Origin of the sequence: Enterococcus italicus (assembly GCF_023743875.1) — a bacterium.
Lineage (GTDB): Bacteria > Bacillota > Bacilli > Lactobacillales > Enterococcaceae > Enterococcus_G > Enterococcus_G italicus.
Genome location: NZ_JAMRVB010000001.1, coordinates 1,381,373 through 1,439,043, shown reverse-complemented (window position 1 = coordinate 1,439,043; position 57,671 = coordinate 1,381,373). Strand labels below are relative to the sequence as shown.

60 protein-coding genes and 2 other annotated features (2 of these 62 running past the window's edge) are annotated in these 57,671 nt (G+C 42.1%); of the genes, 8 read left to right on the top strand and 52 right to left on the bottom strand.

The window, feature by feature from the left end; genetic code table 11:
* The 14 genes from NE257_RS07020 to NE257_RS06955 all read right to left on the bottom strand — a co-directional run.
* Positions 1–528 carry the 5' portion of a peptidase U32 family protein gene (locus tag NE257_RS07020; RefSeq protein ID WP_251886088.1) on the bottom strand. 393 nt of this gene lie to the left of the window's left edge, so 528 of the gene's 921 nt are visible here — the first part of the coding sequence; the start codon lies at positions 526–528; the stop codon falls past the left edge of the window.
* A 129-nt stretch (positions 529–657) separates the two neighbouring features.
* On the bottom strand, positions 658–3,138 hold the full coding sequence (locus tag NE257_RS07015) for an ATP-dependent Clp protease ATP-binding subunit (RefSeq protein WP_251886087.1): 2,481 nt from the start codon (positions 3,136–3,138) through the stop codon (positions 658–660).
* 5 nt (positions 3,139–3,143) lie between these two features.
* Positions 3,144–3,608, bottom strand: a complete 465-nt coding sequence (locus NE257_RS07010) for a CtsR family transcriptional regulator (RefSeq protein ID WP_040366332.1) — start codon at positions 3,606–3,608, stop codon at positions 3,144–3,146.
* A gap of 243 nt (positions 3,609–3,851) precedes the next feature.
* The gene (gene pknB / locus NE257_RS07005) at positions 3,852–5,993 is read right to left on the bottom strand and encodes a Stk1 family PASTA domain-containing Ser/Thr kinase (RefSeq protein WP_251886086.1); all 2,142 of its coding nucleotides are present in this window, start codon (positions 5,991–5,993) and stop codon (positions 3,852–3,854) included.
* On the bottom strand, positions 5,986–6,729 hold the full coding sequence (locus tag NE257_RS07000; protein WP_040366336.1) for a Stp1/IreP family PP2C-type Ser/Thr phosphatase: 744 nt from the start codon (positions 6,727–6,729) through the stop codon (positions 5,986–5,988). Before NE257_RS07000 ends, pknB begins: the two co-directional genes overlap by 8 nt.
* A gap of 13 nt (positions 6,730–6,742) precedes the next feature.
* The gene (gene rsmB / locus NE257_RS06995) at positions 6,743–8,092 is read right to left on the bottom strand and encodes a 16S rRNA (cytosine(967)-C(5))-methyltransferase RsmB (RefSeq protein ID WP_007207748.1); all 1,350 of its coding nucleotides are present in this window, start codon (positions 8,090–8,092) and stop codon (positions 6,743–6,745) included.
* Positions 8,085–9,029 carry a methionyl-tRNA formyltransferase gene (fmt, locus tag NE257_RS06990; protein ID WP_251851926.1) on the bottom strand — a complete coding sequence of 315 codons (945 nt, stop codon included), beginning with the start codon at positions 9,027–9,029 and terminating at the stop codon, positions 8,085–8,087. The genes rsmB and fmt overlap by 8 nt, the downstream gene beginning before the upstream one ends.
* Positions 9,022–9,513, bottom strand: coding sequence for a peptide deformylase (def, locus tag NE257_RS06985; RefSeq protein ID WP_251851925.1), 492 nt, complete (start codon positions 9,511–9,513; stop codon positions 9,022–9,024). The genes fmt and def overlap by 8 nt, the downstream gene beginning before the upstream one ends.
* A gap of 14 nt (positions 9,514–9,527) precedes the next feature.
* Positions 9,528–11,927 carry a primosomal protein N' gene (gene priA / locus NE257_RS06980; protein ID WP_007207751.1) on the bottom strand — a complete coding sequence of 800 codons (2,400 nt, stop codon included), beginning with the start codon at positions 11,925–11,927 and terminating at the stop codon, positions 9,528–9,530.
* Between the two features lie 134 nt (positions 11,928–12,061).
* On the bottom strand, positions 12,062–12,367 hold the full coding sequence (gene rpoZ, locus NE257_RS06975) for a DNA-directed RNA polymerase subunit omega (RefSeq protein WP_007207752.1): 306 nt from the start codon (positions 12,365–12,367) through the stop codon (positions 12,062–12,064).
* 4 nt (positions 12,368–12,371) lie between these two features.
* The gene (gmk, locus tag NE257_RS06970) at positions 12,372–12,986 is read right to left on the bottom strand and encodes a guanylate kinase (protein WP_251886085.1); all 615 of its coding nucleotides are present in this window, start codon (positions 12,984–12,986) and stop codon (positions 12,372–12,374) included.
* 134 nt (positions 12,987–13,120) lie between these two features.
* On the bottom strand, positions 13,121–13,993 hold the full coding sequence (locus NE257_RS06965) for a YicC/YloC family endoribonuclease (RefSeq protein WP_251854591.1): 873 nt from the start codon (positions 13,991–13,993) through the stop codon (positions 13,121–13,123).
* A 12-nt stretch (positions 13,994–14,005) separates the two neighbouring features.
* Complete coding sequence (locus tag NE257_RS06960) at positions 14,006–14,224, bottom strand: YdbC family protein (RefSeq protein ID WP_251886084.1); 219 nt, start codon at positions 14,222–14,224, stop codon at positions 14,006–14,008.
* 23 nt (positions 14,225–14,247) lie between these two features.
* Positions 14,248–14,958: a class A sortase gene (locus NE257_RS06955; RefSeq protein WP_251886083.1), complete on the bottom strand. Its 711-nt coding sequence runs from the start codon at positions 14,956–14,958 to the stop codon at positions 14,248–14,250.
* Positions 14,959–15,119: 161 nt separating this feature from the next.
* On the opposite strand from NE257_RS06955, the gene NE257_RS06950 reads away from it, so the two are divergent.
* Positions 15,120–15,881 (top strand): hypothetical protein, encoded by a 762-nt coding sequence (locus NE257_RS06950; RefSeq protein ID WP_007207758.1) that lies wholly within the window; start codon positions 15,120–15,122, stop codon positions 15,879–15,881.
* Positions 15,882–15,936: 55 nt separating this feature from the next.
* Here the strand turns inward: NE257_RS06950 and NE257_RS06945 are convergent, their stop codons facing one another.
* The 7 genes from NE257_RS06945 to NE257_RS06915 all read right to left on the bottom strand — a co-directional run bounded on the left by NE257_RS06945 (position 15,937) and on the right by NE257_RS06915 (position 21,583).
* Positions 15,937–16,617: a serine hydrolase gene (locus NE257_RS06945; protein ID WP_251886082.1), complete on the bottom strand. Its 681-nt coding sequence runs from the start codon at positions 16,615–16,617 to the stop codon at positions 15,937–15,939.
* 14 nt (positions 16,618–16,631) lie between these two features.
* On the bottom strand, positions 16,632–16,943 hold the full coding sequence (locus NE257_RS06940; RefSeq protein WP_251886081.1) for a hypothetical protein: 312 nt from the start codon (positions 16,941–16,943) through the stop codon (positions 16,632–16,634).
* A gap of 21 nt (positions 16,944–16,964) precedes the next feature.
* Positions 16,965–17,522 (bottom strand): DNA-3-methyladenine glycosylase I, encoded by a 558-nt coding sequence (locus NE257_RS06935; protein WP_251851919.1) that lies wholly within the window; start codon positions 17,520–17,522, stop codon positions 16,965–16,967.
* Positions 17,523–17,691: 169 nt separating this feature from the next.
* On the bottom strand, positions 17,692–19,029 hold the full coding sequence (locus tag NE257_RS06930) for an FAD-binding oxidoreductase (protein ID WP_007207762.1): 1,338 nt from the start codon (positions 19,027–19,029) through the stop codon (positions 17,692–17,694).
* Between the two features lie 15 nt (positions 19,030–19,044).
* Positions 19,045–19,704 (bottom strand): methionine ABC transporter permease, encoded by a 660-nt coding sequence (locus NE257_RS06925; protein WP_007207763.1) that lies wholly within the window; start codon positions 19,702–19,704, stop codon positions 19,045–19,047.
* Positions 19,705–19,706: 2 nt separating this feature from the next.
* Positions 19,707–20,735, bottom strand: coding sequence for a methionine ABC transporter ATP-binding protein (locus NE257_RS06920; RefSeq protein ID WP_007207764.1), 1,029 nt, complete (start codon positions 20,733–20,735; stop codon positions 19,707–19,709).
* A gap of 2 nt (positions 20,736–20,737) precedes the next feature.
* Positions 20,738–21,583 carry a MetQ/NlpA family ABC transporter substrate-binding protein gene (locus NE257_RS06915; protein ID WP_251886080.1) on the bottom strand — a complete coding sequence of 282 codons (846 nt, stop codon included), beginning with the start codon at positions 21,581–21,583 and terminating at the stop codon, positions 20,738–20,740.
* A 64-nt stretch (positions 21,584–21,647) separates the two neighbouring features.
* Positions 21,648–21,887: a binding site (T-box leader), on the bottom strand.
* Between the two features lie 184 nt (positions 21,888–22,071).
* On the opposite strand from NE257_RS06915, the gene NE257_RS06910 reads away from it, so the two are divergent.
* The gene (locus tag NE257_RS06910) at positions 22,072–22,485 is read left to right on the top strand and encodes a hypothetical protein (RefSeq protein ID WP_007207767.1); all 414 of its coding nucleotides are present in this window, start codon (positions 22,072–22,074) and stop codon (positions 22,483–22,485) included.
* 17 nt (positions 22,486–22,502) lie between these two features.
* On the opposite strand, the gene NE257_RS06905 is transcribed toward NE257_RS06910, so the two are convergent.
* From NE257_RS06905 to ispE, 9 genes are all read right to left on the bottom strand, one after another.
* Positions 22,503–24,197 (bottom strand): oleate hydratase, encoded by a 1,695-nt coding sequence (locus NE257_RS06905; RefSeq protein ID WP_007207768.1) that lies wholly within the window; start codon positions 24,195–24,197, stop codon positions 22,503–22,505.
* A gap of 24 nt (positions 24,198–24,221) precedes the next feature.
* Positions 24,222–24,356 (bottom strand): hypothetical protein, encoded by a 135-nt coding sequence (locus NE257_RS06900; protein ID WP_007207769.1) that lies wholly within the window; start codon positions 24,354–24,356, stop codon positions 24,222–24,224.
* Positions 24,357–24,525: 169 nt separating this feature from the next.
* Positions 24,526–25,506 carry a ribose-phosphate diphosphokinase gene (locus NE257_RS06895; protein ID WP_251886079.1) on the bottom strand — a complete coding sequence of 327 codons (981 nt, stop codon included), beginning with the start codon at positions 25,504–25,506 and terminating at the stop codon, positions 24,526–24,528.
* Positions 25,507–25,607: 101 nt separating this feature from the next.
* The gene (gene glmU, locus NE257_RS06890; protein ID WP_007207771.1) at positions 25,608–26,981 is read right to left on the bottom strand and encodes a bifunctional UDP-N-acetylglucosamine diphosphorylase/glucosamine-1-phosphate N-acetyltransferase GlmU; all 1,374 of its coding nucleotides are present in this window, start codon (positions 26,979–26,981) and stop codon (positions 25,608–25,610) included.
* Between the two features lie 33 nt (positions 26,982–27,014).
* Positions 27,015–27,833 carry a pur operon repressor gene (gene purR / locus NE257_RS06885; protein WP_007207772.1) on the bottom strand — a complete coding sequence of 273 codons (819 nt, stop codon included), beginning with the start codon at positions 27,831–27,833 and terminating at the stop codon, positions 27,015–27,017.
* Positions 27,834–27,990: 157 nt separating this feature from the next.
* Positions 27,991–28,830, bottom strand: coding sequence for a metal ABC transporter permease (locus NE257_RS06880; protein WP_007207773.1), 840 nt, complete (start codon positions 28,828–28,830; stop codon positions 27,991–27,993).
* The gene (locus NE257_RS06875) at positions 28,803–29,483 is read right to left on the bottom strand and encodes a metal ABC transporter ATP-binding protein (protein ID WP_040366345.1); all 681 of its coding nucleotides are present in this window, start codon (positions 29,481–29,483) and stop codon (positions 28,803–28,805) included. Before NE257_RS06875 ends, NE257_RS06880 begins: the two co-directional genes overlap by 28 nt.
* Positions 29,484–29,494: 11 nt before the next feature.
* Positions 29,495–30,415 (bottom strand): metal ABC transporter substrate-binding protein, encoded by a 921-nt coding sequence (locus tag NE257_RS06870; protein WP_251886078.1) that lies wholly within the window; start codon positions 30,413–30,415, stop codon positions 29,495–29,497.
* Between the two features lie 324 nt (positions 30,416–30,739).
* Positions 30,740–31,591, bottom strand: coding sequence for a 4-(cytidine 5'-diphospho)-2-C-methyl-D-erythritol kinase (gene ispE, locus NE257_RS06865; RefSeq protein WP_007207776.1), 852 nt, complete (start codon positions 31,589–31,591; stop codon positions 30,740–30,742).
* Between the two features lie 212 nt (positions 31,592–31,803).
* Here ispE and treR point away from each other — a divergent pair, with 212 nt between their 5' ends.
* Complete coding sequence (gene treR / locus NE257_RS06860) at positions 31,804–32,532, top strand: trehalose operon repressor (RefSeq protein WP_251854595.1); 729 nt, start codon at positions 31,804–31,806, stop codon at positions 32,530–32,532.
* 144 nt (positions 32,533–32,676) lie between these two features.
* Here the strand turns inward: treR and rny are convergent, their stop codons facing one another.
* From rny to yfmF, 7 genes are all read right to left on the bottom strand, one after another.
* Complete coding sequence (rny, locus tag NE257_RS06855) at positions 32,677–34,251, bottom strand: ribonuclease Y (RefSeq protein WP_251851914.1); 1,575 nt, start codon at positions 34,249–34,251, stop codon at positions 32,677–32,679.
* 218 nt (positions 34,252–34,469) lie between these two features.
* Positions 34,470–35,513 (bottom strand): recombinase RecA, encoded by a 1,044-nt coding sequence (recA, locus tag NE257_RS06850; protein WP_251886077.1) that lies wholly within the window; start codon positions 35,511–35,513, stop codon positions 34,470–34,472.
* Between the two features lie 91 nt (positions 35,514–35,604).
* Positions 35,605–36,855 (bottom strand): competence/damage-inducible protein A, encoded by a 1,251-nt coding sequence (locus tag NE257_RS06845; protein ID WP_251886076.1) that lies wholly within the window; start codon positions 36,853–36,855, stop codon positions 35,605–35,607.
* Positions 36,856–36,984: 129 nt separating this feature from the next.
* Complete coding sequence (pgsA, locus tag NE257_RS06840) at positions 36,985–37,563, bottom strand: CDP-diacylglycerol--glycerol-3-phosphate 3-phosphatidyltransferase (RefSeq protein ID WP_007207781.1); 579 nt, start codon at positions 37,561–37,563, stop codon at positions 36,985–36,987.
* A 20-nt stretch (positions 37,564–37,583) separates the two neighbouring features.
* Positions 37,584–38,465: a helix-turn-helix domain-containing protein gene (locus tag NE257_RS06835; protein WP_251854598.1), complete on the bottom strand. Its 882-nt coding sequence runs from the start codon at positions 38,463–38,465 to the stop codon at positions 37,584–37,586.
* A gap of 106 nt (positions 38,466–38,571) precedes the next feature.
* Complete coding sequence (yfmH, locus tag NE257_RS06830; protein WP_251886075.1) at positions 38,572–39,879, bottom strand: EF-P 5-aminopentanol modification-associated protein YfmH; 1,308 nt, start codon at positions 39,877–39,879, stop codon at positions 38,572–38,574.
* Positions 39,866–41,140 carry an EF-P 5-aminopentanol modification-associated protein YfmF gene (yfmF, locus tag NE257_RS06825; protein WP_251886074.1) on the bottom strand — a complete coding sequence of 425 codons (1,275 nt, stop codon included), beginning with the start codon at positions 41,138–41,140 and terminating at the stop codon, positions 39,866–39,868. The genes yfmH and yfmF overlap by 14 nt, the downstream gene beginning before the upstream one ends.
* A 156-nt stretch (positions 41,141–41,296) precedes the next feature.
* On the opposite strand from yfmF, the gene mscL reads away from it, so the two are divergent.
* Entirely contained in the window at positions 41,297–41,716 is a 420-nt protein-coding gene (gene mscL / locus NE257_RS06820) for a large conductance mechanosensitive channel protein MscL (protein ID WP_251886453.1), read from the top strand.
* Between the two features lie 149 nt (positions 41,717–41,865).
* Here mscL and NE257_RS06815 read toward each other — a convergent pair whose 3' ends face one another.
* From NE257_RS06815 to NE257_RS06760, 12 genes are all read right to left on the bottom strand, one after another.
* On the bottom strand, positions 41,866–42,447 hold the full coding sequence (locus NE257_RS06815) for an NADPH-dependent F420 reductase (protein ID WP_251886073.1): 582 nt from the start codon (positions 42,445–42,447) through the stop codon (positions 41,866–41,868).
* Positions 42,448–42,643: 196 nt separating this feature from the next.
* Positions 42,644–42,889 carry a Veg family protein gene (locus NE257_RS06810; RefSeq protein ID WP_040366349.1) on the bottom strand — a complete coding sequence of 82 codons (246 nt, stop codon included), beginning with the start codon at positions 42,887–42,889 and terminating at the stop codon, positions 42,644–42,646.
* A gap of 103 nt (positions 42,890–42,992) precedes the next feature.
* Positions 42,993–43,538 (bottom strand): sigma-70 family RNA polymerase sigma factor, encoded by a 546-nt coding sequence (locus NE257_RS06805; RefSeq protein WP_251886072.1) that lies wholly within the window; start codon positions 43,536–43,538, stop codon positions 42,993–42,995.
* Positions 43,539–43,582: 44 nt separating this feature from the next.
* Positions 43,583–44,143, bottom strand: coding sequence for an NYN domain-containing protein (locus tag NE257_RS06800; protein WP_007207790.1), 561 nt, complete (start codon positions 44,141–44,143; stop codon positions 43,583–43,585).
* Complete coding sequence (gene rlmB, locus NE257_RS06795) at positions 44,140–44,976, bottom strand: 23S rRNA (guanosine(2251)-2'-O)-methyltransferase RlmB (RefSeq protein WP_251886071.1); 837 nt, start codon at positions 44,974–44,976, stop codon at positions 44,140–44,142. The genes NE257_RS06800 and rlmB overlap by 4 nt, the downstream gene beginning before the upstream one ends.
* Positions 44,969–45,364, bottom strand: coding sequence for a Mini-ribonuclease 3 (locus tag NE257_RS06790; protein ID WP_251886070.1), 396 nt, complete (start codon positions 45,362–45,364; stop codon positions 44,969–44,971). The genes rlmB and NE257_RS06790 overlap by 8 nt, the downstream gene beginning before the upstream one ends.
* A complete protein-coding gene (cysS, locus tag NE257_RS06785) occupies positions 45,364–46,770 on the bottom strand; it encodes a cysteine--tRNA ligase (RefSeq protein ID WP_251886069.1) in 1,407 nt (468 codons plus the stop codon). Before cysS ends, NE257_RS06790 begins: the two co-directional genes overlap by 1 nt.
* Positions 46,754–47,296, bottom strand: coding sequence for a serine O-acetyltransferase EpsC (gene epsC, locus NE257_RS06780; protein ID WP_251886068.1), 543 nt, complete (start codon positions 47,294–47,296; stop codon positions 46,754–46,756). Before epsC ends, cysS begins: the two co-directional genes overlap by 17 nt.
* Positions 47,297–47,358: 62 nt before the next feature.
* Positions 47,359–47,556, bottom strand: a binding site (T-box leader).
* Positions 47,557–49,014 carry a glutamate--tRNA ligase gene (gene gltX, locus NE257_RS06775; protein ID WP_251886067.1) on the bottom strand — a complete coding sequence of 486 codons (1,458 nt, stop codon included), beginning with the start codon at positions 49,012–49,014 and terminating at the stop codon, positions 47,557–47,559.
* 140 nt (positions 49,015–49,154) lie between these two features.
* Complete coding sequence (locus tag NE257_RS06770; RefSeq protein WP_251886066.1) at positions 49,155–50,297, bottom strand: PIN/TRAM domain-containing protein; 1,143 nt, start codon at positions 50,295–50,297, stop codon at positions 49,155–49,157.
* 24 nt (positions 50,298–50,321) lie between these two features.
* Positions 50,322–51,692: a DNA repair protein RadA gene (radA, locus tag NE257_RS06765; protein WP_251886065.1), complete on the bottom strand. Its 1,371-nt coding sequence runs from the start codon at positions 51,690–51,692 to the stop codon at positions 50,322–50,324.
* A 10-nt stretch (positions 51,693–51,702) separates the two neighbouring features.
* On the bottom strand, positions 51,703–52,203 hold the full coding sequence (locus NE257_RS06760; protein ID WP_251854603.1) for a dCTP deaminase/dUTPase family protein: 501 nt from the start codon (positions 52,201–52,203) through the stop codon (positions 51,703–51,705).
* Positions 52,204–52,439: 236 nt separating this feature from the next.
* Between NE257_RS06760 and proB the strand changes: the two genes are divergently transcribed.
* From proB to NE257_RS06740, 4 genes are all read left to right on the top strand, one after another.
* Entirely contained in the window at positions 52,440–53,240 is an 801-nt protein-coding gene (gene proB, locus NE257_RS06755; protein WP_007207799.1) for a glutamate 5-kinase, read from the top strand.
* The gene (locus tag NE257_RS06750; protein ID WP_276532307.1) at positions 53,237–54,481 is read left to right on the top strand and encodes a glutamate-5-semialdehyde dehydrogenase; all 1,245 of its coding nucleotides are present in this window, start codon (positions 53,237–53,239) and stop codon (positions 54,479–54,481) included. Before proB ends, NE257_RS06750 begins: the two co-directional genes overlap by 4 nt.
* A gap of 145 nt (positions 54,482–54,626) precedes the next feature.
* Complete coding sequence (locus NE257_RS06745; protein ID WP_251886063.1) at positions 54,627–54,863, top strand: hypothetical protein; 237 nt, start codon at positions 54,627–54,629, stop codon at positions 54,861–54,863.
* 97 nt (positions 54,864–54,960) lie between these two features.
* Positions 54,961–56,583 (top strand): ABC-F family ATP-binding cassette domain-containing protein, encoded by a 1,623-nt coding sequence (locus NE257_RS06740; protein WP_251886062.1) that lies wholly within the window; start codon positions 54,961–54,963, stop codon positions 56,581–56,583.
* Between the two features lie 124 nt (positions 56,584–56,707).
* Here NE257_RS06740 and NE257_RS06735 read toward each other — a convergent pair whose 3' ends face one another.
* From NE257_RS06735 to NE257_RS11760, 3 genes are all read right to left on the bottom strand, one after another.
* Positions 56,708–56,950, bottom strand: coding sequence for a GlsB/YeaQ/YmgE family stress response membrane protein (locus NE257_RS06735; RefSeq protein ID WP_251851897.1), 243 nt, complete (start codon positions 56,948–56,950; stop codon positions 56,708–56,710).
* A gap of 269 nt (positions 56,951–57,219) precedes the next feature.
* Positions 57,220–57,552 carry a VOC family protein gene (locus NE257_RS06730; RefSeq protein ID WP_251886061.1) on the bottom strand — a complete coding sequence of 111 codons (333 nt, stop codon included), beginning with the start codon at positions 57,550–57,552 and terminating at the stop codon, positions 57,220–57,222.
* Positions 57,521–57,671 carry the 3' portion of a VOC family protein gene (locus NE257_RS11760; protein ID WP_350028887.1) on the bottom strand. It continues 29 nt past the right edge of the window, so only the last 151 of its 180 coding nucleotides appear in the window; its start codon lies beyond the right edge, outside the window; its stop codon occupies positions 57,521–57,523. Before NE257_RS11760 ends, NE257_RS06730 begins: the two co-directional genes overlap by 32 nt.

The window sequence follows — 57,671 nt, the reverse complement described above, 5'->3', positions numbered from 1 at the left end:
TTGTAACAATGGTCGCTTGGATTGATGAATACAGGTCGCTCCATAGACCAACACTTCAGTCGGAATTGTGACACTTTCCACAAGAGAGTGCATCTCTTCAAAGGGAACTTCACGTGCGAGTACGGCGCCGACTGCCCCTTTTTTCGCCCAAAAGTTGATCTGTCTGGCGCTCGTCACTAGCGTCTCACCATCATAAATAAAGGGAATCGCCAATTCCGGCTGATGCTTCATCACATAGATAATTCCTGGATCCCCAATCGCAATCTGATCTACTTTAATAGTCCGTAAAAAAGCTAAATACGCTGGAATTTCTGTCATTTTTTCTGGATGCATGATACCATTTACGGCAACGGTCACTTTTTTCCCTTTTTGATGTGCCAAAGCAACCAACTCGGCTTGCTGCTCTCTAGAAAACGAGTGCGGCAAGCGCAAACCAAATTGCTCTTCACCAAAATAGAGGGTATCCACGTACGAAAGCAAGGCCTCCGCTTGTGAAAGTGATTCAACTGTTGCAATCAATTCAATCATATTCTCTCCTCCTATCAACTTATTCATATTATCACAAACTATTTGTGAAATGAAGAACCTTTTCTTTTTTTCACGAAGAAAAAAGCTACCTAATCCGAGCACATATCGCTCATGATCAGATAGCTTTTATTAGACTTCTTGTAAGACTTTCTTTTCTTTTGGCTCACGCACAGATAGGGTGATGATTCCTTTCTTCGCGCCAATGGTTACTCGATCTCCTAGGTGCACTTGACCGGCAAGTAACGCTTCACTCAAGCGATCTTCCACTTCTTTTTGCAAGGCACGGCGGATTGGTCTCGCTCCGTATTCTGGATCAAAACCAACTTTGCCAATTACATCTAAAGCAGCTGGTGTGATTTTTAGTTGAATTTCTTGATCTTGCAAGCGTCGAACAATCGATTGACTCATGATTTTCACAATTTCATGAATTTCTTCTTGGTTTAACGCACGGAAGACGACTGTTTCATCAATCCGGTTTAAAAATTCAGGTCGGTACGCTTTTTTCAGCTCTTGCATAATCCTTTTTTGCATTGATTGGTAATCTTTGCTGACATCAACGACATTAAAGCCAACATTTTTTTCTTCCCGAATTTGGGTTGCACCGATATTTGACGTCATAATCAAAATCGTATTTTTGAAGTCAACGTTACGCCCTTTTGAATCGGTCAAGCGACCATCGTCTAATACTTGTAGCAAAATATTAAAGACATCTGGATGTGCTTTTTCGACTTCATCAAGCAAGATAACAGAATATGGTTTGGCGCGTACTTTTTCTGTTAATTGACCACCTTCATCATAGCCCACATAGCCTGGAGGAGACCCTATCAAGCGTGAGGTGCTATATTTTTCCATGTACTCAGACATATCGACACGAATCAAGGCATCTTCACTACCAAACATCGCTTCAGCTAATGCTTTTGCTAATTCCGTCTTGCCGACACCAGTTGGTCCTAAGAACATAAATGAGCCAATCGGACGATTCGGATCTTTTAAGCCACTACGCGCACGGCGAATGGCACGGGCCACTGCTTTGACTGCGTCATCTTGGCCGACTACGCGTTGATGTAAAATACTTTCTAGTTGCAACAAGCGTTCACTTTCTTTTTTCTCTAACTGATTCAAAGGAATGCCTGTCCATTGTGACACGACGCCTGCGACATCTTCTGCAGAGACTTCATCTTGATAATTAGCCACTTCATTTGCTTCTTTTAATGTCAACGCTGCTAATTCTTGGCTAACGACTTTTTCTTTTTGGCGAATCGCGGCTGCTTCATCAAATGCTTGGTCACGAATGGCCATTTCTTTTTGTTCCATCAAATGAACCAATTGATTTTGTAAAACGGTCGAGCGAGTCGCTTCATCCGCTTTATCCAACCGCACTTTCGCAGCACTTTCATCCATCAAGTCAATCGCTTTATCTGGCAATTGGCGTGAGTTAATGTAACGAATGGATAGTTGGACGGCCGCATGCAATGCATCGTCAGTAATTTCTACGCCATGGTGCTCTTCGTAGCGTGGACGGAGCCCTTTTAAGATTTCTTCTGCTTCTTCTGCTGTCGGTTCATCGACTTGCACACGCGCAAAACGTCGCTCTAAAGCAGAATCTTTTTCGATATATTTTTGGTATTCATCTAAAGTGGTCGCACCAATCGTCTGCAATTCCCCACGCGCTAAGGCTGGTTTCAGAATGTTCGAGGCATCGATTGCCCCTTCTGCTCCTCCTGCTCCAATTAAGGTATGCAATTCATCGATGAACAAAATGATTTGACCATCTTGGTAAATCTCATCAATAATTTTTTTCATGCGGTCTTCGAATTCCCCGCGGTATTTTGTCCCGGCTACTAAAGCACCCATATCTAGCATCATTAGGCGCTTTTGTTGCATATCGTCTGGGACTTCACCGTTGACGATTTTTTGGGCCAAGCCTTCTGCAATAGCTGTCTTACCGACACCTGGTTCGCCGACTAGGACCGGGTTATTTTTCGTACGACGACTTAAAATTTGAATCAAGCGCTTGACTTCTTTGGTCCGACCAACGACTGGATCCAAGCGGTTTTCGCGCGCCAATTTGGTTAAATCACGCGCCAAGGCATCCAATGTTGGGGTCCCGTCTGCTTGATTGTTCGAACGTGTTTGGCGCCGGCGATTACCAGCAGCTTTATTCTCAGAGACGCCCATTGTTTTTTTTAGTAATTGACGGACTTTGGATAGACTAAAGCCTAAGTTCAAGACGATGCGAGAGGCTAAAATCTCTTCATCACGCATCAATCCCAATAATAAATGCTCCGTGCCGATTTGTTGAGAGCCAAAGCGTTTGGCCTCATCACCAGCATAAGCAAAGATTTGTCTTGCTCGTGGTGAGTATGGTAAAAAACTACCTTCTGGATATACTTTTACCATGCCATAACCAGTCAAATGCTCAATTTCTTCGCGAACGTCATTTTCTTGGACATTCATTTCGCGTAAGACCTTACCTGCAATTCCTTCTTGTTCGATGATGAGTGCCAATAAGAGGTGCTCAGAACCGACCGATTGATGCTTGAAATATTTTGCTTCTTCTTGAGCAATTGCTAATACGGCTTTTGCTCTTGGTGTGAATAATTCATCCATACTAGTCACTTCCTATCTTCATAACTCAAACGTTCCAATATAGCACGCATTAGAGACGCACGAATTTGATCTTCTTCAGCAATAGTTAACACACTTTTGGCAATTGTCGTTAACAACAAATGCCCTTCTCGCTCTGTTATAATTTCTTCTTCATACAACTTTTGAATAATCGCAATGGCATCCTTTTCGGTCAACTCATCGCCAAACAATCGCTTGACATGCTCCAAAAACTGATGACAACTGCTCATGCGAACCTTCTCAATGCGAATGTAGCCACCGCCACCTCGCTTACTTTCGACACTATAGCCGCGGGTGATGGTAAAGCGAGTATTAATGACATAGTTAATTTGTGAGGGAACGCAATGAAACAAACTAGCCATCTCGGCCCGTCGGATTTCAATGATTTCACTCTCTTCTAAAATCTGCTTAATATAGGCTTCGATTAAATCAGAGGTATTTTGTTGCGCCATGAATTCGTTCCTCCCTTGACTAATACTGACCTTAATTATACCCAATTTTTTTCTCATTGGAAAGAAGAAGGCTTATCGCCTGTGAGAATTTGTTGTTTGTTCACTATACATCGATTTGTAAAAAGAAACAACTTTCTGCTTTGCCTCTTGTTGTAGAAAAAGACCAGAAGAGCCAAAAGTTTGAGAAACAACTTCTAGCTTTTCTGGTCTTATACTTGTAGCTGAACAAGTTATTTCAGCCTTTTATGGAATAGTAATTTGTTTTGCTTGATCGACTTGCTGGCTGACAACTTGCGTATTATTTCTCGTAATCGTGATTGTTGCTTTGTTATCACCACTAACGGTAATCGCAATCGCTTGAGTATAGTCATCAGAATCTTTGGTCAATGTCACTTCATTGACTTGACCAGTCGGATCGTCTGCCCCACTGATAGAGACTTTGATTACTTGCGTGTCCGCGCCATCTTTATCAAAAGCCGCAGTTAAATTAACAGTGAATGTCTTTTTCTCAGGCTCTTTGCCTTTAGATAAGACAACGGCGATTGCTGTTCCTTTTTTGGCTTCTTGATTCGTCTGATCATTACTTATGACAGATCCTTCTTTGACAGTATCGCTGTATTCTTCTGTCGTCGTCATGGTCAGGCCAAGATCACTTAAAGCTTTGGTTGCTTCGGCTTTCGTTTTACCAGTTAGGTCAGGAACTGTCACTTTTTCAATCCCACTACTAACAACAAGTGTCACAGTTGTTTCTCCTGGGATGGCTTGTTGTCCACTATTTGGACTTTGAGCAATGACATCCCCTTTATCTTGATCACTGTATTGGTAGGTGATATCTGGACTGGTAATGCCGATATCCGCTAGTGATTGAACGGCTAGACTACTCGTCATACCGACAAGGTTAGGAACCGTCACCGGCTCTTTTCCTTTACTTACGACAAAGGCGATCTTCGCTTCACTTGGTACGACTTTGTCATCTGTTGCAGGTGTTTGCGAGATGATTTTGCCACTGTCTACCTCATCGCTATATTCTTCCGTAGATGTAATATTCGCTTCGACAAACCCGAGGGCAATGAGTGCTTTTTTCGCATCTGCAACGGTCTGTTCCGTATAATCTTGCATGTCTACGGTATCTTTCCCAGTGGATATGTATAAGGTTACCCGGCTATTTTTTTTCACTTCTGTACCTATTTGCGGGTCAGTCCTTACAACGTTCCCTTTTTTTACTTCATCGCTAGAAACTTCTTTGGTTGTATTCCGAACATTTAAGCCTGCATTGGTCAGCTTTTCGACAGCAGCTGTTTGGCTAAGATTACTCACATCAGGTATGGTCACTTCTTGGCGCCCACTTGCATAGACCCAATACCCACCAGCTGTTAGCACAATCAATAAGACAATCAAAGGAAGAATCCACCAACGACGCTTGGGTTTCTTTTTGGTCGGCTGCTCCTTTACGACATCTTCAGGAACACCAGGTGCTTCGGGTACGACTTCTTCGACTGGTTCGATGGCGCGAGTTTCATCCAAAATCGGGACTGGTGACCATTTTGCTTCTTGGGCCCGATTGGCATCTAGTGACGTATACAAATCTGCTTGCATCTCTTCTGTCGTCTTGTAGCGATTGATTGGATCTTTCGCTGTCGCCTTTAACACAACATTCTCTAATGCTTGAGGGACTTGTTGGCTATAGATATGAATATCTGGCAATTCATCCTGGAAATGCTTCAGCGCAATCGTAACTGCTGATTCACCATCAAATGGTACCCGTCCGGTAATCATCTCATAAAGAATGATTCCCATCGCATAAATATCTGATTGATTGGTCGCCATGCTTCCACGTGCTTGTTCGGGTGAAAGATAATGCACAGAACCTAGCATCGAGTTCGTCTGGGTAATCGACGTCTCAGAGAGCGCAATGGCAATCCCAAAATCAGTGATTTTAACGACGCCTTCTTCGTTAATCAAAATATTTTGTGGCTTTAAATCACGATGGATAATGCGATGATGATGGGCTAAGGACATCGCTGATAAAATCTGATCCATAATATCGACGACTTTGTCATAGGCAATCGGATACTGTGTTTGGATATACCGTTTTAGATCCATTCCTTTGACGTATTCCATCACCAAATATTGTTGGCCGTCTTCTTCTCCAACATCATACACAGAGACGATATTCGGATGGACGAGCTCAGTAGCAGCCAGCGCTTCACGCTGAAAGCGGCGAATGGCTGCTTGATCATTTTGGAAGTCATAGCGTAAGACTTTGACCGCTACTTCGCGATCCAAAATCAAGTCGCGGGCTAAAAAGACATTTGCCATCCCACCACTACCGATATTGCCAATAATTAAGTAGCGGTCATTAATTTTTTTACCGATATCAAGCAATGACTTCACCTCCATAATGCAACAAGAGTGCCGTGATATTGTCTAGGCCACCGTATTCATTGGCACGGTCAATTAAGGCTTGCAACGCCGCGGGCATTGAGGGGCTTTCTTCAATAATCTGCGCCATTTCACCTTCTGTCACCATGTTTGTTAACCCATCTGAACACAACAATAAATAATCATCTTCTTGATAAAAATGGTTGGCCACATCAACCTCTAAGGTATTGGGCATGCCAATCGAGCGTGTCAGAACATTTTTACGTGGGTGGTTTACGGCCATCTCAGGTGAGATTTCTCCTGATTTGACTAGCTCATTCACTAGAGAGTGATCTTCTGTCAACTGAATCAATTGTCCTTCGCGCAACAAATAAATACGACTATCACCTACATAGGCAATAATAAATTGATCAGCTATACTTACGACAGCTACAATCGTTGTTCCCATGCCATTTAATTCGGCCCGTGACTCACCCAATTCTTTGATGACTTGATTCTCATCTTGGATGGTCTGAATTAACCATTTTGCAACTTCTTCACCGGTATCTACTTCTGCTTCTTGCCATTTTTTGCCAATGTCTTCGACTGTTTGCATACTTGCGACATCTCCGGCTTGGTGTCCACCCATCCCATCTGCCAATAATGCTAAAAGATAGCCTTGACGATTGTAATAGACTTGAGCGTAATCTTGGTTCGTATGCCGCTTTTGGCCAACATCACTTAAAAAACAGACTTCCATTCTTGTCACCTCGTTACTTCTTTTGTAAACAACTAATAAAGAATCCATCCGTATGGAATGCTTGCGGATAAATCGTTAACATATGATCTTTGATTGCTCCACGCACACTCTCTGATACGACGGGTTCGACCAATTCAAATTCTGGATGCTTCGCTAAGAAAGCAGCCACTACTTGCTCATTCTCTTCTTCCATGATTGTACACGTACTATAGACCATTCGTCCACCTGATTTCAAAGTGGGCGCAACACTTTCAAGGATACTTAATTGAATCTTAGGTAAATTGGTAAAATCTTGTGGTGTTTTCTGGTATTTGATATCTGGTTTGCGTCGAATTAAGCCAATACCCGAGCAAGGGGCATCGACTAAAATACGGTCGAATGTCTCCGGGGCAAATACTTCAGACACCTTGCGAGCATCTAATTGCTGCGCATGAACGACCGTTTCGACATGCAAGCGCATAGCATTTTCTTCAATCAAGGCTACTTTATGTGGATGAATATCTAAGGCACGTACTTCGCCACCCTTTTCAGCATCTAAGTAAGTCGCTATATGGGTCGTCTTGCCTCCCGGAGCAGCACAGGCATCTAAGACTTTATCTCCTGGTTCGATCGCTAGCATGGGAGCCACTAGCATAGAGCTTTCATCTTGGATTGTTAGCTGGCCGCGTGTAAATAATTCGCTACCGGCTAAAAAGCCTTTTTCTCCAACTAGACCAACTGGTGAAATCGCACTTGGCTGTGCCGTAATGCCTTCTGCAGCTAATGAGTCGAGCGCTTCTTGCATGGTGCAAACACGCGTATCGACACGCGCACTGACATGGCTTGGCTTCATCAAGGACGCGCCTAGCTCTGCTGTCGCTTCTAGGCCAATTTGTTTGACCAACGCTTGTACAAGCCACATCGGCAAACTATACGTGATGGATACACGTTCCATTGGCTCAGCAATTTGCTCCACATCTCGCACGCCGACTCGTTGCAATTGACGTAAGACACCATTTACAAATTGACCGACACCTACATTGCCGCGGTATTTGGCAATTTCTACTGCTTCATTAAAAATCGCATGACTAGGGACTTTATCCAGAAAATGCAGCTGATAGACCGACATACGCAATAAGACCTTGACCCATCTGTCGACTTTCTTCGCCTTTTTTAAAAACGGTGCTAAGTAATAATCCAAGCGCAACTGGTTACCGATTGTCCCATAGACGAGCTCTGTCAACAAGCGTGCGTCTTTTTCATTTAATTGTGTCGTGGCAATCGCCTCTTTAATGGCTAGATTGGAATACGCTCCACCTTTATCGACTCGTTCCAATAGGGTGAAAGCGATATAACGTACGGTCTTAGTGACTGTTTTACTCACCTAATCGTTCACCTACCTGTACACTTTGGCCACTGCCATTCAAGAAGCTAGCAATTGTTTGTTCGCCTTTACCTGCTGGTTTTAAGCGTAATAGATGAAGCACCGTGCCCTCGCCACAAGCAATCGCCAAAATGGTTTTGGTTTTTTCGATAATTGTTCCCGGCGTTGCCGTTGTTTTTTTCACTTGTGGTTGCACGTCTACAATTTTCCAGCGCGCTCCTTCGTACGTCGTAAAGGCGACTGGCCATGGACGCATGCCCCGCACTTGGCAGTCAATTTGATGGGCTGTTTTTTGCCAATCAATCGCCTCTTGTTCGCGAGTAATATTTGGTGAAAAAGTCACTTCTTCCTCATTTTGAGGGATTGGTTGCAATGCACCAGATAATAATGTTGGCAAGGTGCGTAACAACAACTCTTTGCCCAATAAACTTAATTTATCAAACATCGTGCCGACATCATCGGTTGAGGTAATTGGTAAGCTTTCTTGTGCGTAGATTCCACCAGCATCCATCTTTTTGATCATTTCCATGATGGTGACACCCGTTTCTTGTTCACCTTCAATAATGGCATAATGAACCGGTGCACCACCGCGATATTTGGGTAGCAATGACGCATGGACGTTGATGGCGCCGTGGGTAGGAGCTTGTAGCAAGCGCTCTGGTAAAAATTGCCCATAAGCGGCCGTCACCAACAAATCAGGCGCCAGCGCAATCAGCTGCTCGAGTTCTTGTGAGCCGGAGAGTTTTTCTGGTTGCAAGACCGGAATACCTAGCTTAAGTGCGGCTTCCTTGACTGGTGTCGGTTGCACGATTTTCTTGCGGCCAACTGGTCGGTCAGGTTGGGTCACTACTGCTACTATTTCGTAACCTTGTTCACTTAATCCTTCTAAAATAGGGACTGAAAACGCCGGTGTGCCCATAAAGATTAGTTTAGTCATGTTCATGCTCCTCATAATAGTTTTCAAGTTCTTCTTCTGGAATGGCTTCTAGTACTTTATCTGTAAACAATACCCCATTCAAATGATCAATCTCATGTTGGATGGCACGGGCTAAATACCCATAAGCCGTCACTTCCATCTCATCGCCTTCACGGTCATAATAACGCACCGTAATTTCTTCTGCTCGTTCTACTGTACCAAAGACGTGCGGAATACTTAAGCAGCCTTCTACAAAGACACTCTTGCCTTTGCGATCGATAATTTGAGGATTAATTAAGTCAAACCGATCATTTTCATCGACCTCAACCACCGCCATCTGCAAATTTTTGCCAATCTGCGGTGCTGCTATTCCCACACCATCATGGGCCAGCATCGTCTCATACATATCATCTAATAAGTCAACTAACTCATCGGTCAGCTCTTGAATTTCTTGGTTTGGCTTTCTCAGTTGTTCATCTGGTTGAATAATAATTGGGTATCGCATGGTGCGCTCCTTTTTTAAATAAACGAAAGTGGTTCTTTATCAATCGAAAGAAACAATCCATTTCTTTGGTCGACTTGGCTACGTTCCAATAATTCTTTCAGATAGCTAGCCAGCTGAGGCTCTCGTTTGTATTTGATGATAATTTGATAGTAGTAGCGGTTTTTGATGCGCATAATCGCATGTGGTGTAGGGCCGAGAATTTTGGCTTGTGGACTAAGCACCTGCTCGACTTCTCGAAAGACCTGGTACATCTTGCGTGCTGCTGGTTCTTCTTGTTCATGACTGGCGACAATCTTGACTGTAAAATAATACGGCGGATAGTCACTCTGATGACGAAGATGCATCTCTTTTTGATAAAATGCTTCATAATTTTGCTGCTGCGATAAGACAATCGCGTGATGCTCAGGGTTAAACGTCTGGATAATTACTTCTCCTGGCTTTTGCGCTCTTCCCGCACGACCACTGACTTGGGTCAATAGCTGAAACGTCCGCTCACTTGCACGAAAATCAGGTAAATTCAACGATGTATCGGCATTTAATACGCCGACTAGCGTAATATCTGGAAAGTCCAATCCTTTGGCAATCATTTGCGTACCTAATAAAATCGAAGCTTTCTTTTCCGAAAACGCTCGTAAAATTCGCTCGTGCGCGCCTTTTTTCCGCGTCGTATCGACATCCATTCTTAAAACAGAGGCCTCGGGGAATAATTGGAGTAGCTCTTCTTGTACTTTTTGTGTACCGGTCCCGTAGTAGCGTATCTTGTCACTGCCACAGCTAGGGCATTGATGCGGGATGCGCTCTTCATGCCCACAGTAATGGCAACGCATTGTTTTGGTATCCATATGCAAAGTTAACGAGATGTCACAGTTTGGACAAGGTAAGACAAAGCCACAATCACGACACATAACAAACGATGAATACCCTCTACGATTTAGCATCAAGACGACTTGTTCTTCTTTCTCGAGACGGTCGTGAATCTTTTCTTGTAAGACGCGTGAGAAAGTGGTCGTATCTTTGCGTATGATTTCTTGTTTCATATCTATAATGGCGACACTTGGTAGGAGTGCGTTGGGATTGCCTCGTTGACTTAATTGTAAAAAGTGATAGACATCTTTTTGCGCACGGGCCCGTGACTCTAAAGACGGCGTAGCACTTCCTAAGATGACTGGACAGTGATGGTACTTGCTGCGCCAAAGAGCCAAATCTCGCGCATGGTAGCGCGGTGTTTCTTCTTGCTTGTAGCTAGACTCATGCTCTTCATCGACAACAATCAAGCCGATATCTTCTAATGGCGCAAACACCGCCGATCTAGCACCGACGACGACTTGGGCTTCTTTGCGTTCGATTTTGCGCCACTCGTCATACTTTTCTCCTTGCGAGAGACCGCTATGTAAGACTGCAACAGCTTCGCCAAAACGACCTTTGAAGCGCTCGACCATTTGAGGTGTCAAGGCAATTTCGGGTACGAGCATCATCGCCGTTTTGCCTTTTTTTAAGACACTGGCGATCGCTTGCAAATACACTTCTGTTTTCCCGCTACCTGTAATGCCTTCAAGTAAAAACGTTTGACTCTGACCTTCCGCTTGCTCGCACGCTTTGAGCGCAGCTTCTTGCTCAGCATTTAATTGTAAAGGGGAAGAGGGCGCAAATGAACGATTGGCATAAGGATCACGGTAGCGCTCTTCTTCCTCTATTCGTAACCACCCCTCTTTGGCTGCCTGATTGATCACAGCACGAGAGATTCCTTCATCTAGATACTCTTGCAACTTACGCTTAGGCACTTGCGTCAAGCGCTCCAGTAGCTGCACTTTGCGGGTGGCACCTTTACGAATAGACTGGACAAATTGTTGGTAATTCTCTGCCGTAACGGTCGAATACACCATCTTTATGGCTTGTACGCGGTTTTGTTTTTTAACCAAATACTGGATATCAAGTATGCCGGCTTGTCGTAATTTTTGGATGGCCGCGATGCCCATTTGTTGGATGGCTTCTTCATACGGCACCACTCCTTGCGCAAAGAACTCTTGCCACTCTTTTGGCAATGCACTAGGCACAAGCACTTGGATTTGCTTGTCGTATTTAGCCTTTAGCACACTCGGTAACATGGTCTGTAGACAAGTAATTTTAAATGAAAATGTCTCTTCTTTCATATAATCAGCTAGCGCCAATAATTCTTGGTTCAAGACTGGTGTGACGTCAAGGGGTCGGATGAGTTCTTTTAATTCATGTTCTGACTCTTGTAGCTGAGTGAGCTCGACCACAAAGCCTTGGATATGTCGATTGCCATTGCCAAACGGTACTTCGACCCGCATGCCTGGCTCAATCACCGTAAGCATTTCTTCTGGAATCAAATAAGAAAACGGCTGATCGGTTTGCATTGTTGGTACATCGACAATGACTTGCGCAATATTCATTTCCTTATCCCTCCTTGCTTACTCGCAGCTTTATTTTACTAGAAAATACTCAGTTTGTCTGTAACACAACCCAAGGACACGATGCGACAAAAAAAGAATGGACAGAGTATGATTGCTCACTCTGCCCCCACCTGTTATAGTTTTTGTTCTTGTTTGATGCGCTTTTCTAAGTCTTTTTGCTCTAGCTCTTTTTTGGCTTTTTGTTCTTCAGCTTCTAATTTCAAGCGTGCTCGTTTAACTTCTGGATGAGGATCAACGACAACTGTCTCTGCATCAATCTCTTCTAGTGCTTGCCCGACACTTTTTACAGAATCAAATTTTTCTAAGGTCGCTTGGGCGCCAGCATCTAATTCATGCGCGCGCTTGCTCGCTAAGATAACTAATGAATACTTTGAGTTCACTTGATTTAACAGTGAATCAATGGAAGGTTTTAACATCATACTCTTACAACTCCTCTAACATTTTTCTATATTTACCAATGACTCGATTGACCCGAAAATGCTCTGTGGCGATGATTTCTTTCACACGCTTCACAGCTTTAGGGACTTCATCATTTACAACCGCATAATCATACAACGCCATCATTTCAATCTCTTCTCGTGCCACACGCATGCGCTCATCAATGACTTCCATCGCATCTGTTCCACGTCCAACAATCCGTGAGCGTAACTCGCTCAAGTCTGGGGGTGTTAAAAAGATAAAGACACCATCTGGCACTTTTTCTTTTACTTGCTTTGCACCTTGGACTTCAATCTCTAAAAAGACGTCCTTGCCTTCATCTAGCGTCTTTTGTACATAAGACAAAGGAGTACCGTAATAATTACCGACATACTCTGCATACTCTAGCATCTCATCTGTGGCAATCAATTCCTCAAACTCTTCTCGTGAGCGGAAATAATAATCGACACCTTCCGTTTCGCCATCCCGCATCTTACGCGTTGTCATCGAAATCGAATATTGAAAATCATTGTCCTCGCTATCAAAGATGGCCTTTCTTACTGTACCTTTGCCAACTCCTGATGGTCCAGACAAAACAATTAATAACCCTCGTTCAGTCATAACGACGCCCTCTCAATAAAAAAATCTACTTAACGTCTATTGTGCACTTTTTTTGTGAAAGTTTCAAGTTTATCTTGAAAATAGCATTAAAAAGAACAATTTTTTCTTTATTCCTGCGTTGGTTCAGCCACGCCTTATTCGACATTTTGGACTTGCTCGCGCATCTTTTCAATAATGGTTTTTAATTGGACGACAGCATTTTTAATCACCATCGCTGTCGATTTTGAGCCAATGGTATTGACTTCTCGGTTCATTTCTTGAATCAAAAAGTCTAGTTCACGTCCCACCGGCTCGGTCTTCTCTAGTAATTGCTCTAGCTTCACAAGATGCACCGTAAGCCGGTCCAATTCTTCATGAATGTCCCCACGCTCAATCAATACGGCAATTTCTGTCAGTAAGCGTGCTTCATCGACTTCATTCAGATAGTCGCTGATTTTTTTCGTCAAGCGCTCTTGATACTCTTGCTCATACGTCTGATAAAACCCTTTTAACTCGGCTAATGTCGCATTCAGTGCAACCTGTTGTTCTGATAAAACATTCTTTAATAGTTGTCCTTCTTGCAAGCGACTAGCTACGACTGCTTGTAAAGCCTGCTCAAAAGTCGCTAACACATCGGGCACAAAACCAGACAATGCTTGCTCTTGCAACGTAAAAAATTGCTCCTGCACCAAAAGTGATTGGATTAATGGCTCTTTGGCAAGCACTACGCCAAAACGTATTTGACTCTCAGCTTCTACTTCATTGACAATTGCTGTAATTGTATCCCAGTCTATCCGCACTTCTTTGGCTCTTGGCACAAGATCAGTGAGCGTCACAAAGACTTCCACACGCCCTCTTGTCAGGTAGGTAGTCAGTACTTTTCTTAGCAAATGCTCTGATTCATTCAGTACTCGTGGCATGCGAAATTGCGTATCTAAAAAACGTTGATTGACTGTCTTTATTTCAATATCAATCTGCACTTGGCCCGTCTGTACTTGTGCTTTGCCAAATCCGGTCATACTTTTCATGATTCACCCTCATTACATAGTTGTGAGTATTTTTTTCAGTTCTACTAATTCTTCATTGGCTAGTGTGATGCCTTTGCCCATCTTTTCATGGTTCGGGGCCCAATCACGTAAATCAAACTTCGGCGGCCGACCATTCCAACTGACCAAATTCAATTCCTTTTGCCATCCTTTTGCGTTGGTTGACACCACGCCGATTTCTTCTACAATTTCATAACGAAATTCATCTGCCATTTTGCTCACTCCCACTCATTTGATTAATACGTTTTTTGCGCCATTTCAAAAGCAGCTAACATGTCTTTCGTTGCGTCAGCGATCGCAGTCGTTGCTTCTAATTCACCTTGGACGACAATGCGCGTCTCACCCGTCAACTCTCCACAAGTAATCAATGTGAGGATCTTTTTATTCGGAACGTCATCAAGGACTTCGACTTGTGTTGGTTGAATCCGATCCTTTCGATAGACTCGATAGGTATAGATTGTTTTCAAATCCGTTAAGTAAACGACTGCACCTGTCTCTACTTGATCCAATGAGGTGAATAATAAGTCTTGGCGATCCGTCCGATGACTAGCCAACGCATAATTCCCCTCACCCATTTGCTGTGACGGACTAAACGTGCCCGCTCCATAGAGAAGCGCTTCATTGGAGACACCTTTAAAAATTGGTAAATCAATCGAGACACTCGGAATCGCCACGCCTCCAATGACGGGCAAGGCTTTATTCGATAGCTGTGCCTCTAAGACCGCTTGCGTGCTGATGGGTTGGACCGCATCAAAATCAAAGGAAGCCTCTTTTTTTTCGTTCTTTTCAATGGTCGCTTGGGAAACGTTAGTCAACTCATACTGAGCAGTACGTTGCGCCATAAAAAACGAGCGAATTTGATTATTAAATACTAATGCTAAACCGATGAGCAGTAACAAAAGCAATGCTAGATTCACCAGCCAATTTTTGATGCGCCCCAGTTTCATAATCAGTCACCTCTTGTTCATGATACCATGCTTATGACAAAAAAGTAAGATTACAAAGATTGCTGAAACAAGTGAACTGTTGTAACCTAATTTTAACGAACAAACTGAGGATTTTGTTGTAAAATAAACTAAGGATAGTACGCAATGAAAGGGGAAGACGAATGGATCAAACAGTATATGTTCACATTGATACAACCAGTAACGTCGTGGTTACACGTGGCATCAATGCAAAAGATTTCCACTTAGGTGTCGTCCACCCCCCAAAGAACTTATTACTGCTTAATCCTGCAACGGAATACGGCGATTATGAGACACATACTGGCCTGAAGATTATTCGCGGTGCCGGTGCGGTCGATCGTTACGCGCGATTGGTTACCAAAGGGCGCATGAATGAGGAAAATAAATGGATTGATTTCACTGACGTATCCATGCTAAAAGAGCTGTCTCCTCTTGAAATTTCGGAGCTGCTTTATTTTGGCCACATGCGCAATCACCTCCACTCACCTTTTTTCTATAAATTGCAAAATAATTTTGTTTACTTCGATTTGCCACACGACGTCGCTCGGGTGTATTACCGTTATTTGGATGAGTTTTATCATATTTTAGCCGGTCGCATCAAGCAGTTAGCCATCGCGCGCATGAATGAGAAGCGTTCATTCTTTAAGCGCGCGACAACTCTGGATAATTTGCCTGTTGATTTATTAAAGAATTTAAGAGAGCCGATGAAAGAGGGGATGATTTTTTGTTTTCATCAGCTCACACAAGATTCGAAAGTATTGTGCATCCCTCTTTTCATTGCTGAAGAAGAGCTTGCAGCCTCGCCCACCATTGCAAGCGACATGACTATTGGTAGATTATGCTATCATTTTGACACGCATACTTGGTCATTGGATTTAGAAGAAGAGAACTTATTATTCATTTAAAAAAAACCAGAACGTCCAAAAGTTTGAGATACAACTTTTGGACGTTCTGGTTTTTTTACTTATCTGATGAGGAAAGCACACTGTTTGTCTGCTCTGTCAGAGCTTCAATCAAGGTTTGCCCCTCTTCAAACGTTGTATTTTCTTTCGTCAAGATAGCAATCAAATACGACTCGTCATCGCCTAATTCGACCTTCCCGATGCTATTAACCATCCAGCCGTCCTCATCTTGTAACCAACCATTCTTCAAATAATAATTGGTCGCTCCTTGACTAATACCCCAAGCTTGATCTGCCGAGATAGTATTCATTAATGACTGCAAATAGTCTTGGCTATTCGTCGTTAAGTAGTCCGCTGTCCCAAAAATTGTCGACAGAAGCTTAATTTGATCTTCGGCTGTGGTCTGTGTGTAGCCCCAGGCATCTGCATTGGCCGTTGTGTCATTCATATCTAATGCTTGATACGTTGACGATAGACTACTATAGCCGCCCAAATCATTGGTTAATAACGATGTGGCTGCATCGTTGTCACTATTTTCAATCATAGCCGTCAGCAAATTAGCTTGTGTCGTCGATAGCGTTGTTTGCGTAGTGCCATTATTATGTAAGAGTTGTGCTGCAATACTGACTTTAACAATACTTGCCGTAGAAAAGGTACTGTCAGTCGTCGTATAAGAAACCTCTTGTCCATCAGCATTTAAGATGGCAATTGAATATTGACTCGTATACTCTTGGCCCACAGACTGCCATGCTGCTAGTAATTGTTTCTTAAGAGCAGCTTTTTTGGCTGCTTTTTTTTTTCTGCTGCTGATCCACTAGTTGTTGTCGTTTCATTGTTCGTAAATAAATCAGACAGTGTCGAAGAAACCACCGTCGTGCTCTTGACTGTCACACCGATCAAGCTAAGAAGTAATCCTAGGAAAAAGATATGTCGCAAACGCTTCTTTGACTGCTTCCATAAAAACCAACTAATCATTGCTAACACTAGTAAGACAGGAATCAGCCAGTGCTGTGTATCACTCGTTGTAAAAATCGACCCCAGCAAAACTTCTCCTATCCTATTCATTCGTATCCCTCACTTTCATGGCTATTCTAGCCGTTTCATTTTACAGAGATTCTCATGGTCATCTACTAACCCGACAGCTTGCATGAAAGCATAAACTGTTTTGGCACCAACAAATTGAAATCCCTTTGCTTTTAACTCTTGGCTAATCACGTTTGACAGCTCCGTCTCAGCTGGAATAGCTCCTGCATCCTCAATATCATGGATGATTGGTGTTTGCTTTACAAATGACCAAATATACTGATCAAACGAACCGTAACTAGCTTGAATGGCTAATACCAATCGAGCATTGTGACGGATGGCTTCTATTTTTTTACGATAGCGAATCACCGCTGGATCGTGCATCATTTTCTGTATATCTGCCGGTTGCATCAAAGCAACTTTTTCTATCTGCCAGTCAAAGAAACTCGTCGTTAAGGCCGCTCTTTTTTTAAGTACGATGGCCCAGCTCAAGCCAGCTTGAAAGATTTCAAGTGATAAGGACTCAAATAATTTTTGATCCTCGTGTACCGGTCTTCCCCATTCTTCATCATGATAGGCCCGTAGTTGTTCTGACCCTTGTGCCCATTTGCAACAATCCATCATCCTCGCTCCCTTCATTTTTGAAAGGATACCAGACAATCACTTATAGGTGAATTAAAAGCTTTTTTTCTTAAATAAACCATAAAAAGACCATCCGAAAGTTGAAAAAATAACTTCCAAATGGTCTGGTCTTTTTAAGCTGAAGACTTCTTTCTCAGCCTCTTCTATCTTATTTATCCGTGATATCAAATATTTTACCTGGATTTAGGCGATTTTGTGGATCCAACGCTTGCTTAAGTTGGCGCATGACTTGTAATTTAACAGGGTCGATTGCCTCTTTAAAGTACGGCTTTTTCAATAAACCAATCCCGTGCTCAGCAGAAGGAAGCCCTCCTCGCTTGGCCACTTCTTGATAAATTTGGTGTAAAACCACCGCCAAGCGCTCTTCCCATTCTTCTTGGGGTAAGCCTTCTCGTAACAAACAAATGTGAATGTTGCCATCGCCTGCATGACCAAAGAAGACTGCCCGTAAATTGGATTGCAGGCATACAACTCTTAGACGTTTAATTGTAGCAGTAATTTGATTAATCGGCACGACCACATCCAATGGCTCTTGCTGAGTCACATGCTCGATACCGGCACCGATTGCACCACGCAAACGCCAGATGCGCTGTGCTTGCTCTTCTCTTAATGGTTGAAACGATTGCTTCTTCATTTTCGCACTCGCATCACTTAGTTGCGTCAATTGTTGCGCGACACTTTCTTCATCTGAGCCATCAAGTGTCAACAATAAGAAACACTCGCCCTCAATTTCAAGAAAGTCTTCGGCTAGAAATCGTTCCGCATATCGAATGGCCTCTCGATCAAAAAACTCCAATGCTGCTGGCTGCAATGAAGAACCTAGAATTTGATAAACAACTGGTGCCAAATCATCCAACTGTTCAAAGCCAATGACGACACTCACCTTGGCTGCTGGTTTTGGTCGCAATTTTAGTCCTAATTCAGTAATGACTCCTAGTGTACCTTCCGAGCCAATAAATAAATCCTTCAAGTCATAACCAGAACTATCTTTGTTGTTTAGACTGCCGACTGCTAGCTTGCTGCCATCTGCAAGAAAAACCACCATGCTCCGAATATTCTCACGCGTGACACCATACTTCACGGCACGCATCCCGCCAGCATTAGTCGCTGCTGTCCCACCAATTGTGGCTTGCTTGGATCCAGGGTCGGGCGCATAAAAATAAGGCGTTGGCTCAAGATAGTCTTGAATCTCGGCCAAGGTCACACCCGACTGGACATGTAGCGTCAGCGTCTCTTCATCTAATGCCAAGATGTTGCGATAGTGTTCAAGTGACAACAACCATTCACCTGTCTGCGGGAAGGTCGCACCCGTCAACCCAGTAGAAGCACCGACTGTAATGACGGATTGTTTTTGAGCAGCTGCTTGCTTTAAATAGTCAGCAATCGCTGCTTCCGTCTCAGGGAAGGCAATCTTTGCCGCTCTTCCTTTTTCACCAGTCACACGATGCGTAATATATTTTTCTGGCACAGTATGTGTATCATTCATACCGAATCTATCTCCTTATTTGGTAAAATAGCGAGCAATCCAATCGCCCAACCATTGAATAATCTGAACAATAATCACTAAAATAATAATAACCACAACTAAGACCATCGTCTCGTATCGATTGTAACCATATTGGATAGCCAAATCACCAATCCCACCTGCACCAATCGTACCGACCATCGCCGAATACCCAAGTAAACTAACAATCGTCAAGACAATGCCGCGTACCAAAGATGGCAAACTTTCTGGGATGATGACATTGGTAATAATCAACCAAGTAGACGCACCTTGTGCCACACTCGCTTCTAAGACACCATGGTCGATTTCTGCAAAGGAGCTCTCTGCCACCCTAGCAAAAAAAGGAATCGCCGCAATCGACAGCGCAACCGCTCCGCCCATTGGTGTATAGGGATCCCCCAAAAGCAACGCCAACAAAGGCAACAAGGTCACCAATAAAATCAAAAATGGCAATGACCGCAAAGCGTTGACCAAAAAGCCGACAACTTTATGCAACCACTCATGCTTATGAAACAAGGCATTGTTGGCTAAAAAAAGAATCAAGCCGACTAACCCGCCCAATACAACCCCGATGATTGTCGAAATACTCACCATCTTAAACGTATCCCACAAAGCTTGCGGTAAATACTGCTGCAAAATTTCTGTCGTTGAATCCATCTCTACCCCTCCTTCACCACGCGCAATGAGGAAACTTGTTCTTGCATCGAATGAATCGCTTCTTGAACGGCTCCTGGCGTTCCTGTGACATAGACAAGCAAAATACCAATCGCTTGTTCTTTAATGTATTCGATTTTGCCATGAATAATGCCAATCGACACAGGATAGTTTTTTGAAATGGTCGAAATCAATGGATCTAACGTATGATTGCCTTGATAGCGTAACTCCACAATTATTCCTTTTGAAAGAGAGTGACTTAATTCATCAGGAATCGCTAAGTCAAAGTAACGGCCAACTAGACGCTTCGTGACAGATTCTTTTGGATTGGCAAACACGTCATAGGTAAGCCCTTCTTCAACGACGCGGCCATCTTCCATTACGGCCATCCGATCAAACAAGCGATGCGCGACTTCTAGCTCATGCGTGATAAAGACAATCGTAATGCCCAGCTCACGGTTGATTTTGGCTAATAACTTCAAAATTTCTTCCGTCGTCTCGACGTCCAATGCACTCGTTGCTTCATCGCACAGCAAAATTTCCGGATTGTTAATGATTGCTCTGGCAATACCGACCCGCTGCTTTTGGCCGCCTGACAAGTTATTAGGATAGTCATGGTACTTATCTTGTAAATCGACCAGTTGCAAGACTTCCTTCACTCGTGCTTCTCGCTGCTCTTTTGGGTAGTTGGCAGCTTTTAAGGCAAATGTCAGGTTTTGTGCGATGGTTCGATTGCTAATCAAATTAAAATGCTGAAAAATCATCCCGACTTTCTTACGAACATCGCGAATAGCCGCTCCTTTTAGGCTAGTAATATCTTGCCCATCAATCAAGATACGACCCGCTGTCGGACGTTGCAATAAGTTCAACGTCCGAATCAGCGTACTCTTCCCTGCGCCACTTAAGCCTACAATGCCGTAAATTTCACCGGCTTCAATCGTTAGCGTGACATCTTGGACTGCAGCAATTTCTTTTTTTTGCTTTTTAAATGCGACCGACACCGCTTGTAATTCAATTTTTGCTTGGTTTGTCATCCTTATTCACTCCAAAAGGCTGGTTTGTCAAAATCTTTAAAGTCTGATTTTGCAATGGCATCTTTAAATTCTTGGCTTTCTAATACTTCTTTGACCGCTTTGGCGAAATCAGAGTCGATTTCATCTGTTTGAACGACAAAGACGTTTTTGTAGTTTTCTTTTAATTTTTCTAGAGCTAGTGCATCAGCTGGATCTAAATCGGCAGCCCATGAATAATTTCCTGGGACTAAAGCAATATCTACCGTATCCATTGAACGAACCAATTGTGCAGCATCCAAGGTTTTAAACGTTAGGTTTTTTGGATTTGTCGCGATGTCATCAACTGTTGCTTTGGTTTCATCAATATCGCCTTTCAAAGTAATCAAGTTGTTCGCAGCTAATAACTGCAAAGTACGAGCTAGATTTGATGCGTCATTGGCAATGGCAACTGTCGCACCATCTTCTAAATCATCTAAGCTTTTTAATTTCTTCGAATAAATCCCCATCCCTAGTGTTGGGACTTCTTCAACGACTGATAATTTCAAGTCATTATCTGCAGCGAATTTTTCCAAATACGATGTATGTTGGAATAAGTCGGCATCAATTTGTCCACTCGCCAAGGCTTTATTTGGTTGAACATAATCATTAAATAATTTGGTTGTTAATTTAAAGCCTTCTTTCTCTAATAGTGGGCTGATAACTTTTGTTGCCATGTCGCCATAAGGTCCAGGTGCCACACCGACCACTTTTGTCACTACTTTGTCTGAGTCACTCGTACTCGTTGCTTCTTTGCTTCCTCCACATGCAGCTAACGTCACCGTTGCTGCTAATCCTAAAGCGATTGCTCCCAATTTCTTAAACCGTTTCATTTCCAAAAACCCCTCTCTTTTTTCAATAAAAAAGCCCCCATCCTTTTTCTCCATTCATCTGAAGAAAAAGGACGAGAGCGTTATGCTTCGTGTGACCACCTTTGTTCGTCGAATCCTTACGAACCCAACCTCTACCAGTACCATCATACTGTGTTGCGCTAACGAGCAACGACCGTTGGATGCTTGCTGTGCTCACATCCAAATGCTTCAAGACCATCTTCCAATTAGTTCAGCTATCTCTTTTCACCAAAACGAGACTCTCTAAAAACCAAAAAAATTGTACTCTTCTTTTCACCGCATTTTTTTATTGATTGATTGTAAATATAGCCACATTTGCGACATTTGTCAAGAAAGAATGAAAAAATTTTCTGATAATTCGTCACCGCCATCCCATCTGAAAATTCATTATCCTCTTGTGAAAAGATGGTCATTTGCTAGAAGCTGTGCTACACTTCAAATAACGAGTTTTTTTTAAGGGAGTTTTTGCTATGCGTTTTGAAAAACTAGAGGGAATCTTCTATCTTTTATTTGCTTGTGCACTGTTTTTGCCATCGGTCGTCTTTATCATTCATCATCTAGCTCAGCATGCATGGTCGAGTCTGCTTTTGCCAATTTTTTTCGTGTTTTTAGCGGTGACACTAGCTTGCTATGCCGCCTCACGATGGCTACATGTCCGACAAAAAAAGACCTATACCAAAATCTATCGAGCCTATCTTTTAGTACAGCTAGGGACATTTAGTTATTTGGTAGCGGTGGGGATCTATTTTTCAATCCATCATCTGCATTTTTTGGCAACTGTAAGTGTTGGCATTGGCAGTATTGCCTCGCTCTTTTCTTTGATTGCTCTATACTTTTTAAAAAAAGATATGAAACAAACGACCGCCTATTATCTGAATAGATAATAAACGGTCGTTTTTATTTATTGAAATAGTTTCTTCGCTGCTTTAGCCAAGGTCTTCAAGTCTTTGTCATAGCGCGGATTTTTTACTAATTTAGACATTGGAATCCCCGCAAAATGGAAGGCCGCAATTTCACCTGAGCGCACAGCACTTTGTTCCGTGAAAATCATTTGATACGGTTGTTCAACAAATTCTCCTGTAAAGGCTAAATTGGTCGAATGTGCAGGAATCACTGTTGGTCGATCGGATTTGGCACGATTATTAAACAACGCGGAAGCATAAGGCATATAGACTGGAATATTGTTAATCACACTGTCCATGATTGCTTCTGCTTTTTCGCGAATATTGACCGGACCTGGATCCACTTTAGCTAATTGTCCAAGGAGTTCTTCTAACATTTCCTTGCCGGTCATTTCAATATAGGGTTTGTCGACAAATTCTCCTCTTCTACGTGGATACAAAAAATAGCCCCAGATAACTGTTTCATTTGGTTTTTGTGTCGTAAAGTGCGGTTGGTGATGCACCACGATCGACATCGTGACATCTTTTTGATTTAACGGCGTGATTGGGGTGGTCGAGACAAAGGAATTCAAGGCATTGCCTGGTTCTTGTGTCGTAATGCGGGTAATTTCATTTAGAAGCAAATGATTTTTTGTCGTTAGAGTAAAGCTGACCCATTCGCTTGCATCGCGGTCGGCAAAGAATTTATCCGGATTTCCTAGATTGTAAAACCGTTCCGTCGCCTTTTTCCATAAGCCAGAAGCTGCACCATAGTCCATATTTTCTGCAGCAGGCGTGTCAAAATCACCCAATGTAGCTGAGTCAGTAATTGAACCATTAGTAAAAATGACGGCTGTATCTTGATCGACAGGTACATACTCTTTTTCTTCCGTATCTGTATGAATCATATGCAGGCCAGTAACGGTAATTTCATCTTGCATCGGTGTGTCTTTGAATGTCCAATCAACCACCCGACGATTTAGTACAATCTGACAGCCTTGTTGCTTTAAGTACTGAATTAATGGCAACATTATGCTTTCGTATTGATTGTAGCGCGTACGATTGACACCAACTAAATGCTCGATTTGAGTAAATTCATAAATCATTTGATGCATATATCTTCTTAACTCTTGGGCGGAACTCTTTGTCCGAAATGCAAAGGTTGTTTCCCACATAAACCAAAAGTTCGATTCAAAAAAAGCAGTACTATCAGCAAAATATTCAGCAATTGTCACGTTATCTAGTTTTTCTTCTTCTGAATCAGGCATCATAATTAGTTTGGTCAAACGCATCCGACTCTTTGTATCCAAGCCCAAATGACCACCATCAATGATTCCTTTGCCTCCTTCCATCAGACGAGCCTTATCAAAGGTCGGGTGTTTGCTATCAAAGTCACGCGTATCTTCGGCTGCAGTCATGCCTGGTTCTGTGACAGAAGGGATGCGATCAAGCAAGTCCATTAAATCGACGTACGTCCGATAATTAAGCATTCTTCCACCACGAGCCAGATAGCCTTTTTGATTGTCCATGGGATGATTTTTATTCCAATATTCATCGGTCACAGTTTCAGTGGGTGCTCCGTCGTTTGAACCATGATCATCTAAAGAATAAAAGGTGATATCTTTCCCTTGCCAATGACCTTCTTGAATCAAGTATACTGCGGCAGCCATATTGGCTAGACCTGCTCCAATCATGATTGCTTTTTTCTTTTGCATCTTCTTTTCCTCCTCTTAGTCAAATTAGCGTGTTGAATCAAAGGCATCGTACAAGTGAGCATCATCTTCAAAAAAGCCAGTCTTTTTAGCTAAATAAAATGTGCCTATCGCTATTAGAGCGACACCTAGCGCAAGACAGTTCGTTCCTTTTTTCATCATTGTCACTTCCTTTTTTTATCAGTTTTACTACCTCCATACTATTCTTCAATTCCCTTTTGTTCAAATAATTGTCGACTACTTTTGAATTTTTTTAGACAGTTTACTAAAAATGTCCAAAAAAAGAACCGTCAAAAACGATTACTTCGTTCTTGATGGTTCCCTTTATGGCTTAACCTTTTAAAGGCAATTTTGATTCGAAAAGTGGACTTACTGGCTTGTTCTCATGAATTCGCTTGATTGCCTCTGCTACTAATTCACCGACGCTTACTTCGTCAATTTTGGCAATTTTACGATCTTCTGGCAGATTGATAGAGTCTGTAACAACTAAGCGCTCAATTGCTGAATCTGAAATTCGTTGCAAGGCTGGTCCTGATAATACTGGATGCGTACAAGATGCATACACAGTCTTAGCACCCGCTTCTTTCAAGGCATTCGCAGCAAGGGTAATCGTACCCGCTGTATCGATAATGTCATCAATTAGCACACAGATTTTGCCATCAACGCGACCGATGATATTCATCACTTCTGCCACGTTTGCTTTTGGACGACGCTTGTCGATAATCGCAATTGGGGCTTTTAGAAATTCAGCTAACTTACGTGCGCGTGTCACACCACCGTGGTCTGGTGATACAACGACAACATCATCGCCTTTAATGTTGTGTTCTAAGAAGTAGTTGGCAATTAATGGCGCACCCATCAAATGGTCAACTGGAATATCAAAGAATCCTTGAATTTGAGCCGCATGTAGATCCAATGTTACCATCCTAGTAGCACCAGCTTTTTGAATCATATTGGCTACTAATTTTGCAGTAATTGGTTCACGAGACCGAGCTTTACGGTCTTGTCGCGCGTATCCGTAATAAGGCATCACAACATTGATTGTCTTCGCACTTGCACGTTTCAACGCATCAATCATAATTAACAACTCCATTAAGTTGTCATTTACGGGGCTACTTGTCGATTGAATGATGTATACATGCGCGCCGCGAATACTTTCTTCAATATTTACTTGGATTTCGCCATCACTAAACTGCTTCACCGAACATTTTCCTAACTCAACACCGACAGCTGCTGCAATTTTTTCCGCTAGGGGACGATTGGAATTTAAGGCAAAAATCTTTAACCTTGGATCAAAATACTGATTTGACATGAGAACCTCCACTTTCTATCTCTTCAACTAGAACAACTAGCACTATCTTACTAACAAATAGTAGACATTTTTTGTTCATAAATCAAGTGCTTTCGCCTATCTTATTGGTTAAAAGGCAATTTTGATGCAAATTGTTCTTTATTCACTTGACGAGCACGGGCAATGCCCATCGCATCATCCGGAATATCTTCCGTTATGGTCGATCCAGCTGCAACGACTGCATTTTTCCCTAGATTTACTGGACCAATTAAATTAGCCGCTGAGCCGATAAACGCATGATCAGCTACGGTAGTATGATGTTTTTGCTTGCCGTCGTAATTCACGAAGACCACGCCGCATCCGACATTGATGTCTTCGCCTAATGTCGCGTCACCGACATAGGTTAAGTGACCGACTTTGGTTCGTTTCCCAATCGTCGCTTTTTTCACTTCGACAAAGTTTCCTATATGGGCTTGCTCTTTGATCTCCGCGTGCGGGCGCAAGTGTGCAAATGGCCCAATATCGACTTGGTCATGCACGATGCTTTCCTCAATCACTGAAGAAGTGATTGTGACTTGTGAGCCAATGGTACTATCGACGATTTGTGTCTGACCAAGTAGCTGACAGCCTTCACCGATTGTGGTCTTACCTTTTAGATAGACACCAGGCTCAATGACTGTCTCTGCCCCAATCGTAACGTCTGCATCGATATAAGTCGCCTTTGGATTAACCAAAGTCACGCCATTTCTCATATGCGTCGTATTGATTCGTTCACGCATGATTTGATTGGCCTCAGCCAGCGCCACGCGATCATTTACTCCTAATGATTCAGTAAAATCTGCTGTTTGAAAGGCTGCTACTACATCTCCTGCATCTTTTAATATCTCCATAATGTCCGTTAAGTAGTACTCGCCTTGTGCATTGTTTGTATCAATATTGGCTAACGCATCAAACAACAACGCATTGTCAAAACAATACGTCCCAGTATTGATTTCTTTCACTTGTGCTTCGCTTGGTGTTGCGTCTTTTTGTTCGACAATCTTTAACACCGTGCCTGCTTCATCACGAATGATTCTTCCATAGCCAGTCGGGTCACTTGCATGTGCTGTTAGGACCGTCGCAGCTGCTTTTTTGTCTTCATGGTACTCAAATAAAGCTTGGAGTGTTTCACTTGTTAAAAGCGGCGTATCGCCACTGATGACGAGCGTTGTTCCTTTTTTTCCTTGTAAAAAAGATGCCGCTTGTAATACCGCATGGCCTGTTCCTAATTGCTCGGCTTGCAGTGCGTAGTGCGTCCGTTCTCCTAGTTGCTCTTGCACGCGTTTTGCACCATGTCCGACAATGGTTACAATCTCGGTTGGTTGAATCTCTTGGACGCGATTCATGATGTGTTCGACCATGGGTTTCCCACAGACTGGATGCAATACTTTGTATAAAGCTGACTTCATGCGAGTTCCTTTTCCAGCAGCTAAAATAATGGCAAATCGTTCTTTCACTCTCGACACTCCTCTTTATTGATAGGGATAGGTTTATTCTGAAAAGTAATTACCAGGCACGACCGAAATCGTCTTGGTCTGTGTATTGACATCTTCGACAAATAACAATGATGTGTAATCAGTGACTGCGCGCTTGCCTTTAAATTTTGCTTCCGCGAAGACAGTCACGCCGACCAATTCAGCTTCAAATTCTTCGATTAACCCTTCCATACCGTTAATCGTTCCGCCGCCCTTCATAAAGTCATCCACGACTAATACGCGAGAGCCACGCTTTAAGCTTCGTTTGGACAACTCCATCTTTTCAATTCGTTCGGAAGACCCTGATACGTAGTTTACGCTCACCGTCGATCCTTCTGTAATTTTAGAATCCCGGCGCACAATCACGAATGGCACGTTCAAATAATAAGAAACGGCTTGGGCGATAGGCACACCCTTGGTAGCAACTGTCATCACGGCATCCACTCTTTTGCCAAGATATTTTGCTGCGATGATACGACCGACTTGTTTCAATAGCTCTGGCTCACCTAATAAATCAGACAAATAGACATAGCCACCAGGCAATAGTCGGTCTTGCTCAGATAATCGTGCAGCCAAATCTTCAATGTAGTTTCTCGCATCTTCAGGACGAATTGTTGGCACAAAAATCACGCCTCCAGCTGCACCAGGTAGTGTATCTAAAATACCTGTTCCTCTCTGTTGGAAAGTCTTTTTCACAATTGCTAAGTCTTCACTAATCGATGACTTTGCAGATTCATAACGCTTGGCAAAGAACGTCAAAGAAATTAGCTCATGTGGGTGTTCCAATAAATAATGCGTCATATCAATTAATCGTTCACTTCGACGAGTTTTCACGCATATCACTCCTTTAAGTTTTTTCTCATTATATAGCTTTTTTCCGGCTTTTTCGAGTTTTATTCTTATTCTACCAGAAAATCGTTCGTCATTTATGAGAAGAGCCTAAAAAAATAGCGAGAAACTTTCGCTTCTCACTATCGCTTATAAGAACTATCTAGAAAGATTTTCTTTGTCGCTTCTTTCTTTGCCATTGAATGACGAACGTTCGGGTAAGTTGGACCAACAAGAAAATAGCAATAAAGACCAACGTAATCATCGCGCCCGGTGGTGTACTTAGATAAAATGAGCCTACCAAACCACTCGTCATACCGACTAAACCAACCACGACACTCATCGCGATGACTGCCGTAAAGCTTTTGCCTAGTCGCATACTAATCGCCGCTGGTAAGACCATGATCGCCGAAATCAACAATGCACCCGCAATGGGAATCATGACAGCAATCGCAATCCCGGTCAAAATATTAAAGCACATCGACATCAATCGCACGGGCAGTCCGTCTACTTCAGCCGTATCCTCATCAAATGTCAACACATACATCGGTCGTCTAAAGAAGAAAAACAATAAGACGATGATACCAAATAAGATCCCTAAAAAATATAATTGCTCAGTCGTGATCGTCACGATGGAACCAAATAAATACGACTGCACACTAAGCGATGAATTGCCACCATTCAAATTCATCAAGACCAACGCTAACGCCAAGCCTCCTGCCATCAAGATGGCAATGGATATTTCAGAATACGTCCGATAAATAGTCCGCAAATATTCTAAAATGATGGCAGCTAAGACGACAATCATCATCGTCGTCAGGTTGGGATTAATATTTAAGACAAAACCTAGAGCAACGCCTGCAAGTGACACGTGTGACAAAGTATCCGCCATCAATGACTGTCTCCGTAGCACTAAAAACACCCCTAACATTGGAGCAATCCCCGCGATAAAGAGGGCAGCTAAAAATGCTCTTCTCATGAATTCAAGTGAAAGCAACGCCATGGTGTCCCCTCCTTTCGTACCAAATGAATATGACGATCAGCGAAAGCTTGAATGTCTTCATGATCATGGGTAATCATCAAAATCGACTTTTGATGTTCATGCGCACTGTGTCGCAATAATTGATAAAATTCCATACGCGATTGATCATCCATTCCCGTCGTCGGCTCATCTAAAATAAACAAATCTGGATCAGTCGCAAACATCCGCGCCAAACTAATGCGTTGCTTTTGTCCTCCTGAGAGTTCGCCGATGCGCTTGTGCCGCATCTCCCACATACCTACAGCATCAAGGGCTTTTTTGACATGTTCGTGATCGATTTTAGTCAGACGTTTAAACCACCGTTGTCTCGGATAGCGTCCTGATTGCACCAATTCCAAAACGGTACTTGGAAAGCCCGCATTATACGAAGCAATTTGTTGCGGAATATAGCCAATGCTTAATGGCTTGCCTAAGACGTTGGTTTTGGCAATCGTCACTTCCCCAGTCGCAGGCTTTAATAGACCCAACGTTGCTCGTACTAAGGTGGTTTTGGCCGCTCCATTTTCACCAGTTAAAATAACGAATTCTCCACTATTTACTTCATAGCTAATATCTGATAATACCGGCTCTTCATCGTAATAAAAAGTCAGGTTTTTCACACCTATATACTGCACAGTCATCCCTCCTAGCGAATGCTTTCTTTCAATGCTTGTAAATTTTGTTCCATCACCGAAAGATACGACTCGCCATTTTCTTGTTGCTCTTTCGTTAAACTTTCTAATGTATTCAATACTGCTAACGAGACGTTGGTTTCTTGCGCCAAGGTCTCCGCTACTTTCGATGAAGCATTGCCTTCCATATAGATGACTTGTACATCATGCTTTTGCACATAGGCATTTAGCTCTGCCAGCTTGCTTGGTGATGGTTCTTGATCTGAGGACACTCCCGAGATAGCCGCTTGCGTCAAACCATAGCGTTTTGCCAGATAACCAAACGCCGCATGTTGCACAACAAAGGTCTTATTTTTTGCTGAAGCAAAGGCTTGCTCGTATGACTGGTGAAGCCGATCTAGTTTTTGAGTATAGGCGGCCGCATTGCTCATAAAAACAGCCTTTTTGGCAGGATACTTTTTACTCAATTGTTCCGCAATCGTCACTACTTCCTGCTTGGCTAATACTGGATCAAGCCAGACGTGCGGATCTTTGACATGGTCATGAGTGTCGAGGCCCTCTTCCTCAGCTTCATCTAACAAGGTAATCCCCTTAGCCGCTTGGATGACAGCTGTCTTTTTCGTATCGATATTGTCCGAAACTTGATCCACCCATGATTCAAGAGCATCACTATTGTATACAAAGGCATCAGCTTGCACAATTTTAGCCATATCTTTGGCGCTCGGCTCATAATCATGTGGCTCGGTCCCGGCCGGTATTAATAGCGAGACAGTGCCTTCTGAGCCGACAACTTGCTTGGTAAATTCATACATTGGGTAAAAGGTCGTGACAACAGTCAATGACCTGTCTGACGTTGTATCTGTGGTTTGTTTGCCACACGCGCCGATAAAAAAGACACTCATAGCCAACACAACCAATTGAATTCTTTTTTTCATCGATTGACTCCATTCTGCGTTCTAACAAATCGTAATTTTTACGATTTATCACCTTAGCTACTTTATCAAAGTGCTCCCCATTCGTCAATCAAAAACGACTTCGAAAAAAGAGGAGCAGAAAAAAGTACTCCTCACTAGTTTGGCTGATTAGTGAAAAAATTACTTTAGAAGACGATCTTCATGCATCAGAGCTTGGAAGCATCATTTTAAGCTCAAGACAAACTGAGCGCCGATAAAAAAAGAACATCCAAAAGTTTATGAACCAACTTTCAGATGTTCTGATTTTTTATCTAGTAGCTAAACAACTCTGTCTCAGCCGCTTTACTAACGAATCGTACGTACCAAGTAGACTTCATCGCAAAAACCTTTTAGGCCATTAACGATTCGTTGTGCGCGTGAATATTTTTGACACAAGGCAAAAACAGTCGGCCCACTGCCGCTCATTAGTGCAATATCTGCTCCATACTTCATCATGCGATCTTTGATTTGTTGGACGATGGGATAACGTGGAATGGTAATACTCTCTAAGCTATTGCCCATCTCCTGAATCATTTTTTGGTAGTCACCTTCAGTAATTGCGGTCCGTAACGCAGCCATATCCGGATGATGCAATTTTTCAAGATCGACTTGTTGGAATATTTTTCGTGTCGAGACACTAATTTTGGGCTTAACCAATACAACCCAGCACGCAGGCATCGCTGGTATGGGTTGCACGATTTCTCCTTTGCCCAAAATATGAGCTGTCGAACCACTCAAACAAAATGGAACATCTGTCCCGATTTCCACACCAATTTGAATTAACTCTTCCATCGATAAATCTAATGACCACAAACGATTCAAGCCACGTAGCGTAGCCGCACAGTCTGAGCTGCCTCCGCCCAGTCCAGCTGAGACCGGAATGGATTTATCCAATGTAATTTTAACCCCTTCTTTGATGTGGTAGCGACGTTTGAGTTTTTCTGCTGCTTGGTAGACATTGTTTCGCTTGTCCAATGGCAAAAAAGCCTTGTTTGATTCTAAAACAATTTTATTTTCAGCCAATCGTTCAAACGTTAAGCGGTCTGCTAAATCGACACTGGCCATCACCATTTCTAACTCATGGTAGCCATCTTCTCGTTTGTATAAGACATCCAGTCCAAGATTAATTTTGGCTGGTGCTTTTTCGAAAATCTCCATATCCTCACCCTAAAATTTTCTTCTATTTTTTCTATCATATCAGATTTCAGCAATAGTTGAACACTTTGACTACGAAAACAATGATTTCTCGTTTCTTTTTTGGGCATTTTTCCCGGTTGAATTCTCTATTCTCTCACAGTATAATGAAGTTACCTGTCTAGACAAGTTTTTTTAAATAAGTCGTTTATCCGTTTACCATAAAGGAGGTTCTCATGAATAAATTTCGGGAAATTTTTTTAGATTTGGAACAAAAAATTCTATCTAATGAATACCCTCCCCACACTTTTTTACCGAGCGAAAATCAATTAATCCACATGTATGCCGTATCGAGAGAGACGGTCCGTAAAGCTTTGCAGCTGCTACAAAATGGCGGATACATTCAAAAAAAACAAGGCAAAGGTTCACTTGTTTTGGATGTGAATCGTGTGGATTTTCCAATTTCAGGGCTAGCGAGTTACAAGGAATTACAAGATGCCCAAAGCATTCCTAGTGAGACCTCTGTCGTTGAAATCTCACTGAAACCTATTTCCAAACGAATCCACGAAGCGACCAACTGGCCAATGGATTCCTATGTCTGGAAATTAGTACGCCAACGCCGCATTAACAATGAAGTGGTCATCTTAGACAAAGATTACTTGCTCTATAGCATCATCCCTGAATTACCGGAAGACCAAGCAGAACATTCCATCTATGATTATTTTGAAAATGACTTGGCGTTGTCGATTGCCTTTGCGAGGCGCGAAATCACCGTCGACCCTGTCAGTAAAGAATGTCGAGAGTTAATGAGCCTTAGACCTGAAGACCAAAATGTGATTACCATCCGAAGCTTGGTCTATCTCGATGACAATCGTTGCTTTGAATACACCGAATCAATCCATCGACTCGATCGCTTTAAATTTATTAACTATGTCTATCGAGAAAAAGACGAAACCCAAAAATAAGTACTTGAGATACAAATTGCTACTAAGTGCGAATGAAACGGCGTAGCAACTACAATAAAAGACCAGAACATCCAAAAGCTTTCGAAACAACTTTTGGATGTTCTGGTTTTTTTACATGTAGCTAAATCATGCTATTTCAGCCACTTATTTTGCGTAGTCAGTCGCACGAGTCTCACGAATGACCGTCACTTTGATATGACCTGGGTAATCCAAGTCATCTTCAATTTTTTTGCGAATATCGCGTACCAATCGTACGGCATCTAAATCAGAAATCTCTTCTGGTTTCACCATCACGCGCACTTCACGTCCTGCTTGTACTGCAAAACTTGATGCCACGCCAGCGAAGCTATTGGAAATATTTTCAAGATTTTCGAGACGACGAATGTAATTTTCAAGCGATTCACTTCTGGCACCTGGGCGAGCAGCGGATAATGCATCGGCTGCGGCCACTAAGACGGCAATCACCGATGTCGCTTCGACGTCACCATGATGAGAAGCAATGGCATTAATGACAACGGCATTCTCTTTGTATTTTGCTGCTAATTCAGCACCAATCTCGACGTGTGACCCTTCAATCTCGTGATCCAAGGCCTTACCAATATCATGCAAGAAGCCAGCTCGTTTTGCTAACTGGATATCCTCGCCTAGTTCGGCAGCCATCACGCCCGTCAAACGAGCCACTTCAATCGAATGATCCAATACATTTTGACCATAGCTCGTACGGAAATGCAAACGACCCATAATTTTTATTAAATCAGGATGTAGCGTATGTGCCCCTACTTCAAAGGCTGCTTGTTCCCCATAATCACGAATCCGTTCGTCCATCTCTTTACGAGATTTCTCAACCATTTCTTCAATCCGAGCTGGATGGATACGCCCATCTTGGATTAATTTTTCCAATGTCATGCGTGCAATCTCACGACGAATCGGATCAAATCCAGATAATACGACCGCTTCAGGAGTATCATCAATGATTAAATCAATCCCCGTCAACGTCTCTAAGGTACGAATATTACGGCCTTCTCGACCAATAATCCGACCTTTCATTTCATCATTTGGCAACGTCACAACGGAGACCGTCGTTTCTGATACTTGATCGGCTGCACAACGTTGTAGGGCTAGAGAAAGAATGTTTTTCGCTTTGCGATCAGCTTCTTCTTTTGCGCGTTGTTCAGATTCTTTGACCATAACAGCTAAATCATGATTCAATTCTTCTTCAGTGGTCTTCATGATGATTGTTTTAGCGTCTTCTTTCGATAACGCCGCCACTCGTTCTAATTCTGTTTGTTGTTGCGTAATTAATTGTTCAACTTCTTTTTCTCGCTCATCAATTTGGGATTGTCTTTCACTCACAAGGTGTTCTTTTGTTTCAAGTGAGTGCTCTCTTTTTTCCAAAGAATCGTCTTTTCGATCAAGCAATTGTTCTCTTTGTAGTAAGCGATTTTCTTGCGATTTTAATTCAAGTTTGCTTTCCTTCAACTCTCTTTCAACTTCTGATCGATGCTGCTGACTTTCTTCTTTAGCTTCTAAAAGTGCTTCTTTTTTTACGGTTTCTGCTTCCTTTTTAGCGGTTGAAAGGATAGCCGAAGCAGATTGTTGCGCTTCTGCCAATTCCTTTTCTCTGCGTTCGTTTGAACGACGCATAAGCAATAACCCTATACCAAGACCGACAAATAAACCGATAGCGATGGAAAGAATAACCAGTGCTCCAGTGGGCATTGAATCACCTCCATACTATCATTTTTTTATTTTGTAGTTTTTTTGATAAACTATTCATCTTCATTCTTATCAATATGCCTACTTGCATATGTGTATACCACACAGTTTCATTCTAATGTTTACATCACAGAGTGTCAACTTAAAGTCATAGAAGTTTTGCTTGGTGGATACAGTAAAAAAACCATTGGCTACGCGTTTGCATAACCAATGATTTGCTGTTATTCATCGTTTAATTGGAGTTCTTCTTGCGCGTCTTCGGCAATTGTTTCACCTGAACCAATGCCATATGCATCTCGGACACGAGCGGAGACTTCTGCTACCATCTCAGGATGTTCTTTCATATAAGACTTCACATTTTCCCGACCTTGGCCAATCCGATCGCCTTTATAAGAATACCAAGCACCACTCTTATCAATGATATCCATCTCAGCTGCCATATCTAGCAATTCACCGACTTGTGAGATTCCTTCCCCGTACATGATATCGACTTCAGCTATACGGAATGGTGGCGCAACTTTGTTTTTAACTACTTTAATTTTGGTACGGTTACCGATAATATCTGTCCCTGATTTTAGTTGTTCTGCGCGTCGTACTTCTAAACGAATGGTAGCGTAGAACTTCAATGCACGTCCACCTGGTGTGGTCTCTGGATTCCCAAACATCACGCCGACTTTTTCACGAATTTGGTTAATGAAAATGGCGATGGTCTTCGTTTTATTGATAGAACCTGATAGTTTACGCAAGGCTTGTGACATCAAACGAGCTTGTAACCCAACGTGGGTATCGCCCATCTCGCCGTCAATTTCTGCTCGTGGTACTAAAGCAGCCACTGAGTCAATCACGACAATATCAACAGCACCACTTGATACAAGGGCATCGGCAATCTCTAACCCTTGCTCACCTGTGTCAGGCTGAGAAAGTAATAAATCATCAATGTTTACTCCTAGATTTTGCGCATATTGAGGATCCAATGCATGCTCTGCATCGATAAATGCAGCGGTACCGCCATTTTTTTGTACTTCTGCAATGGCATGGAGTGCAACAGTCGTCTTACCTGAACTCTCAGGTCCGTAGACTTCCACAATCCGACCTCTAGGATAGCCACCGACACCTAAAGCTACATCTAATGCTAATGACCCACTAGGGATAGTCGATATCTTTTGATCAACCTTTTCTCCTAGTTTCATGACAGCACCTTTACCAAAATTCTTTTCAATTCGTTTTAACGCAGCATCTAGCGCTGCTTTTCGATCATCTGCCACTAGACAATCCTCCTTTTTCTACTACTTAGCTATTCTTATCATAGCGGTTCTCTTAAAAAATTGCAAGAAAAAGCGAACAAATATTCGCCTTTTATAAAGTTCCATGTTTTAGTAACGCTTTTCTTACTATATTTAATCCATCCATTACAGCATTTCTCCGTATGGCTGCGCGATCTCTTGAGATGACTTTACGGATCGAATACGTTCTTTCTTTGCTCGCTAAGGCAATCCAGACAGTTCCGACTTCTTGTCCTTCTAACTCATCCGGTCCCGCCACACCGCTAAAAGCTACCGCATAGTCTGTTTGTGCGCGTTGCCGAGCTTGTTGCGCCATCGCTTCGACACATTCCTTTGAGACTGTGCCATAAGTGTGCAGTAGTTCTTCATCGATGCCTAACAATGCTTGCTTCATTTCCTTTGAATAGGTAACAAATCCACCTGGAAAAACAGCCGAAACACCCGGTACATCACCCAACGTTGCTTGAAATAATCCAGCAGTCAAGCTTTCCGCAGCAGTGATGGTTTTTTGCTGTTGTTTTAATAAATCTACGACGACATTGGCCAATGAATTGGTCTCACCATAGCCGTAGAAAAACTCACCCACGCGATTCATGATTACTTGTTCCAATTCATCCAATTGTTGTTGCCCTATCGCTTCTGTTTTACATTTAACAGTTAGACGTAGCGTCACTTCATTGGGTTTGGCATATGGAGCGACTGTCGGATTGGTTTGCTCTTCAATCAACTCCTTCAGCTCTGTAACTAAACGAGATTCACCAATGCCATAAAAGCGTAGTACCCGAGAAATCAGCTGCTCTTCTTGAATAAATTGCTTTTTTAATAAAGGAACGGCTTGTTCGTAGACCATTGGCTTCAGCTCATTAGGCGGCCCAGGTAAAAGCAAATAATTCACACTAGGTGCTTGATAAAAAATCCCAACTGCTAAACCAGTTCGATTGGCTAATGCTTGCCCACCATCAATAATTAGAGCTTGTAGCAAATTATTTTCAGTCATTGGTTGTTCCCGCTTGGCAAAAAAAGCTTGTAATTTTTGATAGCCCGCTTCGTCACGAATTAATTCTTTGCCCACATGCTTGGCTACTACTTGCTTTGTCAAATCATCTTCGGTCGGACCTAACCCTCCGCACAATACGACCAACTCACTACGCGAATCGGCTAAGTCAAGGACAGTCTCTAGCCGCTCAGGGTTGTCTCCAACTACTGTATGATAATACACTTCAAATCCTAAGCCTGCTAATTCCTCTGATAAAAATGTAGCATTGGAATTAACCACTTGTCCTAGTAATAATTCTGTACCGACTGCAATAATTTCTGCTTTCATTTTTCCCGCTCCTAACTATACATACGCATAATCGTAGTATAAAACAAATTTAAAAAAAAGAACCACAAAAGGCGGTAGTCAATCCGTCATAAAACTAGATTCACACCTCTCTTGCGGTTGGGTAAGTATTTACATTGATCCTTTAAATACAGCTGTATTTTTGGCAAAATAGTCGACCCCAGAGTAGATCGTAAAGATTAAGCAGACATACAACATAATTTGGGCAAACGGAATGCCTAACCAATAAAAAGGAACATTATTAAGCAATAAGAAAATAATCGCAATCATTTGCGTCGCTGTTTTAATTTTTCCTGGCCAAGCAGCCGCCATCACTTCGCCACCTTCAACCAATAATAGACGCAGACCCGTCACAGCTAACTCACGACAGACAATCAAAGCGATCACCCACCCTGGTGCCTTATCTAATGACACAAGTAAGATAAAGGCCGTCATGACCAGCATCTTGTCTGCTAAAGGGTCAGCAAACTTGCCAAAATTCGTCACCAATCCTTGCGCGCGGGCGATATGACCATCTAACCAATCGGTGAAGCTTGCTACTGCAAAGACAATCGCTGCTACCAAATGCGTCACCGGTAATTGAAAAGAGTCTGCACCTAGCATTCCCCAATCTAACGGTAAAGCGACTAATAAAATAAAAATCGGAATCATAATAATGCGTAATACAGTTAACTTATTCGGTAAATTCACTTTTCTTCTCCTTTCACTTCTTAATTCAAATAAGAGATTGCCAAGACCACATTCTTTTTCAATAATGAGTATTGTGGATCATCAAAATCAATGGTTTTACTATTCGCCTTGATATCAATATAAGCACTCGCTCCTAGGACAATCGTCGCATTCGTCGTTCCTTCAGGTAGCGTAAAACTAGCTGTCGCACCTGACTCAAATGTATTTTGGTAAACGTAGGCATTATTGACCAATACCCCTACCCAACAACGGCCATCTTTCCCTGTAAATGACAACTCAATAGGATTCGTTGCATTAGTCACTGTCATCGTTGCTTGACTTTGCGTTGATTGCGTCCGTTCAATTTTCATCTCTTGTTTCTTTTCCGAAGAAGAGGTGGTAGTCGAAGTCTGGGTCGTGCTCTCTTGGCTAGAAGATGATACTGAACTTACTTGATTATTGACTGATATAGAAGATTCATTTTGCGTAATCATCGGCTTAGACGTGCGATTGCTCCAAGACATGTAAAAGACGACACTGAGTACCGTTAACGCAATCAATGCCAATAAAATAACTGGCAAATAATCAATCCATACTTTCTGTTGCTTTTCGGCGACATGCTGCGCTTTTCTGGAACCTTGGACGTGCTCTGGTTGAGGTCGTTTAGGCAGAGTTGGATCAAAGTCAGCTTTCCCATCAAAAATCGACACCAACTTATCACCATCAAGCTCTACAACCGTTGCATATTGGCGAATAAAAGACCGCACATAATACGTCCCCGGAAGTCGGTCAAATGCCCCTTCTTCAAGCGCTTCTAAATATCGTTTTTGGATTTTTGTTTTTTGCTGCAATTCATCAATGGTAATATTTTTATTTAAACGGGCTTCCCGCAATTGTGCGCCAATCAATATTTCATTGCTCACTCGTTCATCTACTCCAGTCTAACTACTTTCTGTTTTGTTTACTTCCTTTTAAAGATACCACAAATCACATCAATCTGACGGATAAACTAGCTAGTTTACAAATTTTTTAAATGGTTTCTTTCTCGGCTAACGGCAACACTGAAAAGCGACTAACTGCTTTTGGTCTTAAGAACAATCTTCCCGCCTCAAGAACATCCGTCAGCTGAATGGCTTGAATGACTTCTGGCAAGTCAAAGAGCGTCACATCTTCAGATAATTCTTGGGTAAATTGGTTCGCGATATATTCTAGGGAATTTAGCGATTGGAAATACTTACCGAGCATTTTTCTCTTCAATAGCGTCAAATTCTCCTCATTGACATCACGATTGTCTTCAAAGCCTAACAACAATTCGGTCATGGCTCCATAGAATGCGTCCGGTTGATCGGTGTCAGTCGAAAAATCAGCCATATGAAACTCACGCTCCATCGTAAATTCAAAGCCAAATGTATCATCGATGATGCCACGATTATACAAATCTAAATACGCCGTTGATGTTGACCCTACTAATAATTGCAACAAGAGCTGGATAGCAGTCTTAAAGGTTACTTGTGCGCGCGTCGACTCTGGCAAGTGTTGCGCCAAACCTTTGACTCCAAGCACTGCTTTTTGTCGCGTCACAGGCAAGCGAATTTCAGCGAAGGGCTTGATTTCATCATACGTTTGCTCAGGAAAGTGACGGACAATTTTTTTAGCCGCTGGAAAGGTCTTTTGCGCTTGGTTTTCTTTAATCAATCCCAGCATCTCAGCAGGATCAAAATCCCCTACAACAAACAATGTCATGTTGCTTGGGTGATAAAAGGTCTGGTAGCACTCATACAAATCTTCCGCTGTAATCGTCGCGATGCTCTCGATTGAGCCGGCAATATCTACATGTAATGGGTGATTCGGATACAAATTACCCAAAATACCAAAAAATTGACGCCAATTAGGATCATCTTGATACATTTGAATTTCTTGGCCGATGATGCCTTTTTCCTTGTCCACAGTTTCTTTCGTAAAATACGGTTCTTGCACAAAGTTCAACAATGTGACTAAGTTCTCCTCAACATGATTACTCGTAGAAAACAAATAACTCGTCCGGGTAAAGCTCGTAAAAGCATTGGCCGATGCACCTAATTTGCTAAAAGTTTGGAAGATATCGCCCTCTTCTTTTTCAAATAACTTGTGCTCTAAAAAGTGGGCAATCCCATCTGGTACAGTCCGTAATGCTTCCCCTTCATACCCAAATTCATTATCAATCGAGCCATAATTCGTACTAAATAAGGCATATGTCTTTTGATATCCCGCTTTTGGCAGCAAAAAAACTTTTAAGCCATTGGGTAGTACTTCTTTAAACAATGTTTCTTGAATTTGCGTATACTCAAGCTTCTCCATGCTCGTCCTCCCCTTCTAAAAAGAATACCGCCTGCAAGGAAAGTCTTTGCGCTACTTGCTGAATCGATTCTTTCGTCACTGCTGCTAATGCTTGCAGCCATTGTTCTTCTGTCTTTTTTGTTTTTGGCAGCCATTGCTCATAGTAGGCTTTGTCAATTAAATTTTGAGCATAATCTTGGCCCAAATAGTATTGTGTCTTGATACGTTCTTTGGTCTGCTGTAGCTCTAACTCAGTGATATCACCTGTTTTTAGCGCTTCAAGTTGCTCATGAATCAGCTGCAATACTCGATTGCGGTTGGTACTATCGATACCAGTTTGCACAGTGACCATGCCACGAAACAGATCTAGACTACTTGATGCATAGTAAGCCAGACTTTCTTTTTCGCGCACATTTAAGAAGAGTTTTGAGTGTGAAAAACCGCCAAATAATCCATTAAATACCATCGCCGGAAAGCGTAGCGTACTTTCATAAGTCACATCTAAGTGATAGGCTACGTTTAGCTTGGCTTGACTGACTGGCTCAGTCACCTGTTTTTCACGGATGATATTGCTCGTCTGAAAGTCCGTAACTATCTCTGGATGCACACGACTGGTTTTAGGCCAGTCCCACGCTGCAAAGCCTGCCTCTACTTCAGCGGCTGAAATATCACCTACGACAAACATATCGATTTGGTCTTCATTCATCATTGATTCATAGGTTTTTACAACTGATTCCGCCGTACACGCTTTGACACCTGAGACGGTCCCAAAACTTGGTACTTTTTGATCTTGGTCTTGTTCAAAAAACAATTCTTGTAATTGCAATGATGCCCACATCTGCTTGTCTTCTTCTATACTTGCTAAATACGCCATCAAGTTTTCTTTTTCTAGCGTAAATGTTTGTGTGTCAAATTGCCCATTTTGTTGATTTGGTGAAAACAAAATTTCCTGCAAAAAGGACAGCGCCTGTACGAACACTTGCTTATCCCCTACGTACTCACCATTCACAACATCCATTGCTACGTTTACTTGGTGGGTATTGCCTTTTTTCGCCACATTGATACCAAAGCTTGCGCCATATAGCGCTGCTAGCTCTTTACTGAGTGCTGTTTGCGTTGGAAAATGCAGACTATTGGTCTCCAGTAGACTGGTTAATAACGTCCGCGCCGAAGCTGCCTTGGCTGTGTGACGAGCAGTAAAGCGAATAAGAATACGAATGGTCTTAAATTTTTTGGTCGAAATCGTTGTAACATTGATTCCAGGTTGAATTTGCTTTGTCATTTAGTTGACTCCTTTATCGCTTGTCTTATTGAAAATTATAACACACCCCTCTATTCATAGTAATCCTGGCACGTCTGAGTATTTGATTTTAAAAAAGCAGTAACTTTTGCTATACTGTTTTGTGAAAACAAAGGGAGGTGAAAGAAAATGAAAAAAATGCTTGGAGAATTTAGAGAGTTCATTATGAAAGGTGACGTACTAGACCTAGCTGTCGGTGTTGTTATTGGTAGTGCATTTACTGCAATCGTCAAACAAGTTGTTGATGGATTAATTACACCACTTGTTGGTTTAGTTATTTCACTGATTCCAGGAACTACAAATGGCAATCTAGAAGATACATTAAATATTCTAGATGTTAAATTCCGTGGGGTTACCTTCCAATTCGGTGATGTGATTAGTGCAATTATTACATTTATTATTACTGGTTTTGTTTTATTCCTAGTCGTTCGTGCTGCTAACCGTGCGAAAAACCTACGTGAAAAACCAGTTGTGGTGGTGGAAGAAACACCTACTTCAGAAGATTACTTGGCTGAGATTCGTGATTTATTAAAAGCGCAAGCCAACGAAAAAAACTAATACTATTAAACCACTGTGACAGAATTGTTCCGTCACATACAAAAAAGACAGACCATCCTGAAGTTATGTCATAAACTTTGGGATGGTCTGGTCTTTTTCGTAGTAGCCAATTCGGTCAAAATTTTATTTATTTCTATTCTTACTAGTGATTAGTGAAAGACACCAAATCCACCTGTCCAGCTAATTTTTTCTGCGGCTGCTAATGAGATTTGTAAGAATCCTAATGCTTCCAATTCACGGGCACGCTTCAAGCTACCTGCATCTAGCACAGCTAAGTCACTACCGTTTAAGGCATTCGTTACAGCTTCTTTTGCTTCTTGATCGTCAGAAGCCAATAAGACAGTCGTTTGATGTTCGCCAGCTACTTTTTTCGTTGCTAAGGTTGCCGGGAAGGTTGTATTAAAGCCTTTGACTACTTTTGAGTCAGACGCTGCTTTAGCAATGACAGCCGCAGCTGAGCTATCCGCTGGTACTACTAAATCATCAAACGTGTCAAAGTCGACTGGATTGGTAATGTCCACAATTATTTTTCCTTTTAATTCTTCTTCATAGTCAGCTAAAATACTTGATACCGCAGGATACGGTACAGCTAATACAACAATTTCTCCTACAGTTACTTCACCTTTTACAGTTTCTGAACCGATGTACGCGACAGTATTTCCTGCATCCTCGAAGTTTTTACCAATTGCTTGTCCCATACTTCCTTTACCAAAAATTGTTACGTTTGCCATGTTGTCTTCCTCCTTTAAAGTTTGTTTCTTATCTATGAACCTATCGTACACCTTGAAAAAAAGAATGCCCACTAAAAATACTTACTTTTTGTAAGTTTTTTTTAACACGTCTTTCTACACAAAAAAACCACCAAACAGTAGCTGTTCAGCGGCGTTTTTCATATGTAGGATGATTTTATCATCTTTTTTCAATTTGTTAGATTGCTTCGCTTAAAAATTCAATTTCCACGGTCTTTGTTAGTATATCTGAGTAACTATAGGACACACGTTCGAATGAATTTTCTTCTGGATCTAAATCCACAACAAAAACAGATGGATAGGTTTCTGCTAAAATTCCTTTTCGTTCGGTTTGACGTTTACGGCCAGTTTGAGCAACCAGCATCAATTCACACCCAATTTTACATTCCATGTCTTTTTTTATCGTCGCTAACGTTGTTGGCATCGCATTCACCTCTAACTTAAGTGTACCACACAATACCAAAAAATTCAACTTTATCATAAAATTCAAAAGGTTTCAATTATTTTTTTTCATCTAAGAAAATATTTTAAAAAATTTCTTGGCGTATTTTGCGTAATGCTCGATGAAATGCACTTCCAACCGATCGAGGATGCATGTGCATGATTTCCGCAATTTCGGCAATTTCATTCCCTTGGAGGAACAAATTCAGCACACGCCTTTCCATTGGCGCACAAAAGGTCGGATACTCTGAAAGGACATCTTTGACAATCAAGCGACTGATTGGATCATCCATTTCACAGCCTAAAGCAGCATCGAAAAATTCCGCACCATACGTTTGCGTGAGACTCTCATAAGAGCTGGCATTGACCTCAGCTTGCCGCTTCACTGCTTTTTGTTTGCGTAACAGGCTGAAAATATGATTTTGGAGAGCTTGCTTATAAAAAGAGCCAAACGTACTACCAAATGCTTCGTCATACGCCGTCCAACACTTGTAAAAAATAATGCGCCCCTCTTGTATCCAATCATCCTCTAACATATCTCGAACATAATACTGCGCTTGCAAACTTAATACGACTGGCTGATACTTTTGAAACAACGCTTCTAACTCTTCATCGCTATTGAATAATGGCATCTTTTTCACTCCTCTCATTCAGTGAGAAGAGCCTACCATATTCATTATTCCTTTTTTCTCATTTTCTTGGTCAGTTTTTCTTTTTTTTGACTCAGTTCTTTGAGCTTCTCACCAAGCGAAGAGAGCTGTTGCTCGTTCCATGGTGAATTGCGTCGGTACTGCTCAAAGTGAAGTTCTTTTTGATGCTGACGAATATCTTTTTCTGTTTTTTTGACGGATTTGTAGAGTTCGCGAGCCGATGTTCGCAATGCGCCTTGTGAAAAGATGACCCATTGCTCAGCTAAATCACTTGTCGCAACGGTGACTTGGGTCAATATGGTGTTCATTTCACCGGCGATGCGTTCGATGTAGCTATCAGCTGTCTCTCCTTCTTCAGTAAAGATGACCTCTAGCTGATATTTTTGGTAACTTTTCGTCACACCGGGTACGAATTGGGCGTCAAAAACGACGATGATTTCGAGTCCTTCGTATTTTGCCATATTGGACAGCCGTGTTAATAAATCTTCGCGTGCTTCTTCCATGCGATCTTGATTTTTTAACACGGCCAACTCTGGCCAAGCGCCAATCATATTGTAGCCATCGACAATTAATAGATTTTTTTTCATAGGCTAGTGCCGGTATCCGAGCGTTGCATAAAGGCTTCATACATCAATAAGCCCGCTGCTACGCTCGCATTTAAGCTCTGTACGTGTCCTACCATTGGAATAGTCAATAATTCATCGACTGATTTTTTTAATCCTTCACTCATGCCACGGCCTTCATTGCCGATAATTAAGGCAATCGCACCTTGGCTATTCCATGAACGATAGTTGGTCCCTTCCATCGCTGTACCAAATGTCCAAAATCCACGCTCTTTTAGCGTTTGGACCGCTTGAGATAGATTGGTTACTCTAGCGATGGGTACGTGCTCGACCGCCCCAGTCGACGTTTTAACGACTACTGGTGTAATGCCTACCGCTCGATGCTTAGGAATGATAATGCCATCCACACCACTTGCGTCAGCAGTCCGTAAAATAGAACCAAAGTTATGCGGATCTTCTAAATTGTCTAAAATAACAAAAAATGGTTTTTCTGGACTCTTTGCTAACAATTCATCCAAGCTCAAGTATTCGTAAGGGGTAATCGCCAAGACCATCCCTTGATGCACACCTTGTTGGCTATATTGTTCTAGTTTTTGTTTGGGTACCCATTTCACTGGTACCGACTGCTCTTTGCTTAGCTCTTTGACTTCATCAATGCGCTCACCACGTGCATCCTCAAGTAAAAATAATTTGTTGCCCCGGCCTTTTTTTAAGGCTTCAACTACGGCATGGTGTCCAAATACAAAATTCTCTGCTAATTCTTCTGCCGTCATTTCTTTGTCTTTACGCACAGTTTGCTTGCGGGTATCTTTTTTATTGCCAACGTTTCTTGACTCTTTCTTATAGTTTCTAGCCATTTTCTTCACCTACTTTTTCAATGCACCACTGCACCAATTCTTCCAATCGTTCTTTTTGGCCTGTCAAATGTAAATAGCCCATCAAGGCTTCAAATCCTGTCGAAATGCGATACGTAATAATATCGGCATTTTTGGCACTTGTGTAGCTTTTACTATTTCTACCACGACGAAAAATATCTTGCTCTTCTTCTGTCAGTAATTCTTGTTCGTTCATTTGTTGAATAAGCTTGGCTTGCGCTTTTGCTGAGACATAGTGAGTCGCTGTCTTATGCAATTGATTCGGGCGCGTCAAGCCGCTTTGGATTAAGTAATCCCGAACGTAGACTTCATAGATGGCATCACCAACATACGCCAATGCCAATCCATTTAATTGTCGATAATCTCTCATTATTCTCTTCTCCATCGTGTTCCTTGTGCGGTATCTTCTAATACGATTCCTTGTTCTTTTAATTGGTCGCGAATTTCATCGCTTCGTGCAAAATCACGGTCTTTTCGTGCTTGGTTGCGTTGTTCAATCAACTGTTCGATGTCTGCGTCGACTAATTCATTCGTAAACTCGATACCAAATATTTCTAGCCAGCTTGTTAATTGGGACAATCCTTGTGCCAAGACAGCTTGTGAGACATCTGATTGCTCTAGGTAAATATTTAACCATTTAGCTAATTCATATGTCACAGTAATACCGTTTGCAGCATTAAAATCATCATCCATTTCCGTGATAAATTGTTCTTCTAATTTGGCCAACTCAGTAAGCTTGTCCGCATCGCTTGCTAGTTGAGCGACTGCTTTTTCTTGACGAAATACCACATTATCGACCGTGTTTTTCAAGCGCTGCAAATTAGTCGCCGCTTCTTTTAAGGTTGTTTGAGAATAGCGGATTGGTCGCCGGTATTGCGTCGTTGCTAAAAAGAAGCGCAATACTTTCGGATCTACTTCTTTGACTAATTCATGGACTGTCACAAAATTTCCGAGCGATTTGCTCATTTTTTGATCATCTTCACCAATCGTCACGTAGCCATTATGCATCCAGTAGTTGGCGAATGGTTTGCCAGTGTTGGCCTCACTTTGCGCAATTTCATTTTCATGATGCGGGAATTCTAGGTCTTGCCCTCCACCATGAATATCAATCGTTTCGCCCAAATGCTTCGTCGCCATCACCGAACATTCGATGTGCCACCCAGGACGACCTGCTCCCCATGGTGAAGACCAAGAAATTTCATCTGCTTTGGCTGCTTTCCATAACGCAAAGTCTAATGGGTCTTCTTTGATTTGTTGCTCTTGACCTGTGCGTTGGCTAGCACCAATTTCTAATTCATCGATTGATTGATCACTTAATTGGCCATATTTTGTAAATTTGCGTGTGCGATAGTAGACATCCCCTTGCGCTTCATACGCATATCCTTTATCGATTAGCACGGAAATAAAGTCAATAATGTCTGGAATATGATCCATCACACGCGGATTGATGTCCGCCTTTTTAACGTGCAGTGCTTCTGTATCTTCATAGAAAGCAGCGATGAATCGATTCGCTACTTCTAAGGCTGTCTCATTTGCTTCTTTGGCCACATGGATAATTTTGTCATCTACATCGGTAAAATTCGATACATAGGTCACATCGTATCCTCGGTATTCAAAGTACCGGCGAATTGTATCAAAAGACACCGTGCTGCGTCCATTGCCAATGTGGATATAATTATAGACAGTTGGGCCACAGACGTACATCTTTACCTTTCCTTCTTCTATTGGCTGGAAGACTTCTTTTTTACGAGTTAAGGTATTATAAATTTGAATCATCTACTAGTTTCTCTCCTTTCAAACGCACCACTTTTGCTGCGACGCCGACAGCCGTCGCATCAGCTGGAATATCATGAATAACCACAGAACCAGCACCAATCTTGGCACGTTCGCCAATGGTCACTGGGCCTAGGACCTGTGCATGACAGGAAATCACAGCATTTTTCTTTACTGTGGGATGGCGCTTGCCGGTATGTTTGCCGGTACCGCCTAAGGTCACACCATGGAATAATACGACCCCTTCTTCTATCTCAGTCGTTTCACCTATTACTACACCCATTCCATGATCAATAAAGACACCAGGAGCAATCTGCGCCCCAGGATGAATTTCAATTCCGGTCATAAAACGCCAAAATTGTGAATGGATACGAGCTAGTAAAAACAAGTGATGGCGGTACAAAAAATGAGACAGTCGATGCCAAAATAACGCATGGACTCCTGGGTATGTCAGCAAAATTTCGAGTGTCGTTCTAGCTGCGGGATCATTTTCCTTGGCTGCCTGCACTGCTCGCTTAAACCAATTCATTCATTCACCTTCTTTGTTTTTTCGTCTATTAAAAAAGCGTCTTTTGCACAAGAAATTCTTATGCAAAAGACGCAACTATCGCGTGGTTCCACTTTTTTTTACAGAGTAACTCTGCCTCAAATAGTTAACGGTCTATCGCCGTTTTTGACTTGCGCCAAAACCACTCCCAGGTGCATTTCCTTATCTTCTCTAATTGCTTTCAGCTAACGCAATCTCTCTGTAAGAAAAGAAGTCGTACTTCGTCTGTTCTCAGTGTTTGATTATAAGACTTGATTTAAATGAGCGAGGGCTTTTTCTTTGCCTAGTAATTCGATAGTATTTGGTAGTTCTGGTCCATGCATTTGACCCGACACTGCTACGCGAATCGGCATAAAGAGATTTTTGCCTTTTACTCCTGTTTCTTTTTGGACAGCTTTGATAGCTGCTTTCACAGTCGGTGCATCGACCGTATCCATTTGTTCTAGTTGTTCTTTAAAGGCTGCTAGGACGGTCGGTACTGTTTCACCAGCTAGGACTTCCTTCGCTGCGTCATCCAATGTCGGATGCTCTTCAAAGAATAGTTGTGATAGTGAAACAATTTCTTGTGCGTAGCTCATTTGTGGTTGATACAAGGCAACAATTTTTTCTAACCATTGTTTCTTCTCTTCTGTGATAGGCTCTGACAATTCATTGGCTTTGACAAGGTATGGCAAGCACATATCCGTAAGTTTCGCCACATCCATCTTCTTCATGTACGTATTGTTGACCCATTCTAACTTTTTGCCATCAAACGCAGCAGGTGATTTGCTTAATCGTTCGTAGTCAAATAATTTAATCAGCTCTTCTTTAGAGAAAATTTCTTCTTCTCCCACTGGCGACCAACCTAGTAAGGCAATAAAGTTAAACATAGCTTCTGGTAAGTAGCCTAACTCGCGGTATTGTTCGATAAATTGAAGAATCGACTCATCACGCTTGCTTAATTTTTTCCCTGTTTCTGCGTTGATAATCAACGTCATGTGGCCGAATTCTGGTGGTGTCCAACCAAACGCTTCATAAATCATCAATTGTTTTGGTGTGTTGGCAATATGATCATCTCCGCGCAAGACGTGCGTAATTTTCATCATATGATCATCTACTGCTACCGCAAAATTATACGTTGGCATGCCATCACGTTTTTGAATAACAAAGTCGCCACCGACATTTTCCGCTTCAAAGACGATTTCGCCTTTGACCATGTCATGGAAGCGGTATTCGTTGCCTTTTGGTACGCGGAAACGAATGACAGGCTTTAAGCCAGCCGCTTCTTTAGCTGCTTGTTGTTCTGGTGAAAGGTTCGCACACTTTCCACCATAGTGAGGCATTTCGCCATGCGCGCGCTGTGCATCACGTTCAGCTTCTAATTCTTCTTCTGTACAGTAGCACTTGTAAGCCAAATTACTTGCTAAAAGTTGGTCAATTAAAGGTTGATAAATTTCTTTGCGTTCTGATTGACGGTACGGACCATAATTCCCTGGTTTTTGCGGTGACTCATCCCAGTCCATCCCCAACCATGCTAAGTTCTCTAATTGACTCTTTTCACCATCAGCGATATTGCGTTTTTGATCAGTATCTTCAATCCGAATGATAAACTCTCCATCATTGTGGCGGGCAAATAGATAGTTGAATAATGCAGTCCGAGCATTGCCAATATGCAAATGACCGGTTGGACTTGGTGCGTAACGTACGCGTACTTTTGTCATGTCGTTCCTCTTCCTTTAACTCATTTTTTCATTTATCTTTCTTGATAAACAAAACAATCGCTTTGAAAAAAGCTGTTCAATTGAATTGTACATTCATTAGCCTGAATAGTAAAGTCAACTGAACAACCTTCCTTGGTTTTCTACTTTTTATTTGGTTTATGATTGCTTTTTTCTTCTGAATTACTGATGCCTCTTGTGGCATGGTCTGGTTTTGCAAAAATCATCCGGCCAGCAGCTGTTTGAAGCGCGCTGGTCACGACAACTTGAATGCGTTCATTCATAAAGTGTTGTCCATCTTCGACGACTACCATCGTACCGTCATCCAAATAAGCGACCCCTTGTTGGCGCTCTGTCCCAGCTTTGACCACCAAAACTTGCATGGTTTCACCTGGAATCACGACCGGCTTGACGGCATTGGCTAAGGCATTAATGTTTAAGATTGGAACATTTTGAAACGATGCGACTTTATTTAAGTTAAAGTCATTGGTCACAACGACGCCATCAAGTAATTTGGCTAGCTTCAATAGCTTGCTATCTACTTCTGCAATATCGTCAAAATCCCCTTCATACATCTCTACTTCAATGCCATCTTCTTCTTGTAGCGCATTTAAAATATCTAAGCCGCGACGGCCACGCACGCGTTTAAGGCTGTCACCTGAATCAGCAATGTATTGCAACTCATACAAGACAAAGTTTGGAATCAAAATCACGCCTTCAATGAAGCCTGTTTTGGCAATATCATAAATTCGCCCATCTATAATGACGCTCGTATCTAATATTTTGTACTTGCGAAAGTGTTCGTTGCTTTTGCGATCCAAAAGTTGCGCATCTGTGTCTTCGGTTTTCTTTGGCTTGGTAATGAAAATTTTCCGCCATTCATCGATCCGTGTCGTCCCCATGCGAAAGCCTAAGTACCCCAGGATACTCATTAACACAACCGGAACCACACTATTTACAAAAGGAACATTCCAATTAAAAAAAGGAATCGAAACAATAACTCCGATTAATAAACCAATAATAACTCCTGTGGCGCCAAAAAGAATATAGGGCAAGCTAAATTCACTCAGCTTTTCTTCCGTTCTTCGAATAATACGCAGCACATAATCTGCCACTAACAAAGAGAATAAATAAAAAATAAGTCCACCGATAATACTATTTGTAATATTGTTGTTTAACCATTGATTTTGCGCGACACCGATTGCTCTCCAAGCTAACGGTAAAATAGATAAGCCTAAACTCACACCAGCGAGGGCCATGAATATATTGACTACTCGTTTTTTCACGTGCTTCCCTCCATTCTTTTTATTTTAAGAAAAAACTTTCCTTAATGCTTCTGACAAGGTTGCTACGCCGACAATTTCTATAGAGGTCGGTGGCTCCCAGTTTTGCAAATTATTTTTTGGTAAATAGACTTTTTTAAACCCTAGTTTTTCTACTTCTTTGACACGTTGTTCGATTGCGTTGACGCGACGAATTTCACCTGTTAAGCCGATTTCACCGATGAAACACTCGGTCGGATTGGTTCCTTTTTCTTTGTAGCTTGACGCGATGCTCATCGCAATTGCTAAATCAATGGCTGGTTCATTTAATTTTACACCACCAGCCGCTTTTAGATAAGCATCTTGGTTTTGTAACAGTAACCCTGTGCGTTTTTCCAGCACCGCCATAATCAACGACACCCGATTAAAGTCCAAACCTGTAGTCGTCCGCTTGGCATTGCCAAACATCGTCGGTGTGATCAAGGCTTGAATCTCGACTAAGATTGGACGACTTCCTTCCATCGCGACCACTATCGCAGATCCCGTCGCACCCGCTAGCCGTTCTTCCAAAAAGACTTGTGAAGGATTCGCCACTTCGCGTAGTCCACCTTCTACCATTTCGAAAATACCAATTTCATTGGTCGAGCCAAAGCGATTTTTGACCGCCCGCAAAATACGGAAGCTCTGATGTTGCTCCCCTTCAAAATACAACACTGTATCTACCATGTGCTCAAGCATTCGCGGGCCAGCAATCGAGCCTTCTTTGGTCACATGGCCGACAATAAAGATAGCGATGCCGTTTGTTTTAGCAATTTTCAATAGTTCGGCGGTAGTTTCACGGACTTGGCTGACGCTGCCTGCCACACTTGTGATATCTGGTTGCGTCATGGTTTGGATGGAGTCAATAATCACATATTGCGGCGCCAAGTCCTCGATTGCTTTACGAATATCAGACATATCTGTCTCAGCATACAAATAAAATTCATCATTAATGACACCCAAACGTTGAGCCCGTAACTTGATTTGCTCAGCACTCTCTTCGCCCGAAACGTACAATACTGTGCCACCTGTCGCGGCAAGCTGCTGAGAAACTTGTAATAACAACGTTGACTTTCCAATTCCTGGATCACCGCCAAGTAAAATTAATGATCCGGGCACGACACCACCGCCCAAGACCCGATTCAGCTCGGTCAAATCAGTTTGCACCCTGGGCTCTTTTTTAGGCACTACATCGGCGAGGCGTGTCGGCTTCATTTTTTGACCGGTGATGGTTGTTCGAGCACGGCGGTCAGAGGTGTCTTGTACTTTTTCCTCTACCATCGAATTCCAGCTATGACACTGCGGGCACTTTCCTAAGTATCTAGGAGAAATGTAGCCACAATGTTGGCATTCAAATTGAGTCTTTGCTTTTTTTGCCATCTATTCCTCCTTATTTACCTGATGAGCCAAAACCACCCGTGCGTTCTTGCAGTGCTTGATCATTGTCTGCCTTTAAGAATGGCAAAAATATCCCTTGGCCAATTCGCTCACCCTTTTTGATGACCACATCCGTTAAGCCAATATTTAAAAATTGGAACATAATATGGCCTTCATTTGCATCATTGCCATAGTAATCCGCGTCAATCACACCAATGCCATTGCCTAGTAACAAAAAGCGCTTCAAAGGATTGCTTGATCGATTCGCTAGTTGCAAATACTCATCAGCTCCCATATAGGCTTTGATGCCAGTCGCAACCAACGTTGGCTTGATGCCTTTTTGTGTTTTGTCAGCTAATTTATAATGAAGCACATGTTTGATTAAGCTTGGGATAACGACATCCTCCGCTGCTTCAAAATCATAGCCTGCTGCTTGTTTCGTTGCGCGCGTGGGCAACTGAATATCTTTATTTTTGTAAGTGGAAATCACTTCAAATCCGCGTTTTTTTTCCAATCTACTTGGTCCTCCTACTAAACGATTGGTCTTATTCTATCATAAATAAGCCCTCTATTTTTTCAATCATGATTCTCTTCTTATTGTACACTCTCTCCTCATAATACGGGGAAAAATGCAAAAAAAAACATCTGACTTTCAATTTACAATTTTTTTAAGAAAACCTACATGACGAATCGACTTTTTTTAGGTAAAATGAGAAAAATACTAGAAAAATGAGAATTTGAGGTGCACCCATGCGTCACACGTTAAAAGATGCCAAACGCATTGTCGTAAAAATTGGCACAAGTTCCCTTATGTATCCCAATGGCAATATCAACCTAGCCGGCATTGATGAGCTCGCTTTTGTCCTGAGTGATTTACGCAATCAAGGGAAAGAAATTATCTTAGTCTCTTCCGGCGCGATTGGCGTTGGTATGAACAAGCTGCATATGCAAAAACGTCCCTCAGCTATCCCCGAACAGCAAGCCGTTGCCGCGGTTGGCCAAGCTGCCTTGATGGATATCTACAACCAACGCTTTTTGACATATAGCCAACAAACAGCCCAACTGTTGCTCACACGTGACATTGTTGAATTTCCTACTAGTCGCCAAAATGTGATGAACACGTTGGAACAGCTCGTTCAAATGAATATTATCCCAATCATCAATGAAAATGATACCGTAGCCGTTGAAGAACTCGATCATCAAACAAAATTTGGCGACAACGATCAGTTGTCAGCCATTGTCGCTGAATTAGTGGAAGCAGATTTATTAATCATGCTTTCTGATATTGATGGTTTTTACTCTGATAATCCTTTGACCAACCCAGATGCCACACTTTACCCGCATATATCAACAATTACTACTGAATTGTTGGAAAAAGCGACAGGAAAAGGTAGCCGCTATGGTACAGGTGGCATGACGAGTAAACTAAAAGCAGCGCAACGCGTCTTAGCAACGAACAGCGCGATGGTCTTAGCAAATGGCAAACACCCCAAAGTGATTTTTGCCATTTTAGACGGACAGGCAGTTGGCACATTATTTAAGGAGGAATGACCATGACAGATTTACAAACACTCGGTAAACAAGCAAAAGCGAGCGCTCATCAGCTAGGATTAATGGAAACAACGAAGAAAAATGAGCTACTACACAAGATGGCTGACGCGCTCGAACAACGATCCGCCGACATTTTAAAAGCCAACGAGCTAGACCTAGAAAATACCCAAGTGCGTGAAGTGATGAAAGACCGACTACGCCTTACACCTGAGCGCATCGCAGCGATGGCAGATGGCATGCGTCAAGTAGCCCAGCTACCAGACCCCATCGGCAACGTCGACAAAATGTGGAAAAATGAAGATGGGTTACTTATCGGTCAACAACGTGTCCCACTAGGCGTAATTGGGATCATTTATGAATCACGACCAAATGTCACGACGGATGCAGCTAGTCTTTGCTTTAAATCTGGGAATGCGGTCATTTTACGAGGAGGAAAAGAAGCCTTCCACTCTAATCAACAACTAGTCCAAATTCTGCAAGATGTCCTAGTGGCTGAGCAAGTCGCCCCTCATGCCATTCAATTTGTAGAAGATACGTCACACGAAACGGCTAAAGGGCTCATGCAACTAACCGATTACTTAGATGTTCTCATTCCTCGAGGCGGTGCAGGTCTCATTCGCAGAGTCAAACAAACAGCGACCGTGCCCGTCATCGAAACGGGTACTGGGAACAATCATGTATACGTCGATCGCGATGCCCAACTAGAGATGGCCATCCCAATCATCATCAATGCCAAGGTTCAACGACCATCCGTCTGTAACGCAATGGAAACCTTAGTGATTCACCGCCAAGTAGCCGCAGCCTTTTTACCAAAAATTGAAGCCGCATTGGTGGAAAAGCAAGTCGAGATTCACGCAGACGAACAAGCAATGGCTTATTTAAAAACTGCGACACTTGCCACCGAAGAAGACTGGTCGACGGAATATTTAGACTATATTTTAGCTATCAAAGTCGTCGATACATTAGAAGATGCCATTGTACATATCAACAAGTACAATACCAAACATTCTGAAGCGATTATTACCGATAATTATGCTGCATCGCAAACATTTCTCAAAGAAGTTGATGCTGCCGCAGTCTATGTCAACGCTTCTACCCGCTTTACCGATGGCTATGTATTTGGTTTTGGTGCAGAAATCGGCATTTCCACGCAAAAAATTCACGCTCGAGGACCAATGGGCTTACACGAATTGACGTCAATTAAATACATTATTTATGGTGAGGGCCAAATTCGCCATTAATCCTACGCTGAGTGAAAGAGACAATTTGTTTTCCTTCACTCAGCTTTTTTTCATTATTTGTTAGCCTTTACAGAAAAGTGTAAAACGTTTACACTAATTGTATTGGGGAATGAATAAAAAAAAATTGAAAAAGATAGGAGAAATCATGTATCAAGTACGTTTTATTGACTTATATACCAAACATTTTGTTGATAGTGAAATTGACGATATCCCAAGAACGGGTGACATGCTAAAACTAACCGGTCGTGGCAAGCACTACGTCGTTCGTGGCGTTGCACGTGATATTGATGAAGAAGAAGGAAAAACCGACAAAATTGTGATTTACCTTGAAAATAGCGATCAAACCTATTGGATGAACAGTTTAGCATCAGATAAAAAGTAAAACTGTGACAAATCAGGGGATTTCCTTGAAAGTTTTGACTACGACCGCTATAATCTTATAAGACTGCGGTCAAATATAGATAAAGCGAGGAAATGCGTTGATTACAGTAAGTGATGTGAGTTTGCACTTTTCAGATCGCAAACTTTTTGATGATGTAAATATTAAATTTACGCCCGGAAATTGTTATGGATTAATTGGTGCAAATGGTGCAGGAAAATCAACCTTCTTAAAAATTTTAGCAGGTGATATTCAACCGTCAACAGGGAATGTTTCATTAGGACCTGATGAACGTTTGGCCGTATTGCGACAAAATCATTTTGATTTTGAAGAATATCCTGTAATTGAGACAGTTATCATGGGGCACAAGCGTCTATATGACGTCATGAAAGAAAAAGATGCCATTTATATGAAAGAAGATTTTAGTGATGAAGATGGCATTCGTGCCGCTGAGCTAGAAGGCGAATTTGCCGAATTAGATGGCTGGGAAGCAGAGCCTGAAGCAGCAGTCTTGTTGCAAGGATTAAATATCCCCGAAGAATTGCATTCCGTAAAAATGAAAGAATTAACAGCCGGCCAAAAAGTAAAAGTTTTGCTCGCACAAGCCCTATTTGGCAAGCCAGATGTTCTCTTACTTGATGAGCCTACCAATGGACTAGATATCCAATCCATTAATTGGTTGGAAGAATTTTTGATTAACTTCGATAATACGGTTATCGTTGTGTCACATGACCGCCACTTTTTAAACAAAGTATGTACGCATATGGCCGATCTAGATTTTGGCAAAATCAAACTATACGTCGGTAACTACGATTTTTGGTTAGAATCTAGCCAATTAGCTACCAAGCTACAAGCCAATGCCAATGCGAAAAAAGAAGAGCAAATCAAAGAGTTGCAAGAATTTATCGCGCGCTTCAGTGCCAATGCATCGAAGTCAAAACAAGCAACATCTCGGAAAAAAATGCTCGACAAAATTACCTTAGATGATATTCAGCCTTCTTCTCGTCGCTATCCTTTTGTTGGTTTTAAGCCAGAACGTGAAATCGGCAATGACTTATTGCAAGTCGAAAATGTCAGCGTGACGATTGATGGCAAAAAAATCTTAGACAACATTTCATTTACCTTGAATAAAGATGACAAAGTCGCTTTCGTTGCCAAAGATGACATCACAACAACGACACTCTTTAAAGTCATTATGGGTGATTTGACTCCTGATACTGGCTCTGTTCGTTGGGGTGTAACGACTAGTCAGGCTTACTTAGCGAAAGACACAAGTAGTGAATTTGCTAGCAATCTGACCATTCTTGATTGGTTACGCCAGTACGCAAGCAAAGAAGAAGACGACAATACATTCTTAAGAAGCTTCTTAGGAAGAATGCTTTTCTCCGGTGATGAAGTATTAAAATCGGTCAATGTTCTTTCGGGGGGCGAAAAAGTTCGCTGCATGCTATCAAAAATGATGCTCTCTAAAGCCAATGTCTTGGTATTAGATGATCCGACAAACCATTTAGACCTAGAATCCATTACCGCTTTAAACGATGGCTTAATGTCCTTTACTGGCTCATTGCTATTTGCTTCACACGACCACCAATTTATTCAAACGTTAGCAAACCGTATTATTGCAGTATCTGATAAAGGTGTTGTTGACCGTGCGGAAACGACGTATGATGAATTTTTAGAAAATCCAGACGTACAGAGCCGTGTCGCTCAATTGTACGCATAACAAAAAGCCATACAATCCAGAGAAAATACTGGATTGATGGCTTTTTACTTACGATTCTTTCGACAGTCAGACATTCTCAAAAAAGGTGTCTGAACCTATCTAGAGTTAACCGTTTTTTATGCGATTATTTTCTTCCTAAGAAGAATGACACAACAGCGACGACAATCACAGCACCAATAATTGATGGAATGACAGCCATTCCAGCTAGTGAAGGTCCCCAACTACCAAAGATTGCTTGACCGACTGCAGAACCGACTAAACCAGCGATAATATTTGCAATCCAGCCCATTGATTCTCCTTTATTTGTAATCGCACCAGCAATCACACCAATAATAGCACCTACAATTAATGACCAAATGAGTCCCATAATCAATACTCCCTTTCATCGAGGATATTCTTTCCTCGTTACTATAGACATAGTGTAACAAGAAAAACGATGAAATGAACTGGATTTGCTTTTCGACAATAACTTCTGTTTTAAAAAAAACAAAATACTTTACTTTTTCAACAACTACTAGATGAAAAAAAGCATCGAACGCCACGAAAATCATCCCTTTTTGACTTCATTTGCTTCATTTTCATCCTAGAAAGCATTTCTTATCAAAAATAATTATTGGTTTTATTTTTTTGCATATTTCATTCTTTCTTCGGTGGTATCCATACTTTTGTTTCGCTTGATGTTGGATAGTAGTAGCCATTCGGGATACATTGTAGCTCAATTAAGCCTCCCCATGGTGCCGTGACGTACACACTAGCATTACCTGGCGTATCTTCATATCGGGAATTCCCATGAATTTCTGAAAGGGCTGTTGCGCCAGCTTTGACGGCTTGTTCTAGTGCAGGATCAATCTCACTAACAAAAATGGATAGATGATTGATGCCATAATCTGAAAGGCCAACTGGCTGGCGTTGGGGCTCTGCTTTGATTTCAAATAGCTCAATGCCTAGACCAGTGCCGATGACAATCATCCGTTGACGGACAATCTTTCCCCCTTGAGGAATCCCTAGTTGTCTTTCGACCGTCTCCCCTTCGTGCGGGTTCGTCCGCTAGTGTTAAGCCATCATGTGCAATCTTAGCACCGAACGCT

Excerpts from the sequence above, each read along its gene's own strand:
- NE257_RS07015 (WP_251886087.1), bottom strand. The coding sequence starts at position 3,138 with ATGGATGAATTATTCACACCAAGAGCAAAAGCCGTATTAGCAATTGCT.
- NE257_RS07010 (WP_040366332.1), bottom strand. The coding sequence starts at position 3,608 with ATGGCGCAACAAAATACCTCTGATTTAATCGAAGCCTATATTAAGCAG.
- NE257_RS07000 (WP_040366336.1), bottom strand. The coding sequence starts at position 6,729 with ATGGAAGTCTGTTTTTTAAGTGATGTTGGCCAAAAGCGGCATACGAAC.
- fmt (WP_251851926.1), bottom strand. The coding sequence starts at position 9,029 with ATGACTAAACTAATCTTTATGGGCACACCGGCGTTTTCAGTCCCTATT.
- def (WP_251851925.1), bottom strand. The coding sequence starts at position 9,513 with ATGCGATACCCAATTATTATTCAACCAGATGAACAACTGAGAAAGCCA.
- priA (WP_007207751.1), bottom strand. The coding sequence starts at position 11,927 with ATGAATATTGCGCAAGTCATTGTCGATGTACCAACAATGCAAACCGAT.
- rpoZ (WP_007207752.1), bottom strand. The coding sequence starts at position 12,367 with ATGATGTTAAAACCTTCCATTGATTCACTGTTAAATCAAGTGAACTCA.
- gmk (WP_251886085.1), bottom strand. The coding sequence starts at position 12,986 with ATGACTGAACGAGGGTTATTAATTGTTTTGTCTGGACCATCAGGAGTT.
- NE257_RS06965 (WP_251854591.1), bottom strand. The coding sequence starts at position 13,993 with ATGAAAAGTATGACCGGATTTGGCAAAGCACAAGTACAGACGGGCCAA.
- NE257_RS06960 (WP_251886084.1), bottom strand. The coding sequence starts at position 14,224 with ATGGCAGATGAATTTCGTTATGAAATTGTAGAAGAAATCGGCGTGGTG.
- NE257_RS06955 (WP_251886083.1), bottom strand. The coding sequence starts at position 14,958 with ATGAAACTGGGGCGCATCAAAAATTGGCTGGTGAATCTAGCATTGCTT.
- NE257_RS06950 (WP_007207758.1), top strand. The coding sequence starts at position 15,120 with ATGGATCAAACAGTATATGTTCACATTGATACAACCAGTAACGTCGTG.
- NE257_RS06940 (WP_251886081.1), bottom strand. The coding sequence starts at position 16,943 with ATGAATAGGATAGGAGAAGTTTTGCTGGGGTCGATTTTTACAACGAGT.
- NE257_RS06935 (WP_251851919.1), bottom strand. The coding sequence starts at position 17,522 with ATGGATTGTTGCAAATGGGCACAAGGGTCAGAACAACTACGGGCCTAT.
- NE257_RS06930 (WP_007207762.1), bottom strand. The coding sequence starts at position 19,029 with ATGAATGATACACATACTGTGCCAGAAAAATATATTACGCATCGTGTG.
- NE257_RS06925 (WP_007207763.1), bottom strand. The coding sequence starts at position 19,704 with ATGGATTCAACGACAGAAATTTTGCAGCAGTATTTACCGCAAGCTTTG.
- NE257_RS06920 (WP_007207764.1), bottom strand. The coding sequence starts at position 20,735 with ATGACAAACCAAGCAAAAATTGAATTACAAGCGGTGTCGGTCGCATTT.
- NE257_RS06915 (WP_251886080.1), bottom strand. The coding sequence starts at position 21,583 with ATGAAACGGTTTAAGAAATTGGGAGCAATCGCTTTAGGATTAGCAGCA.
- NE257_RS06910 (WP_007207767.1), top strand. The coding sequence starts at position 22,072 with ATGCGTTTTGAAAAACTAGAGGGAATCTTCTATCTTTTATTTGCTTGT.
- NE257_RS06905 (WP_007207768.1), bottom strand. The coding sequence starts at position 24,197 with ATGCAAAAGAAAAAAGCAATCATGATTGGAGCAGGTCTAGCCAATATG.
- NE257_RS06900 (WP_007207769.1), bottom strand. The coding sequence starts at position 24,356 with ATGATGAAAAAAGGAACGAACTGTCTTGCGCTAGGTGTCGCTCTAATA.
- NE257_RS06895 (WP_251886079.1), bottom strand. The coding sequence starts at position 25,506 with ATGTCAAATCAGTATTTTGATCCAAGGTTAAAGATTTTTGCCTTAAAT.
- NE257_RS06880 (WP_007207773.1), bottom strand. The coding sequence starts at position 28,830 with ATGGCGTTGCTTTCACTTGAATTCATGAGAAGAGCATTTTTAGCTGCC.
- NE257_RS06870 (WP_251886078.1), bottom strand. The coding sequence starts at position 30,415 with ATGAAAAAAAGAATTCAATTGGTTGTGTTGGCTATGAGTGTCTTTTTT.
- ispE (WP_007207776.1), bottom strand. The coding sequence starts at position 31,591 with ATGGAGATTTTCGAAAAAGCACCAGCCAAAATTAATCTTGGACTGGAT.
- treR (WP_251854595.1), top strand. The coding sequence starts at position 31,804 with ATGAATAAATTTCGGGAAATTTTTTTAGATTTGGAACAAAAAATTCTA.
- rny (WP_251851914.1), bottom strand. The coding sequence starts at position 34,251 with ATGCCCACTGGAGCACTGGTTATTCTTTCCATCGCTATCGGTTTATTT.
- NE257_RS06845 (WP_251886076.1), bottom strand. The coding sequence starts at position 36,855 with ATGAAAGCAGAAATTATTGCAGTCGGTACAGAATTATTACTAGGACAA.
- yfmH (WP_251886075.1), bottom strand. The coding sequence starts at position 39,879 with ATGGAGAAGCTTGAGTATACGCAAATTCAAGAAACATTGTTTAAAGAA.
- yfmF (WP_251886074.1), bottom strand. The coding sequence starts at position 41,140 with ATGACAAAGCAAATTCAACCTGGAATCAATGTTACAACGATTTCGACC.
- mscL (WP_251886453.1), top strand. The coding sequence starts at position 41,297 with ATGCTTGGAGAATTTAGAGAGTTCATTATGAAAGGTGACGTACTAGAC.
- NE257_RS06815 (WP_251886073.1), bottom strand. The coding sequence starts at position 42,447 with ATGGCAAACGTAACAATTTTTGGTAAAGGAAGTATGGGACAAGCAATT.
- NE257_RS06810 (WP_040366349.1), bottom strand. The coding sequence starts at position 42,889 with ATGCCAACAACGTTAGCGACGATAAAAAAAGACATGGAATGTAAAATT.
- NE257_RS06805 (WP_251886072.1), bottom strand. The coding sequence starts at position 43,538 with ATGCCATTATTCAATAGCGATGAAGAGTTAGAAGCGTTGTTTCAAAAG.
- NE257_RS06800 (WP_007207790.1), bottom strand. The coding sequence starts at position 44,143 with ATGAAAAAAAATCTATTAATTGTCGATGGCTACAATATGATTGGCGCT.
- rlmB (WP_251886071.1), bottom strand. The coding sequence starts at position 44,976 with ATGGCTAGAAACTATAAGAAAGAGTCAAGAAACGTTGGCAATAAAAAA.
- NE257_RS06790 (WP_251886070.1), bottom strand. The coding sequence starts at position 45,364 with ATGAGAGATTATCGACAATTAAATGGATTGGCATTGGCGTATGTTGGT.
- cysS (WP_251886069.1), bottom strand. The coding sequence starts at position 46,770 with ATGATTCAAATTTATAATACCTTAACTCGTAAAAAAGAAGTCTTCCAG.
- epsC (WP_251886068.1), bottom strand. The coding sequence starts at position 47,296 with ATGAATTGGTTTAAGCGAGCAGTGCAGGCAGCCAAGGAAAATGATCCC.
- gltX (WP_251886067.1), bottom strand. The coding sequence starts at position 49,014 with ATGACAAAAGTACGCGTACGTTACGCACCAAGTCCAACCGGTCATTTG.
- radA (WP_251886065.1), bottom strand. The coding sequence starts at position 51,692 with ATGGCAAAAAAAGCAAAGACTCAATTTGAATGCCAACATTGTGGCTAC.
- proB (WP_007207799.1), top strand. The coding sequence starts at position 52,440 with ATGCGTCACACGTTAAAAGATGCCAAACGCATTGTCGTAAAAATTGGC.
- NE257_RS06750 (WP_276532307.1), top strand. The coding sequence starts at position 53,237 with ATGACCATGACAGATTTACAAACACTCGGTAAACAAGCAAAAGCGAGC.
- NE257_RS06745 (WP_251886063.1), top strand. The coding sequence starts at position 54,627 with ATGTATCAAGTACGTTTTATTGACTTATATACCAAACATTTTGTTGAT.
- NE257_RS06735 (WP_251851897.1), bottom strand. The coding sequence starts at position 56,950 with ATGGGACTCATTTGGTCATTAATTGTAGGTGCTATTATTGGTGTGATT.
- NE257_RS06730 (WP_251886061.1), bottom strand. The coding sequence starts at position 57,552 with ATGATTGTCATCGGCACTGGTCTAGGCATTGAGCTATTTGAAATCAAA.